Origin of the sequence: Lactobacillus gallinarum (genome assembly GCF_002160635.1) — a bacterium.
GTDB lineage: Bacteria > Bacillota > Bacilli > Lactobacillales > Lactobacillaceae > Lactobacillus > Lactobacillus gallinarum.
This window is the reverse complement of the sequence record NZ_NFKZ01000004.1, coordinates 1-57,671: the sequence shown is the minus strand read 5'-3', so window position 1 is coordinate 57,671 and position 57,671 is coordinate 1. Positions and strand designations below refer to the sequence as shown.

Genomic DNA, 57,671 nt, shown 5'->3' with positions numbered 1-57,671 from the left:
ATTGATTAATTAACACAACCACCGGCACATTATATGAACGCATATTATTCATATGACGCTCTAAATTCTTAAATCCAGCCTTCAAAGCAGCAAGATTTTCTTCATCCAGATTGTCGGTCTTTCCTAAAGCTTGATATTTAAGCGCACGAACAGTTGCAACAACAACCGCTGCATCTGGCTTTTTGTCCAAGTGGTTAGATACAAAATCCATAAACTTTTGACCACCGAGATCACTACCAAAGCCTGCCTCAGTTAAAACATAATCGCTTAAATGTAGGGCAAGATTAGTAGCAATAACCGAGTTAGCCCCATGTGCAATATTTGCAAACGGACCACCATGAACTAGTGCAGGAGTATGCTCAAGCGTTTGAACTAAATTTGGCTTTAATGCATTAGAAAGTAATGCAGCAATTGCACCTTGAAAACCGAGTTGCTTAACATAAACTGGTTGATCATCTTTGGTATAACCAACAAGCATATCACCAATTCTAGCTTTCAAATCATCAATATCTGTTGCTAAACATAAAATAGCCATCAATTCATTGGCTACAGTGATTGCAAAACTTGATTTATGCTCAACGCCATTAAACTTAGAGCCTTGCCCAACTGTAATATTTCTCAAAGCACGATCATTAACATCTAAACCGCGTTTCAAAAGAATTCGTTCTGGATCAATATTTAAACTATTATCCTGATAAATATAGTTATCTACTAATGCAGCTAATGTATCAATCGCTGCAGTTAAAGCGTGCATATCACCAGTAAAGTGTAAATTAATGTCTTCCATCGGAATAATTTGTGCCATACCACCACCGGTTGCACCACCTTTAAGTCCAAAAACAGGACCCATTGATGGTTCACGCAGAGCAATCATTGTATTTTTATGCAATTGATTATTGATAGCATCACCTAAACCAATAGTAATAGTAGATTTTCCTTCTCCAGCTGGTGTTGGCGAGATAGAAGTTACTAAAATTAACTTTCCTAATTTTTTGTTTTGGGAAATGCGATTAATAGCTTGCCAATTGATCTTAGCCTTATCATAACCATATGGTTCTAGATCATCTTCTTTTAAATTAACCTTTGCGGCAATTTCATTAATTGGTAACTCTTTAGTTTCTTGTGCAATTTCAATATCTGATTTCATCTATGCTTATTCTTCTTTCTTGAAAAAACTAAAACAGAATAGCTTTGAAATTCACTTTTTAATCGATAAATTTCAAATATACGCCATTTTGCAATTAAAACTGGTTTACTTACCTTAATTTGAGTTCTGTATGGCAATTTAAGTAAATATTTATTTTTACTATTTTCGAAAAATGAATACAACCATGTATACACTAACAAAACAATAAAAATGAATCCGACTACCATTCCAGGAATATTAATTGCTTTATTTCCTTCATAACCCAAAATAAAAGCTGTCAACAGAACGATTAAAAGCCATGAGTAATAAATTACTCCAATTGTTCCTAAAAATATAAAATGCCGTTTAGATTTTAGAATTTAGATCACACCCTACATATCATTTATTCCTTTTCTTATTGTATCAAAAACCATCAAAATAAGAGAGTACGAAATAAATCATACTCTCTTTATTTATCAATATTTTATTTTTACTTGTAAATTACTATGATCACTGGTGTCATACAGAGTCTCTAAATATAGCCTATATTCAGGATGATGTTTAATTAACACTTGATAGGCCTTTGAAGAATGAATTTTATTCAATTCACTCGCCTTAATATGATTATGCCCAGTGAAAAAGTGATAATTCATCCAGCCAAACAATTTACCCATTGCTCGAACTAAATCTATATCGTCATGATATTTATTCAATTCACTCTGCATCATATCCGCAGAGATACTGCCTAATTGTAGATTCTTTAAATACTTATGAAAATGTTCTAAGGTATAATTTTCTTTTTCTTGGTCTGTCAGGTATCTTGTCATATCAAAATTACGTCTTACATATGTAATATGACGTGAATGAACGCGCACAACCCCATATCCTTGATCATTAGAACAAAAACTTGAAGTTACTACTTCAGTTGTAGGAGTTGTTTCTTGGGGACCTATAATATTTTGAGCATGAATGTGACCACTGAAAGCTAGTTTAACATTATATTGACTGCAAAGCCGCCTTAATTCAACTGCATCATCAACCACATATCCTTTATTTACAGCAGGATTATGAGCATATAAATTATGATGCATAAATAAAATCGGACGAAGTTGATTTTTCTCCGCATACTGTAGCTGTTTTTTAATCCATTTAAGTTGGGATTTGCCGATCATTCCTCGCGTATGCGGAGCGGCCGTCGTTTCTTCTTTACCATATAAGTTGGAATCTGCCAATATCAAAAAATATTGTGGATTTAATTGCACACTATATGCCAAAGAACTATCATCCGTATCAACTGCTTGACGATAGGATTTAGCAAAAATTGAACGCCAAAACATTGGGCTAATTTCACCTGCATAAAATTGCTTTTTACCACGAAATTCTCTAGCCCAACCATCAAAAATATCGTGATTTCCTGGTATAACTAATACTTTCGTATGTTTTAATGGTCGAAAGATTTCGGCAAATTTTTCAGCTGATACTCTTTCACCATTAAAAGTAATATCGCCTGTGACAATAATTGCTGCAGGCTTTTTTCTTTGTGCCATTCGCATAAAAGCTGTTAGAGCAGTCTCTTGATAATATAAGTCCTTACCTTGACTAGTTTTTTGCATTTGTGAAAAAGCTTGTCCTTCATCATGCAAACTGTTTGCAATCAAATGCGTATCAGAAATTACCCAAAATTCAGTATTAAGATCCTTCGTAATCATTTTTTATCTTCTGTTTGCCCAATATTGATAGAAATCTACTCTTAAATTACCATTAAACAGCTTACGTTTCTTAGTAGCCCTTGCTCCAAAACATTTTTCAAAATTAGGATCAGCTGTTAAATAATATTGACTAAATGAGTCTAGTGGACGTAAAACTTCACCCATTTGCTTATATAATTCTTCAGCAGATTCTCGATCCTTAAGACGTTTACCATAAGGCGGGTTGGCAATAATAATTCCATTTTCTAAGTCAGTAGTAAAGTCTTTGACCGCTACTTGCTTAAAACGAATATCTTGTAAAACCCCTGCATTATGAGCGTTTAACTTAGCAACCTCAAGTACAGATTGATCAATATCACTAGCCCAAATAGGAGCGTCTAATGGTTTGACCTCTGCCTTAGCTTTTTCTAATGCAGATTTATGTAAATCGTGATTAAACCAATCGAAATTATCAAAAGCAAATTTTCGCCATGTTCCTGGTGCAATGTTTTTAGCAATTAAAGCCGCTTCAATTGCTAAAGTACCAGAACCCGTCATTGGATCAATCAGGGGATGCGTTCCATTATACGGGGTCAATTTTAATAAACCTGCCGCAAAGTTTTCCTTTAATGGTGCGCCACCATGTTCTACTCTATATCCACGCTTAAAAAGACTTGCTCCAGTAGTATCCAAGGAAATACGAGCAATATTTTTATAAATGTGGACATCCAATGGATATTCACTACCAGTTTCTGGCAAGAAGCCACGTCTATGATATTGATCAATCATCTTATTGACGATAGCTTTCTTTACGATCGATTGTACATCTGGTTCAGAGTGAAGCTTCGACTTGACTGCACGACCTTGCACAGGAAACTTAGCATCTACTGGCAACAAATCTGCCCAGTTGTAATCATAAACTTCATTAAATAGAGTATCAAAATCGGTTGCTCTAAATTCTTTTAACAAGATTTTGATTCTATCTGCAGTTCTTAACCACAAGTTAGTCTTTACAATATCTTCTTGGGTTCCCTTAAAAAACACACGTCCATTTTCGACTTTGGTCTTGTAACCCATACTTTGTAATTCTTTGTTTACAACGCTTTCAAAACCAGCGCCCATAGTTGCGTATAGTTGATATTCTTTCATTATTTCTCTTTCGTTAATTAAAAATAAAAAAAGAGCTGGACTCAAGCCCAACTCTGCCAATGTGAATCTCTATAAGCCACGTTTTGTTCCAGTAATTCTGGCAAAAATTACCTTCAGTAGTCATCTATCTTTATTGTCAAAGACAATAACCTGGTCTTTAGTTCATTTTCTTAGACCAAGACTCCCCCACCAAATTTGGGTTTCACGCTCGCAGGGTTTACCTCGTTCCACCAAAATCATTTCTAATTTTGCTTCGTCACTGTGGCACTTTTCAGGATAGTCATGCATGTCTTAAAGATTTAGCATTTTTTCCGCCGTAAGAGTTAAAAACTCTTCTCCAGCTTATTGAGCTGAATACGATCACTACAAGCATCGCAGCCTGTGCGTGCGTGGACTTTCCTCAGCTAGCATATAGCTAGCCGCGCCTACTCAAGATCCACACCGTTAACCATTATAGCAAAAATTAATGCTTTACACCATAAACATGTTGTTCAAGATTATAAACTTTTCTTTCTAAAGTTGAAATTCGTTGAATAATGGCCATGTTAGTTGAAATTTCGCCCTGATTATCATCATTATCATCCGCAAAATTAGGAACTGAGGCAGTTCTTCTATGAGTTGGGGTGTAAGTTTTTACTTTATCTTCCTTCTCTGTTTCAACTGTCTTCTTTTCCTTTTGTCTTTCGTCCATTATTTGACGTTGAAGTGTGCCAATTTGTCCATATAAATCTTCAATAATTTGTTGAAAATTCTCATAATCTGAAATAACTTCATCCAAATAAGCATCTACTTCGTCTGGATCATAACCTTTTACTTTACTTCTAAATTGCTTTTTTAGTATGTCTTGTGCAGATAGTTTAATATCATTTAAATTTGCCATTCTACTGACAACTCCTTTACATTCATTTTTATTTTAGCAAAAAGATAGCCTAGGTAAAACCAAGATTTCCATTTTTATAAAACTTTAAAATTATTCGGAGAAATAATTCTGTCGATGAGTCTCTTGATATTCTTCCGCTGCATCTTGTAAATCATAAAAATCAATTAAATCTAATGGATATTCTTTAGTTTCTTGGTACTTTTGAATTAAATTATAATCATATTTTGGTTTGCCGGGATGCTCTGGGTCATAAATCATCAAAGCTCTATCAGTATGTTGAACCATAAAATTTTGATAATTACGTAATTGCACCGAATTTTGATAAGGTAGATTAGAAGTTGAAGCAAAAAAGTCGACGCGTTCTTTTAAGTTTAAAAACTTAGACTGATTATTTTCATTCCAGCGATCAGCAAACTTCTCATACGGGATCATAATAGAAGTTCGCACAGGAAACTTTTGACCCAATTCTAGTCCTACTTCTGCCGCCCATTGCTCGATTCCTAAATTTGCTCCCGTAATAATCCAGTCCAACTGGTCCTCTTCAAGCAAACTCTTAAAATAATTTCTTAAAGCGTACTTAATAACAGTAATTTTAGGGTCTTTATCACCAAAAACATTTAATTCATAACTACGATAACCAGTTACCCATAAACGCTGCATTAAAAGCCCCCTATATTCAAAAATCTAGTCTTTATTGCTATAATGCTAACAGGAGTGAAGTCAATGGTCAAATATCCAAGCGGCAGTTTAGCTGCATTTAGAAAACCTATTAAAAAGAAAGAAAATAGTACTCGTCGTCCATATACTCACCGGAAAGGCGTTAACTTTTCTGATCGTGGAATGACACTTGAACAACAAATTAATGAATCTAATAAATACTATTTGACTGAGGGTATTGCCGTAGTTCATAAGAAGCCTACCCCCATTCAAATTGTTAAGGTTGATTATCCTAAACGCTCTAAAGCTGTTATTCGTAAAGCTTATTTTAGACAAGCCTCAACTACTGACTATAACGGCGTTTATAAAGGATATTATCTTGATTTCGAAGCTAAAGAAACCAGAAATAAAACCAACTTTCCTTTAAAGAACTTTCATGAGCACCAGATTTTTCATTTGAGCGCATGTTTGAAGCAAAAAGGAATTTGCTTTACAATTATTAGATTCGCTAGTTTGGAACGATATTTTGTCACTCCAGCTAGCTTTGTAATTAATGCTTGGAGAGAAAAGGATAAAAGTTCTATGACTTTAAAAGAAATCGTGGACAATTCCTATGAAATCAAAAGCGGTTTTCGTCCTACACTACCTTATTTAAAAGCAGTTGATAAATTTATTGCAGATAGGGAAAGATAATCATGACAGAAAATAATATGAAACGTGAATCACGTAGAAATTATCATAAACGAAGGTCGATTAAGAATAGTTTAGGTATCAAAATCATTAAATGGTTTTTTCTAATAGTTTTGCTATTGATTGTTTCAGGTATTGGGCTATTTGCTTTTTATGCAAAAGATGCACCTAATATCAGTCAAGATCAATTGCAAAGTGGCGGTACGTCTAGTTTATATAATAATGATGGTAAGTTTTTGTTATCACTTGGTTCTGAAAAACGAATTTACGTAAAAAATAAAGATATACCACAATTATTAAAAGATGCCGTAGTTTCCGTTGAAGACAAGCGTTTTTATAAAGATAAGCTTGGCGTAGATCCAATTAGAATCGTCGGTTCTATGCTTACTAATGCCAAAAGCAATAGTATTGCTGCTGGTGGATCTACTATTACTCAACAACTAGTTAAGTTAACGGTATTTTCTACTGCAGCATCACAACGTACCTTAAAGAGAAAGGCTCAAGAAGCTTGGCTAGCAGTTAAAGTACAACATGAATTCAGTAAAGACCAAATTTTAGAATTCTATATTAACAAAGTCTTCATGAATTATGGAAATTATGGTATGGGAACTGCTGCTAACTATTACTATGGCAAGCCACTGAAAAAGCTTGATTTAGCTCAAACTGCTTTAATCGCAGGGATGCCTAATGCTCCCGTTGCCTATGATCCTTACCTTTATCCTCAAAAGGCCCAATATCGTCGTAACATTGTTTTAAAAACTATGCTACAAAACGAAAAGATCACTAAAGATGAGTATAACCAGGCAATTAATGAACCAATTACTAAGGGGCTAAAAAAGCGTCGAGCAGATAACGAATCGAAGATTCGAAAGATCGATGATCCATACATCAAAGAAGTTATTTCTGAAGTTAAGAGCAAAGGTTTTGATCCTTATAATGATAATTTGAAAATCACTATTAATATTGATCAAAATGCTCAAAACAAACTCTATGAATTGGCAAATAATGGCTCTGTCCCATTCACAAACAATAAAATGCAAATTGGTGCTACAGTGATCGATCCTAATAATGGTCATGTTGTAGCAATTTTAGGTGGTCGACACTTGCCTTCAGTTCAATTAGGCTTAGACCGTGCTGTTCAAACTGGACGGTCGACAGGTTCATCAATTAAGCCAGTATTAGATTACGCTCCTGCAATTCAATATTTGAATTGGTCAACTGCAAAGATGCTTGACGATAGCAAATATGTTTACCCAGGTACTAATATCCAACTTTATGATTGGGATAATAAATATGATGGCATGATGACTATGCGTAAAGCTTTGGAACAATCACGTAATGTTCCCGCTGTTAAGACATTAGCTGATGTTGGTGTTAAACGTGCTTCTGCTTTTGCTCGTCGATTGGGCGTTAATGTCCCAGCCAATTCCGGATTATCAGTTGCTATTGGTGCTAATGCCTCTAGTTTGCAAATGACAGGTGCTTACAGTGCATTCGCAACAATGGGTATTTACCATAAGCCTCAATTTGTCTCTAAAATTGAAACACCTGATGGTTTAACTAGAAATTATGACTCTAACGGTGTTCGTGTTATGAAGAAGTCAACAGCATACATGATTACTGATATGCTGAAAGGCGTCATCAAACATGGTTCTGGTACTAATGCAAAGATTCCAGATCTTTATCAAGCTGGTAAAACTGGTACTGTTAAATATTCTGATGAAGATTTAGCAAAATACCCTGGTTATAATTCAACTCCTAAGGACTCCTGGTTTGTTGGTTACACTAGATCTTATACAATTGGTATATGGACAGGTTATGATAATTTAAAGGATGGTACTATTTCAGGTATTGGACAACAATCAGCTCAACTAATGTATAAGAGCATGATGTCTTACTTAATGAGAAATAAACCAAACTTGAATTGGGAACAGCCTAAATCTGTCATTCGTGCAAAAACTGGCGGCACTTGGCAACTATATGTTAGAGGTCATGCCCCTGCTGGTGTCAGTGATAGCGCGGCCAGTTACGATGAAGATGATGAAGAAACTGATACAAATAATGAGACCAACAATTCTGTTAATACAAACAATACTCAGTCTTCTTCTAGTGAAGCTGGTACTGCTCATCAATCAAGCAGAGTTGAAAGATCTCAATCTAGTCAAAGTAGTCGTGAACAATCATCATCTTCCGCTTCACATACTCAAAGTAGTAGGCCGACAAGAAATGAAGATAACGAAGATCATGAACAAAATCATGATGACTCTGATAAAGATTAATTGTTTAAGAGTAGACTGGCGTGTCTACTCTTTTTATTTGTCTGCCGAAACGTAGTGAAGGCAGACTTTGTTTTATGCATTTCAAATTTAGTAACAACTCACTATAATTATATCATTAACAAAAAAAGGTTTATTTCTCTAAGCATTTTTGCAAATAGAAATAAACCTTTTTCATCTTAATTAATTCAAATATGAATATGGATCACCTTTGGCTCTGGCTGGCATTGTATATCTTCCAAATAGAATCATAGCATGATGCGTTTTAATCCATTCATTCTTAGGTAAAATTGATTCCAACCGTTGTTCAACTTCATGTGGTGTTGCCTTTTGATCAACAATATGAAACACCTTCGATATTCTTGATACATGCGTATCTACCGCAATTGCTGGAACTCCGTAACCTTCAGCTAAAACTACATTAGCAGTTTTCTCTCCTACTCCAGGTAACGTCATCAAAGTCTTCTTATCTTCAGGAATTTCACTATTATACTTTTCAACTAAAATTTGTGCAGTAGCTTTTAAGTGTTTGGCCTTTGAGCGATACAATCCAATAGTCTTAATTGTATTTTCAATCTCTTCAATTGGAGCATTGGCTAAAATTTCAGGAGTAGGAAATTTTTTAATAAAATCAGGCATAACCCGATTAACCATTTTATCGGTCGTCTGTGCACTCATCATTACCGCACACAACAAATGAAAAGTATTATCCCATTGCAATTCGCCTTTAGCATCAGGGTACATTGCTAAAATTCTTTTTAAAACACTACGTGCTTTATCATCGCTTAATAAATCTTCTGCCATCCTATCTGTTCCTCTTTAAAAATCTCTCAATTTCATCAACGGTTTTTAAGTTATGCCGCTGCCAATTAAGTAAAACTCGATCAATATATTTCAAAGAATAAGCCTGAGACAACACAGCTTCTCTCAGAGCCAATTCTATCACTTCAGGAGTATAATGATCCACACTTAGCCATTGAGCGATCTCTTCCCTCTCAATTGGGCTCAGATAACGTCCAAACTCTACCTCAACTTTACGAGAAAGATAATTTAACGGATTATTATCTAAATCATCTACAACGGATACAGTCTTTTCTCTCTTCTTATCTTTGATTAATACATTCTGATCTATATATTGATCTATAGCATCATACAATTTATTTAAGCTATATCTATTACCAATTTTATCTTGATTATCTTTTACTTGCTCAATAGTTAAATAATCTCGATCAATTAGTCTTTGAATAATATTGCCAACATCTGCTACCGTCAAATTAGTATTAGCCGCTATTTTTTCGTTCGAGGGGAACGACTCTCCACGCTGACTAAAAGCTTCCAGTTGAATAATTAACAATAACTCCGCATCACTAATATTAAGTTTAGAATAGTACGCAATTAAGCCATTTTGTAAGGTGGTAAAACCTAAAGCGCGATAATCATTAAATTGCAAGGCAAATTTCCTTTCCAAAAATAAAAGTTGAACTAATAAATAGTCCAACTTTCGGTTTACATATTCATAATTGTCGATGCAATTATTAAGGTTGCATTCTGTTAATCAATCTTGGGAATGGAATTGCTTCACGAATATGGTCAAGGTGACATACCCAAGCAATAGTACGTTCAAAGCCCATACCGAAGCCTGAGTGAGGAACACCACCAAATTGACGTAAGTCAAGGTACCATTGATAATCTTCAAGGTTAAGACCAGCATCAATAATTTGTTGCTTCAACACTTCGTAGTTACCTTCACGTTCTGATCCACCAAAGATTTCACCGTAACCTTCTGGTGCAATAACATCAGCACATAAGTATTCCTTTGGATTATCAGGATTCTTCTTCATGTAGAATGGCTTAATTGAGGTTGGGTAGTTTACGATAAATACTGGACGGTCATATTGTTCAGAAATGTAACCTTCATCAGGTGCACCAAAGTCATCGCCCCACTTAAAGTCACGACCTGCCTCTTGAAGCATCTTAACAGCATCATCATATGGAAGACGAACAAAGTTACCTTCGGTAGTTGGACGAAGCTTTTCAGGATCTCTACCTAAAATCTTCAATTCGTATTCATTCTTGTCTAATACTTGCTTAACCATGTAAGCTAAGTATCTTTCTTGAAGATCAAGAGATTCATCTTGATGCATCCAAGCCATTTCAGGTTCCATCATCCAGAATTCAGTCATGTGACGACGGCCCTTTGATTCTTCCGCTCTAAATGTTGGACCAAAAGTAAAGATCTTGCCATAAGCCATAGCACCAGCTTCACCGTATAATTGACCAGATTGTGATAAGTAAGCATCATGGTCAAAGTATTCAACGTGGAATAATTGAGTAGTACCTTCTGGAGCTGAGTGCATGAAAATTGGTGCATCAAACTTAATGAAGCCTTCCTTTTCAAAGAAGTCTACAGTAGCCTTAAACATAGTGTTTCTAATTTGCATAATTGCAAATGGCTTCTTTGATCTTAACCATAAGTGACGGTGGTCAAGTAAGAAGTCAACACCGTGTTCCTTATTACCAATTGGGTAGCTTTCATTGTTTGAAACTACCTTTAAATCAGTAATTTGGATTTCATAGCCAAAGTGAGAACGTGCATCTTCGTGAACAGTACCAGTAATGTAGAAGCTGGCTTCTTGTCTAAGAGTCTTAGCAGCTTCAAAAACTTCTTCTGATACGTCATTCTTACGAACTACCCCTTGGAAAAATGCAGTACCATCACGTAATTGCAAAAAGATAATCTTTCCGCTTGATCGTTTATCTGTAAGCCAAACATGCATTTTCACTTCTTCATCAACATGCTTGGAAGAATCTTTAATTGAAATCAATTCTGTCATAAAATTCCTATCCACCTTTTTATCATTTATACAATGTACATGATACCAAAGTTTCTACAAATTATCGACTTCTGAGATATCATTTCCATCTTTAAATTCATATAAAGTATAACCTAGATTGCCATTTTGTTTTTTATAGGCAACTTCCCAAACAGCTTCACCTTTGTACCAACCAAGATTAATATGATTAATTGTAGCATCAGAATGAGAGGATTTAAACTTATTTTTAATATAGGTTTCAGATACTCCTTTATTTGCTGGATATAAATATGCTTTTTTAGAGTTAGGCAAATAAACAAAATAATAGCGTTTGCCTTTTTTCCCGGTTCCAGTAATAGCATAACTACTAGTTCCTCTATCTAAATGATAGTAGCTTTGAATATTCTTAATTGGAGTTTTAGTACGGGCTATTTCTGCAATTTTTTGATCATTACCTCGACTGCGAGACCCCGCATAATAAAAGATTAAAATGCTAGCCACAAAAGCAATTATAACAATCCCGATTACCCATGATATAAATTTTAACGTTTGTCTCGTATCATCTTGTATCATCATTTTTTCTTATTTTCTAATTCTTTTAATTTCTCTTTTGTAACTCTTTCTACCTTAACAGGAATTGCCTGTAAGAACGCCTTGCCATATTCTTTAGACCATAATCTAGGATCCAAAATAATATATTGTCCATGATCTTTTTCACCACGAATTAAGCGCCCCATTCCCTGTCTGAATCTAATAACAGCTCGAGGGAGGCTATCCTTTTCAAAGACGTTAATCCCTTGATCTTCTAGTTTTTTCTGTCTTAAACGAACTTCTGGCTGATCTGGGGATTCAAATGGCAATCGTGCTGCAAATACAGTATCAATACCACAATCATGAAAATCGATTCCTTCCCAAAAACTATCAGCACCAATAATAATCGCTTTTTTAGCAATTACAAATCTTTTTGCAATTCTATTATTAGAACCCGATATTCCTTGGGCCAATATTTCGAAATCTTTTAATTCTGGGGAATTCATAATAGCCATGAATACCGTTCGAATTTTTTCTAGATTAGTCATTAACACTAGAACGTGGTTTTTATTTGTAAGATCGTTAATTAAAATTTGCTCAATATCATCTTCATACGCTTCACTATCTGGATTAGGCATGTTATTAACCGAGATTACTTGCAAATGCTTCTTAATGTTAAATGTGCTTTTGCCTATGTATTCAACTACAGCCATATTTTTTAAAGCCAGCTGGTTAACAGCATAATCAAAATTATGGTTACTGGTTAATGTAGCACTGATAAAAGCAATATGGTCAAAGCGACTATAAATTTGATTAAGCACTTCTTCAGCATCTAACATCAGCCAATCTAAGTTAGTGCTTAAAGGATCATCCGGATTAGTAACCATCAATATAAACCCATCTTGATCCAAATTTTGCGAATCAGATAATATATCTGCTAATTGATAACTCTTTTCAGAATAATAATCTAAACGATCAATTTGTTCAGTAATTTCACTCAGCAGCGTCTCAGTATTGGTCAGAATTTGTTCTTGCTCATGATAAAGTTCAAACAAAACCTGATTGGTTAATTCTCTAACTTCCTCTAATTTTTGTTGGAACTTAGATAATAATTGCTTAAATTGACTATTTTTATTAAATAAGCCTTTTCCTTGAAAACTTAATTCTAAAGTTCCATTAGCCAAAAATGACCTATTGACTGCATTATCGTTTTGAGCGTATAAATCCTTTTGTAAATCATTAATACATTGAATCAATTCTAGAATCTGTGGATCAAGCTTTTTTAATAAAAAGTTGAGTTGCACATTATCATTAAATTGATTTTCTACACCATCATTAGAAAAATAAAACAGGTTGCGTAAATGACTTAATACGCCCCATAAAGCTTCAAAGCGTAATGAATCATTACGTGAACTAATAACGTTTTCAGTAAAACGATGTGCTTCATCAACTACTAAATATGGGTTTTGCCCCCAAATAGTGTCCATATAATGATTAGCCAAATAAGCATGGTTAGTAACTAATATATCAGCCTCTTCCTGGCGCTTTCGTGCAAGATTCCAGAAATCTACACTAGCAAAACGACTACCTACTCTTGCATCCCCCGGGTGTTGAATCTGTGCAAACAACGGAGCATTATAGTTAGTCAAATTTAGCTCATCTAGATCACCAGTTTTAGTTTCCGTAAGCCAAACTAAGATCTGCATCTGTAATACAAGAGTATTTTTATTCGGCGTACCTTGAAAAATCGTTTGTACAAACCCATCTAAATCTAAATAATGACTGCTGGATTTAACGACCTCAGCTGTTAAATCTAATTTAGTAACCTTTAAAAGCTGAGGTATCTCATGCTCCATTATCTGCTCTTGTAATACCTTGGTTGGTGTAGCTACTACTAGTTTTCTACCCGAATAAAGTTGATACGCATATGAAAACAAATATGAGAAAGTCTTTCCAGTTCCATTAGGCGCTTCAATTATCATAGCTCGTTTATCGGGATTATTAATAAATTGATGTAAATGGTTAATTAAATCTACCTGAGCACGACGAAAATGCAATTTACCTTTAAACAAATTCTTCTTTTCATCATCAGTTTTTGGAAAATGAGCATTCTCTCCATGACGATCTAATTGATCATTCTGTTTTTGTAAAATAATATTGCGAACCTGCATATAGCTTGAGCCCAGTGGTCGTTTTTGCTTACGCAGATTATCTGCAATTGTCGCAATTACCCAAGATGTATCTCTAATTAAACTTGCTGATAAAGAGCTCAACGTATTCAAAGTTGCCTGAGGAAGACTCTCTAATTTATGAATAATTTTAATTAATAAAATGGCGGTCCCGTATGCATCTGAATCAGCCTTATGAGGATTAAGATGTTTAATCTTAAGTTGAGCAGTTAGATCACTCAACTTATATGAAGGCAATGTAGGGAAAGCAATCTTAGCTAATTCCACTGTATCAATTGCCTTATTAGTCAAAGCCTCATAGCCATGTTGTACTAATTCATAATTTAGAAAAGGTAAATCGAAATCAACATTATGCGCTACGAAAACCGTATCTTTTAAAATCTCTACTATCTTCGGTGCATAAACAGAGAAATCATCTTTCCCTTGTACATCTTCATTATGAATACCAGTCAGATTAACTACAGACTGGGGAATTTCACGATGAGGATTAATCATAAATGAATATGTCTTAACCACCCTCATATTTTTGATAATTGCACATCCGAACTGAATAATATGATGGCCTTTTTCTCGCTGCGTTCCTGTAGTTTCTAAGTCAACAACAGCAAAGGTATCTTTTGCAAAAATCTTTGCCATCTTTTTCCTTCTTTCTAACTACTTAACCTCAACTACTTGTTTTGCATCAAGCAGAATTAAATATTTGCCAATAACTTTCTTTTCACTAAATTCATTTAACGCTTGTTCATACAAACGAAGCTGACCAGTATATTTTTCTTTAATTAATTCAATTGATTTATCAATATTAGATTCATTCACATGATCAGTTTTGTAATCAAACAAAATGATACCATTCTTTGCTACAAAATAACCATCAATTGTACCGTGAACCAAAATTTTAGAATCTGGATCACTAAAGTCCTTAAATAAAGTTCTAGCTGAAAGCAAACTAGAAAAATCAACTTCTCGCTTTAAATTATCTGGCTCTTTCCAAAAAGCTTTGGAAAAATCACTATGAACAAACCAGTCAATTTGGTCCTTCTTTAAGCTCGAAACAATATCTGGATTCAATTTCTTTTGTTCAATCAACGTTTCTATCTCTTGATCTAAATTATCTGCACTATCATTCGTGTAATCATAATACTGCAGGATTAAGTGAGTAGCCGTACCGATTTCTGCTCCTGTAAATTTTGTTTGATACAAAAAATTAGGCTTGGTATCAATTGGTTGCAAATAACGATTAGTAGAAGTTAATAAATGTGAATTCTCTAATTCAGCATCTATTGGATCATTAAATGCTTTTTTGATTTCAGAAACCGCTTGATAAGCCGTAGTTTCACTTGCATCTTTGAAAGGATAATCAAATTGATAAAGCTGGTTGACTGTCTGCGTTAGCAAATTAAGCTTACTTGTATTTTCCTGCTGCTTATTATCAGTTTCTTCTTTTTCAGTAAATTTAATATCTTCATCCTGATAATCAATAAACAAGATCTTTTGACTTTGATCGATTGACTTAGTAACATCACTCAATTTAATAGCCACATGTCGATCAAATCTTAATGAAGGTCCGATAAAACTTAAAGGACTAGTAGCTGATAATTTATTAATTAATGGCAGTTGACCAGCGTGATTCAATTCCGTCGACCATTCTTTTACCTTTTTGTTAAAGCTAGGAACATCACCTACCAAAATCAATTTTTGCTTTGCTCTAGTTAAAGCCACATAAAGAATACGTGCTTCTTCTTCAAGCAATTGCTGTTTTTTAGTAATGTTCCCCATTGCCTTAACTAGTGAGTCTACACGATAATGCTTTTCTCTTAAGGTAATCCCCATACTATCAGAGTTAATAATATAATTACCATTTAAATCACGCATCTGATAATGGTGCTGCATCCCTACATAGAAAACGATTGGAAACTCTAATCCCTTAGAACCATGAATCGTCATTAATCTAACAGCATTACCAGCTTCTTTAGTTAAAAGTGGCTGTGCTAAATCTTTTTGACTACGTCTCATTCGATCAATGAAGTTAATAAATTGATATAGTCCTTTAAATCCTGCACTTTCATATGAAGAAGCTCTTTCATATAGTGCTTCTAAGTTAACTCGCCGCTGCTCACCATTAGGCAATGCCGTCATTATCTCTAATAAATTAGTACGCTCATATATGCTCCAAATTAATTCCGATATTCTATGGGTCGTGGCAAAACTACGCAATTCTGCTAACTGATTTAAAAAGTTTTTACACTTTTTACTTAACTCATCGTTAGTACCTATATATGAAGTAAGTGCACTATAAAAGTTGCTATTTTTACTCTTAATTCTAATTCTGGCTAGCTCTTTTTCATCAAAATTAAACAGTGGAGAACGTAATACTGTTACTAATGGAATATCCTGGTCAGGATTATCAATTATTTTTAAATAATTCATCATGACAGTTAATTCAAAAGTTTGAAAATAGTTTTCTGCATCAGTAACAAATAATGGAATATCTTGCTTAGCAAATTCTTGCATAATTTCCAGATTATCACTACGACTTCTAGTTAAAATAGCAATATCACTATATTGCATATCTCGCATTTTACCAGTATTACTGTCAAAAACCTGAACGTGTTCTTCTTCTAACTGCTTAATCCGAGCAAGTACCATTTGAATTTCAGAAAAGTCTATCTCACTTTCATCTTTATTAGTGCCGTTTTTCTTTTCATGAATAATCACTTCACTTGCTTGAGGCAGTGATTTGGGATAATATTTCGCCCCAAAAACTAGCTGCCCTTCTTTTTGATAATCAATCCCACCAAAATCAGTACTTAAAATGCTCTTAAACACTAGGTTAACTGTTTCTGTTACTGGCTCGGTTGATCTAAAATTATCTGACAACAAAATCCGTTCTTCATGTTCATTCTGTTCTTGGGCAAATTGATGATATTTTTGTAAAAACAGACTTGGTTCAGCTTGTCTAAATCCATAAATTGACTGTTTTACATCCCCCACCATGAAAAGAGTGTTCTTTTCCTCATTTTTAATTTGCTGAATAATTCTTTCCTGCAGAGCATTAATATCCTGATATTCATCAATCAGAATTTCCTTAAACTTATTTTGATAAAAATCGCGCGCCATTTGGGAACTAGACGTATCTTGACTTAAGATTTGATAAGCTAATTGCTCCATATCACTATAATCAAGCAAATTTTCATTACGTTTTAACTGATTAAAGCGTTCAATTAATTTAATTTCAGCAGCTGAAATAGCACTGACAATCTTTTGCCCGTCTTGCATAATCTTGATCTGCTCTTTTTCAGCTACCGCAAAAAATGAAGTAAAGGTATCGAATACCTGACTCTTCGATTCATCTTTTAAAGCTTGGATTTCTTCATAAAACTCTACCAGGTCTTCATCCCATTTTTTCGATTTACGAAAACTAATTGTAAATACGCAGCTTCTTAATAACTCCCTCTGCTTATCATAATCAGCATCTTCTTTAACCGCTTGGACAAAATTATCTATATTTTGTGCAAACAGCGTGAATGACTCTTTTACCTTAGCCAATTCCTTAGTTTCCATCACAGCTTGTGATAAATAAGATGCTATCTTGTCCTGTAATTCCGAGAATTTAGCCACAATATACGGCTTAATTTGTTTTTGCCAAATCTTTGATTCCACAACACTGTCTTCAATATCATAAATCTGTGGCAATTGTTTAAGCCAAGCGCGATATTCTGGTTTTGCCATAGCAAAATTGTATAAATCTAATAGCAAATCACGAGGACTATCTGCATCCCGATCACCAGCGAAATTATCATAGAAATGTCTAAAAGCTTGATCCTTATTAGTTAACATTTCCCCTTCGATCTCACGCAAAGCACGTTCTTTCAACAAGGCAGCTTGCGTATCATCAGTTAAGATCGTAAAACTAGGATCTAACTCAATTGAATAATAAAAGCGATGAATTACATCCAAACAAAATGCATCAATAGTTGAAATATTAGCGGTATCTACCTGATTTAACTGCTCACGCAAATATCTATGATTAACTCCAGGTTTGGCTAATTCTTTAGTTAAAGCAGCTTTAATTCTGATCTTCATTTCTTCGGCTGCGGCTTTGGTAAAAGTCACAACTAATAATTCATCTACTCGCGTACCTGCTAAAATTTCTTTTAAAACACGCTCAACTAAAACAGTAGTTTTACCACTACCGGCAGATGCGGAAACTAAAATATCATGCCCTTGATCATTAATTGCTTTTTCTTGTTCTTTTGTAAATTGTGGCAAAACTAATCCTTCTTTCCTAGTTTTTCCTTAATTTTAGCTAACAAATCTTTCTTACTCATGTTGCTAATCTCGTGATATTGATTATGTCTAAGCATGGCGTCAAAGAAGAAAATATCTTTAAAGTCTGAATATGTTAGAGCATTTTTGCTCCTGCCATAACGATATGGATTTAATTCAATTTGACCAGATAAAATCTGTCTAGAAGCTTCTTTAATAAGATATTCATCATATTCCAATAGCAACTGAATTTCTTCTTCGCTAAAGTTACGATCTGCTGGCAATTTAAAGCCGCCTTTTGCCTTGGTTCCTACTCCTGTATAAAGTTGAGAAGCTTGACTAGGCTTACCATCTAATAATGGCTCAGCTTCTAACAAAATTTCCGGATTATTACTAATTAGGCCCGTATACATCAACTTAGGCTTACTATCTATTGCATTTTCACGTAAGTTTAAGCTGCTATCAATTAACTTATTACTATTTAGTCTTTCTAGCTGTCTAGTAACTGTTTGATAAAAAGCACCTAATAGCGAAAGCTTGTCCTCTTCCGCAAAGAAATGATTATTATTAGTTAAAACATCCAAGTAAGAAACCATCTGAAGGGCGATACCGTTATAAAACATCCCTAAATCAAATTTTTTAGCAGAAGATTTGTAATCGATCACTTGCGCTAAAACTTGATCTTTATTAGCAAAATTAGCTAAATCTACTCGGTCTATTTTCCCGCGTAAATTAACTTGATGATTACCAGCTAAATCCGGAATATCTAAACTGATACCTTTAATTTTTTGATCTAAACCAAAACTTAATTCAGAATATTTGGCTCGCAGCGGTGTTTCAGCTAGTGATTTACGCCAATTTCGAGCTACCTTGGAAGTCGTATGATCTAAACAGTGGAATAAATACTGGTTAAACGGGTCATTCATCAATTGAGCATATTTACTTTCATCCTTGATAACATCTCTAACCTGATTAAGTTGCTGCTCAAGCTCTACACTACTTAAATCGGCCAAATCAAGATGCTGTTCATTCAATCGCTTAACTAACCGATCAAATGTCTCATGGAAATAATTTCCGGCTTGAATAACATCAAATTCATTTTCAAAGCGGCGCCGTAATTTTAACCCGTAGGTCAAGAAATACTCATAAGAATTTTCATAAAAAGTCTCCAACTGTGAAACTGATGAATACAAATTCTTACCATATAGTTCCGCTGCTAAATCTTCTCCGATATCTTCAGGCTGATTATCAAAGTCGCTTGCGTCAAGCACAACTTTTACTTTTTGTGGTAAATATTTCTGTGTAATTCTTAGAAGTTCATTTATTGCATCAGATGAAGCATTAGAATTCATATAGGCTAAGTAACCTAGGCTCGCATCAGGATTAGTTATGAAAGATAAAAGATCCTGCATCTTTTCTGGTAGATCATGTTGACTAAATTCAGGCGCACCATAATTTTGTAGACGCTGATAATAAATTGACGGATCTAATTTCTCATTTGATGCATTTAACACAGGATAAGAAATATACACTCTGTCCTGCGCTAAGGCTAAAGACAAGCCAAACTGATAATTTTGATCTAAATTATTTAGTCGCTGATTATCTTCCAAATATGCATCAGATTCAAAACTACTTTGCAATTGATTTAAATTTTCTGTCGTCAAAAAACCTGGCTTTTTTTCAATTGCAGGTAAATTTCCGCTTGTCGCACCAATAATAAAGACTTGCTTATACCCACTGGCTTGAACCATTCCCATTTCTGATAAGTTGACAGCATCAAGAGTTGAAGGGATTTGCGAGAAAGCAGCTTCCTTGAATGCGCTAATCATCATATTAAAAAATTCATCTAAATCAAATTGCTCTGGGTTAATTGCCAGATAATCTTTCAATAATTGAATCAGCAAGTCCCATAATTGTTCAGGTTGCTGTGCTTGTTGCAAATCACCAGATTCATTCGCATCATCGCGCCATTGTTCTAAACGCTCAGCAATTCCGTTCTTAGTCAAAAAATCAAAGAATATGGTTAGAGCTTTTTGACTATCCTTTTCTTGCTCTAATTTAGTAAACAAATTTGTAACTTTATCTACCAAATAACCACGTAATCGATCAATTTTGACCACTTCTTCATCAATTTTATCTAATCTGATAACTTCTGCACTTACAAAATCTGCAAAATGTTTTTTCCACAAATTATGATTAATTCCGTGAGCTAAAACAAAATTTTCTAATTCATCTACATCATGAATATACTCAGCTTCTTCTTTATACCAAGATGGGATGAGCAAATGCGTCTTTAATATGGCAAGCACACTCTGCGTCTGAAATGGACTATCCTTTAAGTCACGTAAATTGAACAGATTTTCAATCAATACAACTAGAGGGTGATATTTCATTTCCTGCTGCAAATCATTAAAGAAAGGAATATTATTTTGCCGCAAAATTGGCGTTAAATATGTCTCATATTCTTTCAAATCTGGTGCCAAAATCAGAAAATCACGGTAGCGATAATTATTCAGAGCCACTTGTTGATAAATTGTCCGCGCAACAAAATATGCTTCCGCATACCGAGAATCAGCTTTAACAAGTTGTACTTGATTTAATTCATCAACTTTAGGAATCGTTTCTGTCCAAAGGCTGTTTAGGATTTCACGTGAAGTAGGCTCAGCAGCAATCGGAAATTCATTTGCTACATAATCCATATCTCTCTCTTGCAAAAACGAAACTAATCGCTGGATAGTTTGTTGAATGACGTAATCATAATCTCCTTCTTCGGCTTTAGGATTGATGTTTCCTAGTCTCGTTTTAAAAGCCAGTGTTACATCTTTAGCTTTTCTCATTAAGATTTGAATAGTTAACATTTCCTGCAGAGAAAAATGAGAGAAATCACAGAAATAAAAACTAGCATGTTTTAAATCAGAATTTTTAGCTAAAATTTCATTCAACTGTACTTGTACTTCGTTTTTAGTTGAAAATTTGCCCGCTATTTCCTCAATAAAAGCATTATAAATAATCCGTAAATCATGAATTTTACTTTTAGTTTCTTGATCTAAATTAGTTTTATCTATGTTATCCAAATCCAAATTGCCGTCATACACTTGTAAAATCGTATTATAAAGTTGACGTACCATCCCTGAATTACTCTGTTCAAAGATAATCAGCTCGTCTTGCTTTTCCTCAATAATATGGGTTAGCAACATCGCACTAGCAGCATCATCTAATTGTGTAGGCAATCCCTGTTCAGCATCTTTTAAGAAAAACCACGATAAACGCGAGAACGATAACACGTACAGATTTTTGACTGCTGTCTCCGTTTGCTTTTTCTTAGATGCAAGTTTATTAATCGCTCTAACTTCTGTGGTAAACTTAATATGATTAGGAACGATGATAAAAGTTTTGTTTTCTGGGTGCTTTTGATAATTTTCAATCGCTGAGGCCAGAATTTTTTCTTGTAATGGGTCAGTTTGTCGTCCTGTTAAAATTTTGATCATTTGTTCGCACTTCCTTGTTTATTATTTTATCATAGCAAGGTTGATATCTTTTATTAAATCTATTTTAAGGATGATTAAAAAATGAAAACTAGTTTTTTAGCTCATGGGAAAGTAATTATTATTGGTGAACATTCTGTTGTTTACGGCTATGATGCTTTAGCGATGCCTATCAAAGCTTTGCATATTAAAACTACTGTCGAAAACAATTCTAAAATGTGGATGGATACCGCACGCTACCATGGCTCTTTTTATGATGCTCCGAGTGAATATGATGGTCTGAAGTATGTTGTCAAAGCTATGCAAAAAAAGGCAAACAACGATGAGCCATTAAAGATCACATATACTGGAGAAATCCCTATGGAACGAGGATTTGGCTCCAGCGCTACAGTTGCTCTAGGTACTACAAAGGCTTTAAACGAATTCTTTTCTTTAAATTTATCTGAATCTGAAATTATGGCAGTTACCAATCAGGCAGAAATGATTAATCACGGCAAGGCTTCTGGTCTTGATGCCGCTACAGTTAATTCCAACTACTTAGTATTTTTTAACAAAAAAATGGGACCCAAAGTTTTACAAGCTGAATTAGGTGCTACACTTTTAATTATGGACACTGGAGAATTAGGCAATACTAAGAAGGCTGTTACTCAAGTAAGTCAACTTTTAAGTGAATCAAAAGAGGCAAATGTTAATATGAAACGCTTAGGCGAATTAGCTGATCTGACAAAAAAAGCCTGGATTGATCATGATATCAAAACTGTAGGTAATATTTTTAATGAAGCACAAACGATTTTGCATTCTTTTAATATTTCAACTACCAAAATTGATCAATTACAAAAAATTGCTCTAGATAATGGTGCCCTTGGCTTCAAATTATCTGGTGGTGGCCTAGGCGGAATTACTATTGCTCTATGCGAGAACCAAGAAATCGCCAAAAACATTGCGGATAAATGTCAAGATCTAATTAGTAACTACTGGGTGGAGAAAATTTAATGTCAAAAATAGTACGTGCTCATACAAATATCGCTTTAATTAAATATTGGGGTAAAGCAAATGCGGAATTAAGACTTCCCTTAATGTCTAGTCTCTCAATGACGCTAGATGCTTTTTATACCGATACTACAATCGAAAAGACAAACGATGATCCTGCTTTTTATTTAAATGGAAAAAAGCAAGATTCTAAACAAAGCCAACGAGTTTTTTCATATTTGGCCAAACTTCAAAATAAATTTGGTTTTCATGACAACTTAATCGTTAAATCTGTTAATCATGTTCCAACCTCTGCTGGACTCGCCTCTTCTAGTTCAGCCTTCGCCGCATTGGCAGCTGCTTTTTGCCAATGCTATAATATCCAAGTTGACAAAAAAGAGTTGTCACGTTTAGCACGAAGCGGTTCTGGTTCTGCATGTCGCTCTATTTTTGGTGGGTTCTCGGTTTGGCAAAAGGGAGATTCCGACGAAAGTTCTTATGCATATGCTTTAGATGAACATCCTCAAATGGATCTACACCTTTTGGCTGTAGAATTAAACACTAAGCAAAAGAAGATTTCTTCTACTAGCGGCATGAAAGAAGCACAATCTTCTCCTTTCTTTAAGCCTTGGCTTGAACGCAATGAAAGTGAACTAAAGCAAATGATTACGTCCATTAAAAATAATGACTTTACCGCATTAGGTGAACTAGCAGAATTAAATGCTAATGAAATGCATGCCATCAATTTAACCGCTCAACCTGAATTTACGTACTTTGAACCAGATACAATTCGCGCCATTAAATTAGTTGAAGATCTTCGCAAAGAAGGAATTGAATGCTACTATACTATAGATGCTGGTCCAAACATTAAAGTTCTTTGCCGGTTAAGAAATAGCAAAGAAATTGTTGAACGCTTTAAGTCAGTATTTAATAATGTTAATATAGTGATTGCAAATTTTGGTCCTGGTATTACCTACTTGGATTAATCGTTGTAATAGAAAGTTAATTAGATTCGAGGATTTAATTCTTTTGATAACAGAAAAAGCACCCGGAAAATTATATATCGCTGGAGAATACGCCGTTTTAGAACAAAACTGTCCTGCTGTTTTAGTTGCCGTAAATCAATTTGTACATGTTTCAATTACTAAAAGCAAGACTTCTACGGGCTTAATCCACTCTAAACAATATTCACAAGATTCTATTCACTGGATCCGTCAAGGTTCTAAGATGGTAATCGATAATCGTGATAACCCATTTGAATACATTTTATCTGCAATTTCTTACACAGAACAATATTGTATTGAACAAAACATTAAGATGAAAGTCTACGATCTGCATGTTAATTCAGATCTAGATTCTGCTGATGGTAAAAAGTATGGTTTAGGTTCAAGTGCCGCTGTCACTGTAGCTACGGTTAAAGCTATTTTACACTTCTATGGTGTCAAAATGAGCAATGAACTAGTATATAAATTATCTGCCATTTCCCATTATTCTGTCCAAGGTAATGGTTCTGCTGGTGACATTGCAGCTAGTGTTTATGGTGGTTGGCTAGCCTACCAAACTTTTGATAAAAAATGGCTACAATATGAATTAGCTAATAAAACCTTATCAGAAGTCGTAAATGAAGCTTGGCCAGGACTTAAGATTGAGTTGCTAACCCCACCTCACGATATGAAATTAATGATTGGTTGGAGTCAAAAGCCAGCATCAACTTCTCGTTTAGTTGATGAAACCAACGCTAATAAGGCAGCTTTAAATATGGAATACAAAAACTTCTTAGCTGCTTCTAGAGAATGCGTATTAAAGATGATTGCCGGCTTTGAGGCAAATGATATTCCATTAATAAAGAAGCAAATTCGTGTTAATCGTCATTTATTACAACATTTTGCTAAAATTAACCAAATTGCCATTGAAATTCCACGTTTGACTCAATTAATCAAAATTGCTGAAGACTTTGGTGGTGCCGCTAAAACTTCTGGTGCTGGTAATGGTGACTGCGGTATTGTAATTACTGGTGCTGACACTGATGTTGATGCATTAGAGAATGAATGGCGCCGCAATGGGATTTTACCTTTGAACTTTAGAGTTCACCAAATTAGCCTTGCTAACTAATTGGAGAATCAATATGTCAATTAGATCTGAAAGAAAAGAAGAACATCTGAAATTAGCTCAGATGTTTTTTAATGAAGAAAAATATAATAGTTTTGATCAAATGCATCTGTTACGCCCTGCTCTACCAGAGAGGAAAGTTGATCGCACTATTTTGGCAACAGAAATGTTCAACAAAAGCGTTTCTGCTCCTTTTTTTATCAATGCAATGACAGGTGGATCAAAGCAATCCTTAATAATTAATCAGGCTCTGGGAAAGATCGCACATCAAGAAAAGATTGCTCTAGCTCTTGGTTCTGCTAGCATTTTAGCTAAGGAAAAGGATCAATTAGAAAGTTTTTATGTTGCTCGCAATGAAGATCCAAATGGCGTTTTAATTGTCAATGTTAATCCAGAAACTCCCATTAGTGCAATTAAACAAACAATAAATGAATTGCAAGCTGATGCATTACAGATTCACCTTAATACAGTCCAAGAAATTGCAATGCCAGAAGGTGATCGTGACTTTATTTGGCTCGATAAAATCAAGAATATCCTCGATCAAATTTCCATCCCCGTGATTATTAAGGAAGTAGGATTTGGTCTTGATCAAAGCAGCATTCACCTGCTTAAAGAAAATGGCATTAAGTACTTTGACATTGCAGGTGCTGGGGGAACAAATTTCGCTCAAATTGAAAATGCACGTAATTCACGGGATGTTTCTTATCTAGAAGACATCGGATTACCTACTGTTGTTTCAGCCTTAATGGCACAAAAAGAAAACGTTAATTTTATTGTTTCAGGTGGTGTATGTAACCCGCTAGATATTTTAAAAGGGCTAGCTTTAGGTGGACAATTTGTTGGTATTTCTAATGTATTCTTGCAGAAATTCAACAAGAATGGTTTTGAGGGACTTCAAACCTTAATCAGCGATTGGAAAGATGAATTAGCTGCTTTAATTGCGATTTATGGTAAAAACGATTTGGCATCCCTACCCCAAATAAAAAAATACTATGATCTACAACTAAAGAACCAAATAGATCAATTAATTTAATATCAAAAAGGCACTAGACAATCTAGTGCTTTTATTTTACATAATTTTTATTATTTTGGTCTCTATATCTTTCTTACTTTTATTTTTATTGTAGAAAAGAAAAAGGATTAAGCATTTCTGATCCCCGGATCTAATGCTTAATCCTTTTAATATTTATTTAGTTCTTTTTCTTACGGTCCAAGCCGAAGATTGAGAAACAGTCGAAAAATTTCTTTTATAGCCGCAACTGCCGCAATTATTTTCTAAGTCCTTTAGGATAGAAATTTTTCAAAATTCCATTACCAGTAATTTTGCCAAAACTAAAAATCATTTGACTATAACTAACCAGCACAAAACCACGCAAATCACTTTGGACCTTAATCGTTTCTCCATGTAAGTACTTTTGGTAATCATCCAAGGTTGCCAAATCAACTACACATGTCTGCTCCAATTGACCTAATACTTCTGCAAGTTGATGACCCGGTTCGAATCTCTTTTTCTTTAGAATTCCTAATTCGACACCATTATTAACAATGTGCAGCTTAGTCTTTTCAGGTAAAACAATCGCAGGAATAAAGACATGATCATTTCTAACCATTGCTTTTTTAGACCAATCACTCAAACTAGTAGGCAAATTAAATTGATTAATCACCTCTGCAACTAGTTCTTGTTCGTTCTTAGTCAAACGCAATGGATTCTTTTTTTGCTTTTTCTTTTTACTCTTTTTGGTTACAACTTCTACATTGCCACCATTTTTCTGCAATACAGCAGCAAACTGACCTTCACCGACTCCATCTTGTGGCCAAAATCTAAGCGTTTTGGTTAATTCTGGATTATTATCACTCCACTCAGGATGACCTAGACTTATTCTTTCATCTTTGATTCCAGTATCTAAAATACTAAAATCGTGTTCATTAACTAACCAGCTAACAATTTGTTCATCTTCTTCTGGAGCAAACGTACAAGTCGAATAGATCAAGCGTCCATTTGGCTTGAGCATCTTAACTGCTTCGTTCAAGATATCTTTTTGTCTTCTTTGACATGTCAAAACATAATCTTGAGACCAATAATCAATTGCTTCAGGATTCTTTCTAAACATCCCTTCCCCACTACATGGAGCATCAACTAAAATTACGTCAAAAAATCCTGGAAAAACTGGTGATAATGCTTCTGGACTCTCATTAGTAATCAGTGCATTGCTTATTCCCCAACGCTCAATATTTTCTCTCAAGGCTTTAGCTCTAGTACCTGAGATTTCATTAGCAACTAACAGTCCTTCATTTTCTAGCTGCTCTCCTAATTCAGTTGTTTTCCCACCAGGAGCAGCACAAAGATCTAATACCCTGTCTCCAGGCTTAACACCGCTCAACGCAGCAGGAAACATCGCAGCAGGATCTTGCGAATAAACGTATCCACTTACCCATTCAGGATCTTCACCGCTTATTTCGCCATAATATGCATCCCTAAGATCAGGAATTGGTTTATTTAAGTCATAAGATAATTTGATCGGATTCTTTAACGTATTAATTCTAAAAGCCTTTTTGCTTTCTTCATTCATTGCCGTAAAAAGTGCTGTCGCTTCTTTATCGCCTAATAATTTTTCGTATTTTTCTTTAAATTCAACGGGTAGCTTTAACAACTTTTTTATCCTTTCTTATTAAGTGATATAACGTGATACAAAATGCCACTACATTCATTAGCCATGCCACAAGTAAAACTATGCTCAACACACTAGCCACTGAATAAAATGCATGCCATCTTAAAAAGATATATGCTAAAAGTCCACAAACGCCTTCTACCATTAAAGTACGAGCACTACGATTAATTACCCAATTGCGGAATAAATCGCCATGAAGGTGGGTTAATTTAGCTTGTCGCATCATTAAAATTGCAAGTACTATATTAGTTACCACACCTAGTATCATGCAAGTTATTAACATTAAAATATTAGGCAATACTGACAAGCGGTCACGGTGATGTTCCTGTACAAATGAAGGAATATGAAGCTTAGTGTGATAATGTTTAGCTATCTTACTAATTACATACGGAGTACTATCAATCACTATCCTATAATTTCTTAACTGATCTCGTGCTGTAGGCTGATTTACTCCTGTGCTCAGATAATATTTATCCATTTCAACTTGAGGATAATTTTTAAACGTGCCAATTACAGAATAATAATTTCGCCCTAAAACAACATATTTATTATTTTGTGCTTCTAAAACATTGATCTTAGCGGTAGGACCTAATACAGCAAATGAGACTTTCCCTTCAAAATCATCTGGAGAAAAATAGCGTCCTGTTTCTGTCGGCAAACTTTTTACCACATGATTACTCCAGACTAAGACCTGCTTTTTTTCATAATTACTATCGAAGTGTAATTGAATCTGATGATTTTTATAGTTCTTATTTAGGTAACGTAAAAAAGAACTAATGCTTTCATCGCTATTTGTTCTAAAATAGCGTGTATTGTTAGTCAGCCCATGGGCTTCTAATACTTCATCTGCATAATCAGATTGAATATTAGAAATCATAGTGCCTATTCCCAAAAACATAATTAACGGTACTAAAAGTAAAAAAATTCTTTTAAAATTCATTATCTATCTCAAATATCCGTTCATCAATAAAATCAAAACTTTGAAATGAACTATTAATTTCATTCAAAGCTGCTGTATGTTTAAACCAATTACGTTGCCAGAATTCTGGCGAATTAGTTGCCCCATCTTCTTCACCAATGAAGATAAAATGCTTTGCATTACTATATTTTTGCCATGCATCAATTGCCGTAAGATCACTTTGACCGAAATTGGGTGACCAAGAGCAAAGAATCAAATCCACATCGGAATACTTTTTTATTGCTTGCGCTGCTTCTAAATTAATAACTGGATGAAATGGCTCTGCACCTGTTGATGAAGTCTTAGCCCATTCTAAGGAATCCGTACTTATTGTTTGAATTCCAACATTTGCTAGTGTACTTGACCAATAAGCATTGCCAGCCATAATTTCCAAAGCAGTATCAATCTGCATCTTATCTTTTATCAAAGCTGCCGTTTTTAAATTGGCTATTGACCAAATGCCATATTTCAAAGATAAGTATTGCCGAAAATTATTAAATAAGTTATTAATATCGGTTAATTTTCTTTTTTGATTATTTCCGATTTCTTTTAAAACATCTTCAAATTGATCTGGTAATAATCCCAATTTATCTGGTGCAGCTTTTAACGGCTTACCATTACCAACGTAATGATCAATTTGCTTTATTTCTTCTACTTGACCATGTATCATAGGATGATTAATTTCATCATCTAACATAGTTAATTTGTGCAAATAATTCGTCATATCTTCCTACCTTACCTAATGATTTTACCATTCAAAGTCATAGAAATCAGTTATAATAAAAATAGCAAATAAAAGGAGATTGTTTATGGGAGAAAAAACTAAGAAGAAAAATGAAGACGAAGAAAGCATAGGTCATTTTGTTCTCGATATAATCATTATGTTTGCGATTTTGATGGGGATTTACTATTTTGTATTTAGCTTTTTCCTTTCAAATGAAACAGTTTCTGGCCCCTCAATGCAGCCAACATTTGAAAATGGTGATCGTTTAATTGCCGTTCGTCATTTTACGCCTAAGCGCAATGATATTGTGATTTTAAAAGCTCCTGATCAAAAAGGCGCTTTATATATCAAGCGTGTAATTGGCACGCCTGGCGATATGGTTACTTCAAAAAATGATAAGCTTTACATTAACGGTAAGCAAATCGCTGAACCATATTTGAATAACAAGTATGAAAAGCAAGCTCATCGTTTAGGAGAACTATATACTAACAATTTTACATTAAAAGAAAAAGTACCTAAGAATCACTACTTCGTCATGGGTGATCATAGAGATGTTTCTAAAGATTCTCGTTACTTTGGCTTTGTTAAACGGAGTGCACTTATTGGGAAAGTTGTCTTCCGCTACTGGCCATTTACTCAGTGGAAAACATTTTAATTATTTAAAAGTTTTATTTTGTATATAATTTGATTAAAATTAAAGTGTAAGGAGAGATTATTATGAATGAGCAACAAGAAGAATTATCGAACGCAATTATTGATTTTCAAGTTAAACACCATGTTAATGATACTGATTTAGCTTTTGCTAGTCACCTATCTGTTGAAAAGGTGCATGCAATGAAAACTGGTGATGGGGAATTCACCAACGAAGAAATTAATCAACTTTATGACTATATGTCTGCTAATGCTTAATTAGTAATCATAAAAAAGGCTTCACTCTTAATTTGAGTGAAGCCTTTTTTATCCGTGTTTTTCATGCCAAGCCTTAATTTGAGCTAGCCTCTTCTTAAATCGAATTTCATTTCCCTGATCACTAGGATGATAGAATACCTCGTCTTCTATCTCTGGCGGCATAGTTTTCATATTGGTCAATTTATCCGGACTGTCTTGAGCATATTGATAATCTTCACCATAATGCAAATCCTTCATCAACTTAGTTGGTGCATTCCTAATCTGCAATGGAACTGGGAGATTCCCTGTCTTCTTAATTAATTTCTTTGCCTTTTTTTGTGCTACATAAACTGAATTAGATTTTGGTGTAGAGGCCAAGTAAATCACACATTCTGTTAAATGAACTCCACATTCTGGCAAACCGATGTATTTACATGCTTGAAAAGTATTAATTGCGACATTTAAACTATTGGTATCTGCTAAACCCACATCTTCACTAGCAAAACGAACTAGTCTTCTAGCAATATATAAGGGATCCTCTCCGCCCTCAATCATACGGTTAATCCAGTAAACAGCTGCATCAACATCACTGTTACGCATTGATTTATGCAAAGCTGAAATTAAATTATAGTGCTCTTCACCATGTTTGTCATAACGTAAAGATTTAGTATCAATTAACTGACTTAAAATATCATCATCAACTACAACGGTCTTACCAGATTTTTTACCATTCAAAACGGCAATTTCAAGAGTATTTAGACTGCTACGTGCATCCCCATTACCAAAGATTGCAATCTTACGTAAAGCCTCATCTGAGATTTTTATATTAAATTCAGGAAAAGCATTTGGATTCTTTAACGCTTGTTTTAAAAGTTGAATGATATTATCGGTAGTCAAAGAGTGCAACACGAATACCTTCGCTCTACTTAAAAGCGCCGAATTTACTTCAAAAGAAGGATTTTCGGTTGTAGCACCAATCAATGTGATACTCCCCTGCTCCACAAACGGCAAAAAAGCATCCTGTTGAGCTTTATTAAAACGGTGAATTTCATCAATAAAGACAATTGTCCTCTCACCAAATTGGCGATTTTGCTCTGCCTCTTCCATAATTTTCCGAATATCTTTGATTGAAGAAGTAACCGCACTAAAGGTGATAAAATGCGCCTTCGTGCGTTTAGCGATGATTTCAGCAAGAGTTGTCTTGCCTGTGCCAGGTGGTCCCCATAGAATTAATGAGGGCACCTCATCCTTCTCAATTAATTCACGCAAGATCTTATCTGGACCGATTAAATCATCTTGACCAACGAAATCTGCTAAGGATTGTGGACGCACGCGGTCTGCCAATGGCGTATTTTTATTTTGATTTGCTAAAGAAAATAATGATTCTTCTTTCATAACTTTACCTCAAAATCATTATAACAAGAAAAACAGCCATCTTAATGATGACTGCTTTTTTAATAATTTGCGATTTTAGGTTCCACAAAGCTATGAACAAACCAGAGATCAATACTGTCAAATATAAGATTAACAATAAATAAAATCAATGTGTCCAACCACATTGGATCATACTGCCAAATTATATTAGCGTGAGGCGACATGCGCTTAATATCGATCAAAGTTTCTAAATGAGAGAAAATAATTAAACCTGAATACACAGCAACAACTACTAAGATTGCGATTACTAGTAATCTAATCCACAACGTGCTTTTAAATGGAAGAAAATCTGTGATCATCCTTGAAGCAAAGTTAGCAAAACTAACAAAAAGATAAATAAGTAAAATGATCATAATGATAAAGAGCCAATGTAATAAAACATCTCTCATTAAATCATAGTGTGCTGGCCAAAGCTGAAAATCTCGATAGACTTGAATAAAACTGTTTAATCCGTAACCTGGCAGCAACAAGATCCCATTAATAATTTGTTGCAAGAAAAAGAACAAAGCACAGGCAACCATGCTTGTAGACACATTGGCTAGATAAGTCTTTCTTTCATCAGCAGCTACTAAATGCCAGCTCTGACTCAAGTTAATCTTTTCATTTTGCCAGCAGGTCGCTGCACAAAAGGCAATGTCAAAATAGATGGTCAGCCACATGTAAGTATCTTCCCAGTATCCTGTTAAACCTGAATTAACTGAAAAGTTACTGGGCATGGTTATTCTCAATACGGTCATAAAAATGACTGTAAAAATGTTAACTACAAACAGCAAATAAATATAACGCTGTTTTTGTGACCACATCTGTTTAAATAAATTCCAAAAACTAGTCAAGTTTCTCACTTTCCTATCTTATCTTATCTTGGGTTCAACGAATTTTTGTACTAAGTAAGAGTTAACTATCCCTAAAATTAGTGAACCAACAAAGTATTCAATAGTAATCATTGGGAATGTATCACCACTGTATGCTCGATTTTTCATCATATGATTGATATACATCGTAGTTATTTGATCATTAATTCTAAAGGCAATGGTGACACCTACGATTACCAAGATTGCCATAACAAAAATCTTGATCACAGTTGAGTTCTTACCAAGTAATTGATCTGTAATAGTTCTGGTCAAAAAATTGGCAAAACTAACAAAACAAAAGATGATTAAAACCAATCCAATTAGCCAAAAGATCAATTCAAAAAAGCCTGCATAATCAGACCATGAATTGAAGCCGGAGGTTTGATTGAAAATTTTGACTATATTATAGCCATAGCTAAGGCAATCAATTACAAAGACAATGATCCCCAGCACAACTTGAATGACAAAGATATATGCGCATTCAACCAAACTGGTAAAAATATTGATCCACCAAAGCTTAATACTTGATACTGGTATCAACTGCCAAGTCTGACTCAAATTAATCTTTTCATTTTGCCAGCAAAGTAAGCCAAGAAAAACAACATCACCAATAGCAGTAGTCATTATTCCTAAGGCCAAAATAACATCCCAAAACCTAGGATGTGAACCTTGACCAAACACCAAATAGCCTTTAGTAAAATTGTTGCTAGTGATCAGATCCATTAAAAAAATAAAAATCACTGCAAAGGTTTGTACCAATAATACTAGATGAGCATAGCGTCGTTTCTGGACAAACATTTGCCTAAATAAGGCTGAAAAACTAGTCATAAGTACCTCCTTAATTTTGCTTTGCTTCGACAAATTTGTTCAAGAGCAAAATATCAATCAAGGTTACTACCACATCAAAGAGTAAAAATGCTACTAATGTACCACTCATTTGCAAATCATTATTACCATCAGTTAAGAATGGAATAAAATTACTAATTGCACCAAAAACAACTGTAGTTGCTTTACTTAATAACCAAATAATCGCAATAATAATTACTACTCTAACGATAAACATAATAAATTTGCTAGAACCGTTAGGCAAAAAGTCCATAATACTGCGGCTGCTTAAGTTAATAAGGCTAACAATGGCATACCAAGCATAACCGAGTAATATTACTAAAACTAAAGCTCCAAGCAGACTCCACCAGTCTTGTACAGCTAAGCGGTGACTTTCCTCAAAGAAACCAGACAAATTCTTTCTAACTTCATTCACCGTTAAGACAGGTAAACAAGTAACTGCTACGGTAATTCCTTCCAAGATGATTAACCACAGATAAGAAATAAAAGCAGTCCCAAAATTACTTAGCAAAAATTCAGTATCATTAATAGGAATCAGTCGCCAAGTTTGACTACGGTTAATCTTTTCATTCTTAACGGATGAAATAATCCAGTAGACAAAGTTTGCAAAAAATGATGTGATAAACATCATGACACCAAAGATCAATAAGTAAGCAATCAAATGGTTAGTTACCTCACGATGACCATTAATCATCATGACATTGGGTTCGCCTCTCATGGAAAAAATCATCCAAAGCGAAAAGCACAAACTTGAAAATGCTTGAATCAAATAAATTAGATAAACTGCCCTACTTTTTTCTTGAAACATCCTGTTGAACAAAGTATTGAAACTAGTCATTATTCATCATCCTCATCTGCATAAAAACTTTCATAGTATTCTTCAATGCTCTTATGATTTTGACGGATATCATCAGCTGATTTATGTTCTAGAACTGTATGATCTTTTACAACAACTACTTCATCAAGCAATGATGAAATTTCGTTGACAAAGTGATCTGAAATTAAAATTGTGGCCTTTTCTTCTTTCCAAAGAATAATAGAGTTGATGATCTTCTTACGTGCCATCGCATCAATTCCACCAAAAGGTTCATCAAGTAAGTACAAATCAGCTTTGCGTGCAAAGGTCAATGCAATAATCAACTTTTCTCTCATACCACGTGATAATTGACTGAGTTTCATTTCTGGATCAAGCTTCATGAACTTACGTAATTCAGTAAATTCATTTTCATCAAAATCTTGAAAAATGATGGCATAAAACTTAACCACGTCCTTAATCTTAGTGGAGTCACTGAAACCAGTTAAGCCATCAGTAAAGGACAATTTAGCCTTTCTCTCGGCTTCTTTAGTTGAACCTTCAAGATTGACTTCACCGCGATAATTCTTTGCGACGCCGGCAATAATTCGCATCAGAGTCGTCTTACCAGCACCATTTTCACCTAATAAAGCAACGATTTTACCTGAAGATAGATTTAAATTTACATCTTTTAAAATCATCTTCTGATTCTTTTTATAAGATAAATCTTTGACCTGTAATAAATCTGACATTTTACTCCTCACTTTCCTTTAAATACTTTTCCAAAACTGTCACTAAACTATCTCTTTCAACACCTAACTTAGCCATATTCTGAACAAACTCATCTAATTGATTATCAATCAATGTTTGCTTAGTTTTGGCTAATAATTCTATATCTTCAGTAACAAAATTACCTTCGCCTCTCTTAGTGTAAAGAATGCCTTGATCGTTCATCTGTTGCAAAGCACGTTGAACTGTATTAACGTTAACTGTCAATTCAAGTGCTAACTTTCTTACAGATGGGATTTTCTCTCCTGCTTTCATCTTCCCCAAAGCAATTTGACGATATAAATATTGTTCAATTTGAAGATAAATGGGAATATTATCTTTAAATTCCATTTACTCACCTTCTGTTTTTAGCTGTATTACATATCTATTACACTAATAATATAACTATCTTTTTGCCTTTTTGCAAGCATTAAATTTGTTTCACAATTTAGAAAAATAATAAAAAAAGCTTATACATCCTATTAATAAAGGATGTATAAGCTTTTAATAATAGCAGTGAATTATTTTTATAAGATAAAGTTCAAAAAAATTCATTGGTTTATCAATGATTTCATGTTGTTTAAAAGTATATATTTTAAATGATTATGACTAAAATAGTTTCACTACTTAGCTCTTTCCGCATTTAATTCTGCCATCTTAATCATGACATCGACCGCTTTATACATTGATTCAAGCACAGTATATTCGTAGCGGCCATGCATGTTTTCTTCACCGGCAAAAATATTAGGACATGGCAGACCCATGTAAGTTAATTGAGAGCCGTCTGTACCACCACGAACTGGATCTTCATTAACTTCTAAACCTTCTGCCTTGTATGCATCCCTAGCTAAATCCACAATATCCATGTGCTTCTTCAATTCATCAGCCATATTGTAGTATTGATCATTCATTTGAAGCTTAATACGTTCAACGCCAAATTCATCGTTCATCTTTTTAACGATTGACTTAACCAAATTCTTACGGTCTTCAAGTCCATCACGTTCAAAGTCACGAATAATGTAATCCAGATGAGCGTTATCAACAGTACCATTAAAACTCAACAAATGGAAGAAACCTTCACGACCATCGGTGTGTTCTGGACGATCGTGTTCAGGTAACTGATTATGAAAATCAATTCCGACTTGCACAGCGTTAATCATTTGACCTTTAGCTACAGCTGGGTGAACGTTAACCCCTTGAATATCAAGACTAAATTGAGCAGCAGAGAAAGTTCCCCAGTCCAACTTACCTGGTGCTTCACCATCAACAGTAAAGGCAAAATCGGCTCCGAAATCTTTTACGTCAAAATGTTCTGCACCGGTACCAATTTCTTCATCTGGAGTAAATGCTAAGCGAATCTTGCCGTGCTTAACTTCTGGATGATTCATTAAGTATTCCGCAAAGGTCATTAATTCAGAAACACCACACTTGTCGTCCCCACCAAGCAAGGTATCGCCTGAGGCAGTAATTATAGTTTGACCCTTGTAATTCTTCAAGTGTGGAAAGACCTTTGGATCAAGGTAAAATTCTGAATCTCCTAATTGAATCTTGCTTTCACCATCGTAGTTCTTATGAATTTGTGGCTTAACATTTTCCGAATTAAAGTCAGCTGTATCACTATGTGCTAAAAAGCCCATGACAGGCACATCATAATCAACGTTTGAAGGAATTTCAGCGATTACACTACCTGCTTTTTGGTTGTAATGAATGTCACTTAAACCTAAGTCTTCAAGATCCTTCATAATGACATTCTTTTGGAAGTTTTCTTCTCTTTCAGTTGAAGGAAAACGATCTGAATGTTCATCTGAACGTGAATTTACTTTTACATACTTTAAAAATCTTGGTAACAAGTTTGGGTATTCCATTTACTCTGTCCTCTTTCTATTTAAAACAAATCTTGGAATGGATTAGTTGAAACTTCTGAAAGCTCAACGCAAACATTCCAGTTATTCTCTTCGTTCCATTTCTTGAGACGATCGTATACCTTATATTTAAACAATTTTTCAGTATAATGACCAGGGTCAACTACTGTTAAACCGGATGAAATCATATCATGACCTACGTGATAGTAAACGTCACCAGTAATAAAGGCATCTAGATTATCATCTAAAGCGCTAGTCCAATATTTACCACCATCACCGCAAATAAAACCAACAGTAGAAATTTGTTTTTCATTATCTGCAGTAATCAGTCTAGCCATCTTAATGTTCATTTTATCTTTAACATAATAGGCAAAATCATAAGCTGACATTGTTTTAGGCAACTTACCTTTACGTCCCATTGCAATGCCATCATCATCTAAACAAAATGGCTCTACATCTTTTAATCCTAATTCTTCAGCCTGCCAATCGGCAGAACCATTTTGAGCTTTATCAGAATTGGTATGAATTGAATAAACAGTAATCCCATTTTTGATAATCTCGCCATACATTGCATTTTGCGCATTGGCAAAGTTCAAATTGCGAGCTGGTCTAAACATTACTGGGTGATGACTAACAATAAAATTAACACCTTTTTTGACAGCTTCTTCAACTACTTGCGGACGTACATCTAAAGTAGTCATTACTTTAGTAACATCAGCATCCATTGAACCAATTTGCATGCCAACAGGATCGCCCTTAGAAGCAATGTCTTCTGGGAAATCTTGTCTCAAGCGTTCTACTATATCTTTAACTTTAGTCATCGCTTAATTCCTCCTTAATCAGTTGAATATTATGTTCAACTTCATTAATACGGTCTTCATCTTTCTTGCGTGCTTTATTCAAATTTTGCAGCAATTTTTCATAATATTGCAATTGCCCTTGCCACTTTTGATAAAAGACTGGATTTTTTTCACGCATGATAAATGGGCCAAATAAAATCTCTTTTTCAGTTAAATCATGCTTGTCTGAAGTTAATCCTGCCTTAATTAATTCATAAGTGTGGCCTGCTTCCTCAATTAACTTTTCAACTACAATTTGATAATTATGCATCATTAGCCAATTACGTACACCTGCTTCACCGATATTAGGCTCAAGCACTAAATTCTTAAATTGAAAATCTTTACTCCAAGCTGTATCTAAGATATCTACCATTAATTTACCGCCCATACCAGCAATAACAACAGTATCTACTTGATCTTGATGAGTAATAGTCTCCAAGCCATTGCCTAAACGCGTTTCAATTTGGTCACTTAAACCTGCCTCTGCAATATCACTTTTAGCATTTTCAAGCGGACCTTCAGCTACATCACTTGCAATGGCAAATTTTATTTTTCCTGATTTAACTAATTCAATTGGCAAATAAGCATGGTCGGTTCCAATGTCTGCAACTTTGCTGTCCGGATCAACCATTTTTGCCAGCGTATTTAATCTTAAGTTCATTTAATCCTCCATAAAGAGTATGTTTAATCAAATTTTAGCATATTTAGTAGTTGTTTTTAGTCATGTTTTGCTATAATCGTACAAAGAAAGTGGGTTTTTGCATTGAAAAGAACTGAGACAGTAACTTTAACTAACATGTGCATGATCAAAAATGGAGATAAAATTCTAGTTTTGGACCGCAACGATCCAGTTTGGCCAGGCCTTACCTTCCCTGGTGGTCACGTTGAACCACATGAGTCTTTTAATGATTCTGTTGTTCGAGAGATCAAAGAAGAAACCGGACTGACCATTTCTCATCCCCAATTTGTTGGAGCAAAGCAGTTCTATGATAAAAATCATGAACGCTATTTAGTCTTTTTCTATGTTGCCGATAAATTTAAGGGGACAGTCAAGGCATCAGACGAAGGGACTTTAACTTGGATGACTAAAGAAGAGCTGCAGCAACATAAGCTAGCTTATAATTTTGATCATGATTTACCTGTATTTTTCGATCCTAATGTTAGTGAACATATGCTTGATGGAAAACGAGATGAACTTTTTTAGATGAAAAAAACAGAAAGCAAAGTATCGCTTTTTATTGCATTAATTGCAATTATTATTTTTGCTTCGGTACCGCTTTGGCACTTTGATTTAAATGCCAATAGACCTCAGACTCAAGTCGTAAAAAAGAAAAAGCCTAAAAAGAAGAAAAAAGTAGTTCATAAGGTTACCTGGGGTTATCCTTTTAAACGCCTTTACGAAAAGAAAATAAAATTTAAATCAGGTCAAAAATTCGGTGAAACTGACATAATTAGACGTTACTACCCTACTAAGAGTTACTTCCACGATGGTTACGACTTCGGCTTCAGCGAAGTAGGACACTCCACTGTTTATGCTGTGCATGCTGGGACAGTTCATAAAGTTAAGTATGCTCCAGGCCTTGGCTTATATGTTTGGGTGATTTCTGATGATGGCTATGTAGAAATCTATCAAGAAGGTTTTCTCAGCATCACAGATATTTACGTAAAGAAGGGCCAAAAGATTAAGTTAGGCCAAAAGATCGGTCGCTTAACCGGTTCTCACATCCACTTAGGAATAACTAAGACAGACAAGAAATACATTGATAAACATGGTGTACCATGTCGCTACTACTGGAAAGACAATGGTACTTGGCTTAATCCTATGAAAATTATTGAAGATGACATTGCCGAAGGAAAAGCCAGCAGATCCTAAAAAAGACGTTAAGCATAACAGCTTAACGTCTTTTTTATAGATCTAGATAATTAATCCATAAAGTCACGCAATTGATTTGAACGACTTGGGTGACGAAGCTTTCTTAAAGCCTTAGCTTCAATTTGACGAATACGTTCACGAGTAACGCCAAACACCTTCCCCACTTCTTCCAAAGTACGAGTACGGCCATCATCAAGACCAAAACGCAAACGTAAAACATTTTCTTCACGGTCAGTCAAAGTTTCAAGTACTTGTTCAAGTTGTTCCTTTAACATTTCATATGAAGCATGTTGTTCTGGACTAGTTGCATCCTTATCCTCAATGAAGTCACCTAAGTGTGAATCATCCTCTTCACCAATAGGAGTTTCAAGAGAAACTGGCTCTTGTGCAATTTTAAGAATATCACGAACCTTATTGGTTGACATATTCATTTCAGCACCAATTTCTTCTGGAGTTGGTTCACGACCTAAGTCTTGTAACAATTGACGTTGAATTCTAATCAACTTGTTGATCGTTTCAACCATGTGGACAGGAATTCTGATTGTACGAGCCTGATCTGCAATAGCACGAGTAATAGCTTGTCTAATCCACCAAGTAGCATAAGTAGAGAACTTAAATCCAAGACGATAATCAAACTTATCTACGGCTTTCATTAGCCCCATGTTACCTTCTTGAATCAAATCAAGAAATGACATTCCACGTCCCACATAACGCTTAGCAATAGAAACTACCAAACGAAGGTTAGCTTCAGCCAATTCTTGCTTTGCTTCTTCGTCCCCTTCTTCAATTCTTTTGGCAAGTGCAATTTCTTGATCAGCAGTAAGAAGAGGTACACGTCCAATTTCTTTCAGGTACATCCGCACTGGATCGTTCATTCGAACGCTGGATGGTGCAGACATATCTTTTAATTCAGCCTTTTCAACATCTTTTTGTTTCTTTAAGGCTAGTCGTGATGGATCCCCATTCTCATCTACAATACTAATACCGTTATCTTCAAACTCTTGTACTAGTTGATCGACAGCCTTACCCTGCAAATTATATGGCTTAATCAGACGAGCAGTGAAATCTTTTTCTGTGATTATCTTGTCTTTTTTAACGTCCTTAACGACTTTCTTAACCATCTTGTCTAAAGATAGTTTTTGTGTAGTTTCTTTTTCTGCCACTAAAAAGCCTCCTTAATTAACCTAAGATTCTCTTCAACTCAATAATTTTTTGAGTAACTTCTATTGTTTTTTGAACATCTTCTCTGCGCTTAGCATCCTGCAATTGATTTTGAAGCTCATTCAGCTGGGAATAAATGCTGCGCTTTTGAAGTGCAAACACGTGCTCATTAATTTCTTGAATTGTAAAATCCTTCGGCATATGTGCTAGTTCAGCATCTACTATTATACCTTGAAGTTGCTCAGGAATAAAATCTAAAAAACTATCAATTTGTGGATTCTCATGCGTTGCAGCAAATTTTAGCCATAACTGGGATAAAGTTTCATAATCTTGATCAGGAAAATGAAACTTACCTTCCTGTAAATACTGTTGAGCATTTGCCGAATGAATAAATAAATAAAGCAAACGTGACTGACTAGGATGTTTTTGCACTTCTGTTTGCTGAATCGGCAATGTGTCTACACTCGTAGCAGGATCACCAAGATTTAAATCATTTGGTTGTTGAGCATAATAATCACGATTACGAGTTCGAGTATGACTGCGAGCACGATTATTTTTCCGCCGCTCACGAGCTAAGTTAGCTTTTAAAGAATTAAGCGATACACCAGCTGATCTAGATAATTTTTCCAGATACATATCTTGTTCAACTGGGTTTTTAACCTGACTAATTTCTTTAACTGCTTCATTTAAATATGTAATTTTTTCGCGATCATTATCTAAATTGTATTTCTGAGCTAATCTCTTAAGAAAGAAATCTGTAGGAGTTAAAGCACCCTTTATTTCTCCTCGATACTTCTCAGCGCCATATTTTCTTACATATTCATCTGGATCAAGCTTCTCTGGCAGGACAACAATTCCTAAATTAAAATTGCCGTCTTTACTAAACATTCGTGCTGCACGTTCTTCAGCGTGAACCCCCGGATCATCACCATCATAATTGACAATAATATTTGGAGTTACACGACGCAACATGTAAACTTGATCATCAGTCAAACTAGTCCCCATTGAAGCAACACCGGATTTGATTCCAGCTTTATAAGCAGCAATTACATCCATATACCCTTCATATAGAACTAGATGATCTTCACTACGAGCCGCTTTTTTGGCTTCCGCAAAATGAAATAAAACTTTAGACTTAGTAAAAACTTCAGTCTCCGGACTATTCATATACTTAGCTTCAGTTTTATCATTTGAAATTCGACGTCCAGAAAATCCAATGGAACGACCATTTTCATCTTCTAAAGGAAACATAAGGCGATCGCGGAAACGATCAAATAATCGACCGTCCTGAGTTTGTACAAATAAACCACTTTGCGCTAATTCGTCATCCTTATACTCCTTACCTCTCAGATAAGTTATTAAAACATTATCTTCTTTAGGAGCATAGCCTATTTTAAAATGCTCAAGTGTATCAGAATCTAATTGACGTTTTTTTGCATATTGCATCCCCCGCTCACCAGCTTTGGTAGTTAACAACACACGATGATAAAAGTCTACCGCGTCCTTATTAATACGCATAATGGGACTTAATTTTGTTCCACCATTTGCATTATAATCAGCTGGCATTGCAATGTGAGCAAATTCAGCAACTCGTTGAACACTTTCAGGAAAAGTTAGATTGTCTTTATACATTAAAAACTTAAAGACATTGCCACCCTTACCGCAACCAAAACATTTAAAAAACTGTTTTTCCTCGTTCACCGTAAAAGATGGTGTTTTTTCCTGATGAAAAGGGCAAAGACCGATATAGTCTTTGCCTTTCTTTTCAAGTGAGACGTATTGGCTGATTACATCCACGATATTAACGTTACTGCGAACTTCCGCAATAAAATCTTCAGGAATTCGTCCAGCCATATGAAACACCTTTTCTATCTAATTATTTAATAACCAACTTACTCAAATCGCCTAAACGATCAGCTAATTCACTAATAGCAAACAATTGAGCTAAACGATTATTCTTAACTTTTTCATCTTTATCCATAATCATATTAGCTTCGAAGTATTGATCAATTACTGGTTGTAAATGAACAAATCCTTGGTACAAATCAGCTAAGCTGTCAATATTTTGTAAGTTTTGAACACCAGCATAAAGTTCTTTTTCACTATTATCAACAAATAAGCTTTCATCAACAGCAACCTTGCCAGTGAACTTAGCCTTCTTCAAAATGTTGTTAATTCTAGTCAAACTTTCTACCACTGGCTTAAATTCTTCATCATCATGGTGAAGTTGCAATACATTAGCAGCAGCTAAAATTTGACTTGGATCTTGTTGACTTGAAGCAAGAACAGCATCAACAATATCATACTTAAATTTATTCTTTTGTAAGTATTGCTTTACACGATCACGAATAAAGTCGGCTATTTCTTGTTCAGCATCGCCCTTAGGAAGCTTAGCTGGAGTTACACCACCAAGCATGTTAATGATTTCTGGTAATACTTCATTAAATGGAAGTGACCATTTTTCATTAAGCAAAATTCTAACAATACCATAAGCATAACGACGAAGTGCATATGGGTCATTAGATGATGTAGGAATCATACCTGCACCAAAGAAGGTAATGATAGTATCAATCTTATCTGCAACTGATAATAATGAACCTACTGTAGTTTCTGGAAGTGGACCTTCTGCTGTAGCTGGCATGTAGTGTTCTTTAATAGCAACTGAAACTTCTTCATCTTCGCCAGCAAGACGAGCATAATGCATCCCCATTACACCTTGAAGTTCTGCAAATTCACCTACCATTTGAGTTACTAAGTCAAACTTGTAAAGTTCACTTGCACGATCAAAATCAGTAACTACATTTTCAGGTAAATTCCAACGCTTTGCAAGGTAATCACCAATCATGCGAACACGTTGCATCTTTTCGGCCATTGAACCAATCTTATCGTGGAATGAAACATTCTTAAGACGATCAACAAAGTGGCTGAGTGGATACTTACGGTCTTCATCATAGAAGAATTGAGCATCGTCTAGACGAGCAACCAATACCTTTTCGTTACCAGAAATAACGTTGTCAAGGTAATCCTTGTTACCGTTACGAACAGCGATAAAGTGGTTAATTAACTTGCCATTTTCATCGTAAACTTCGAAGTATCTTTGGTTATCCTTCATTGAAGTAATTAAAACTTCATCAGGAATGTTTAAGTACTTTTCATCGAATGAACCAGCAAAAACAGTTGGATATTCAACAAGGTAAGTAACTTCTTCAAGTAAATCTTTATCTGGTTTAATTTGCCAATGATTCTTCTTAACCAATTCGTTCATTTGGTTAACAATCATGTCTTTACGTTCTTCTGCATTAGCGATTACGTATTGATCCTTCAATGCGTCTTCATAATCGTCAGCATTAGCTAAGACAACAGAATCACCTAAGAAGCGGTGGCCTTGAGTCTTACGACCTGCAGTAATATCCAAAATCTTAACAGGAATTACATCGCTACCAAATAATGATACAAGCCAGTGAATTGGACGAACAAATTCAAAATCATTTGAATCCCAACGCATCTTAGTTGGGAAAGTCATTGCCTTAATAATATCGCTCATGCCAAGCAAGATATCGCTAGCTTTTTTACCTTCTTTTTGTACGTGAACGTAAGCATATTCAGTACCCTTAAGTTCTTCGAAGTAAATATCATCAGTAGTCATACCTTGACCGCGAGCAAAACCTTGTGCAGCCTTGGTCCAATTACCATCAGCATCTTGGGCAATCTTCTTTGCAGGACCTTTTTTAACTTCATCGATATCATCTTGCTTTTCAGCTAAGTCTTCTACCAAAAGAGTTAAACGACGTGGAGTTGAAAAAGTCTTGATATCTTTGAACTTTAAGCCATTTTCTTTTAAAAACTTTCTTGTTCTGTCAGCTAATTGCTTAACGCTGCGTGGAACAACGTGAGCTGGCATTTCTTCAGTACCAATTTCAAATAAATAATCTTTAGCCATTTTCTACCCCCGCTTTCTTATCTTCTGCACTCTTAAGTAATGGGAAGCCGCGCTTTTCACGTTCTTCGACAAACTTAACAGCAACTTCGTGAGCCAAGTTTCTAATTCTTGATAAGTAACCAGCACGTTCAGTTACTGAAACAGCGCCACGAGCATCAAGCAAGTTGAAAGTATGTGAACACTTCAAGATATAGTCGTATGCTGGGTGTACAAGATTTTGACTAAGTAAACGCTTAGCAGTTGATTCATAAATATCGAAGAATTTAAGAAGTTGTTCTTGATCTGATTCTTCAAAAGCATACTTAGAATGTTCATATTCGGGTTGCTTAAAGATATCACGGTAAAGTACGCCGTCGCCCCATTCAAGGTCAAAAACATTGTTAACGTCTTGAATGTATGATGCAAGTCTTTCAACACCATAAGTAATTTCACTCATAGTTGGCTTAACATCTAATTCACCAACAACTTGGAAGTAAGTAAATTGGCTAACTTCCATACCATCAAGCCATACTTCCCAACCAACACCGGCACAACCCATTGATGGATTAGCCCAGTTGTCTTCTACGAAACGAATATCGTGTTCCAAAGGATCGATACCTAAAACCTTCAAACTGTCTAAGTAATATTGTTGAATATCCTTAGGAGCTGGCTTAATAACAACTTGGAATTGGTGGTGTTGGAATAACCGGTTAGGGTTTTCACCATAACGACCATCTGCAGGTCTTCTAGAAGGCTCTACATAACAAGCTGCCCATGGTTCTGGACCAACTGCACGAAGAAAAGTGTAAGGACTCATAGTACCTGCACCCTTTTCAACGTCATATGAAGGCATAATCATACAACCTTTGGAGGACCAGAATTGTTCCAGCTTAAAGATCATATTTTGAATGTTTAATTTCTTATCTGCCATTTTCCTTAATTCTCCTCCTGCGCTAGGCCATAAAAAAAGCCTATGCAAAATTTTGCATAGGGACGAAATATTATCGCGGTTCCACCCTAATTCAGGAAGTATTCTTCCTGCACTTAATTGAATATGACTAGAGGTGCCTTTTCCTAATATGCCCTTCCACCTATCGACACTCGCTAAATTAGTACTTTTTTAAATCCTCATCATCGTCAAATACGTGTTTATTTTAACACATGAATTAGGTTAAAACCAGACTTTAAAACAGCTTTATTTCATCTAAAAATTTTTTAGTTTTCAGATTTAAATCGATTGTTTCTCTATAGATACGATCAATTGCTTTACGAGTTGCTTTTTTAGTCTCAGCATTTAATTCAATATTGCCCAACCGATTAATAGGTAAAAGTCCGATTGTGCGCAATACTGCAGTCTGCTTAGGCATTAAATGCAGCCGACTATTTACTACTGCAAAATGATCACTGCAAATAATTCCGCCTAATTTAATCGAATAATCAAATGTACCTTTTTCCTTGCCACAAATAACGCAATGACGCAATTCGGGCTCAACTCCAAAAGCACTTAACATTTTCATCTGTACGATTTGCGTAATCATTTCATTATCTACACCAGCATCAATCTTCTTCAGGGCAAAAACCGCTAAGTCATAATATTTACCAAGAGGTTGATATTCGACAAAAGCGTGATCAATTAAGTCAAAAATAAAAGAAGTGTAAGCATTCTTCGTCAAGTCACGGTACAAACCGTCAAACTGCTTCACTTCTTTATATGTACGCAGATTGCTTAAACCATGACCGTTTGTATAAATGACATATGTACCCATTGAGAAATTCAATGTCGCTGCACTCAATTGTGATTTTGGTCTCAATGCCCCTTTCACAATCAATGTAATAATGCCATCTTCTTTAGTCATGATCTTAGCTAATAAGTCTGCTTCTTTATATTTTTGCCTTTTAAAAATGATGCCCTGAACTTCTTTCAGTTCACGTGCCATCAACTAAGCTCCTTCTTGTCGTAGCCAATAAGTTTCAAAAAGCTTGGATCTGAACGCCAATTGTGTTGAACTTTAACCCAAAGGCGTAGATTTACTTTTTCACCAAGTAAATGCTCTATTTCTTTACGTGAATTAATACCGATCTGTTTGAGCATTTTACCACCTTTACCGATAATAATGCCTTTTTGACCATCTTTCTCCACATAAATAGTAGCTTCTATTAGTAACTTGCCATTTTGATGCTTATTCATTTGATCAACTGCAACTGCGGTAGCATGTGGCACTTCTTGGGAAGTTAGTCGCAGAATTTGTTCACGAATAAGTTCGGCTACCACAAAATATTCTGGGCGATCTGTGATCTGGTCAGCACCATAATATTGTGGGCCCTCTGGTAAATACTTATTAATTGTATTAAGTAAATCTTCAATACCAATACCCTGAGTAGCAGAAATTGGTAGTATTTCTTTAAAACCCTCAAGTTTATGATATGAATCCATAATTGGCAAAAGTTTATTAGGATGAATTTGATCAACCTTGTTAATTACCAAAAATACTGGTACCTTAACTTCTTTTAACAAGTTAGCAATATATTGATCACCTTTACCAATTTCCTCAGGTTCAACCATGAATAAGACTAAATCAACGTCATTTAAACTAGATAAACTAGCCTTATCCATATAATCGTCAAGTTTTGAATGAGGTTTAAAGATACCTGGCGTGTCAACAAATACAACTTGCATTTTATTTGAAGTATAAATACCTGAGATACGATTACGCGTTGTTTGTGGCTTACTTGATGTGATTGCTACTTTTTGACCTACTAAATAGTTCATTAAAGTTGATTTACCTACATTTGGTCGACCAACTAAAGCAACAAAGCCAGATTTAAATTGTTTTTCTTCCATCTATTTACCTCTGCCTTCATCTAATTGATCAGGATATAATGGCAACCCATATTCTTCCAATACCTTTCCTTGAATGCCAAACATTTCTTTGGCTTCATCAGGTTTGATATGATCATAGCCATTTAAATGTAAGAATCCATGAACTACTGTATAGCCAAATTCTCGATCAAATCCTGTACCATATTCCTTACTATGACGCTTTATCACGCTAGGACACATAAACAAGTCCCCAATATCTTCTTGAAAATCTGGATCATCTTCAAAAGCTGATAAATCAATTGCATCCTCACCATCTTCTATTGCAAAAGAAATAACATCAGTTGGACGATCTTTATCGCGATATTTCAAATTAATCTCATGACTACGGTCTTCATCGACAAAGTTAATACTCATTTCTAAGTTATTATCTTTGCCAATTTCCTTTTTAGCTAAAAGCAATAACTTCATAATCCAGTCTTGCCAGTCGCGATTCTTATCGTCTAAAAATCCGACTTCATCATGATAAGTAACATCAATTGGATCCATTTTTAATTTTTAATGTCCTCTTTTTCATAAGCAGTAATAATTTTGGCAACTACAGGATGTCGAACGACATCATTTGCAGAGAAGTTGATGAACTTAATTTGGTCGATATTCTTTAAAATATGCTTAGCATCGATCAAACCGCTATGCTGTCGTCCCGGCAAATCGACTTGAGTCATATCTCCATTTACGACCATCTTAGAGTTGAATCCAAGACGTGTTAAGAACATCTTCATCTGTGCATCTGTAGTATTTTGGGCTTCATCAAGAATTACAAAGGCATCATCAAGAGTACGTCCACGCATGTAAGCAAGTGGGGCAACCTCAATTACACCACGTTCCATCAAGCGGTCAGTCGTATTAGTACCAAGAATAGCGTACAAAGAATCGTAAATTGGTCTTAAGTAAGGATCAACTTTTTCTTTTAGATCTCCTGGCAAAAAGCCTAATGACTCGCCAGCTTCTACAGCTGGTCTAGTCAAAATTATGCGAGAAACTTCACCCCTTTTAAAGGCAGCGATTGCACAGACAACAGCCAAAAAAGTTTTACCTGTTCCGGCTGGTCCTATTCCAAAAACAACATCAGATTTATCAATGGCTTCAACATAACGCTTTTGACCCATATTTTTGACTCTAATTGGTCTACCTTTAGCATCCCGAATTAAAACCTTTTTATACAGATCTGCAAAGTACTCAGTTGTACCCTTATCCGCCATCTTCATCGCACTCACAGTGTCGGGCGCACCAACGTTAACGCCGGTATTCACAACATTGTCTAACGCTTTTAAAACAGCAATAGCCTTTTTAATATTTGCCTCATCATCTCCAACAATTACAATCTCATTGCCAGTATCCGAAATAGACAAATCATAACCCTCTGAAAGAAGCTTTAGATTTCCATCATTAACTCCAACTAATTTTTGAATGTCTTCTACCTTTTGAGGTATAAAAGTTGTTTGAGCCAAAAAGACCCGCTCCTTCTTGTTACTACTAATTCAGCTGATCACGAACTGTTTGTGAAGCAGCCTTGCCATCGGCACGTCCTTTAATTTTTGGCATCAATGCTTTCATTACTTTACCAAAATCAGACTTACCTTTGGCACCAACTTCATCAATCGTTTCCTTAACAGCAGATTCAAGTTCTTCCTTGCTCATTTGTTTAGGCATATACTTTTCTACTACAGCTAATTCCTTCTTAGTTTCTTCAACTAATTCAGTACGTTTGGCTTTAGTAAATTCCTCGATTGATTCTTCTCTTTGCTTTTTCTCACGATTAAGAACCGTTAATTCTTCATCTGGAGTTAAATCATGTCCCAACTTGATTTTTTCATTCATCAAAGCAGATTTAATCATCCGGACAGTATTAAGCGTAGTCTTATCATGATTTTTCATGGCTGTTTTCATATCAGTCATGATCTTATCTGACAAACTCAATATGCATCCTTCTTTCTATTAAAAACCCAATAGTATTATAACAAACTATACGCATAACTAAAATGAAAGTATAAAAAAACTCACCCATTCCCGGGTGAGCTTTCAGTATATTAATAATGTCTACGCTTGCGTGCAGCTTCAGACTTTAACTTTCTACGAACACTTGGTTTTTCGTAGAATTCGCGTTTGCGGTATTCTTGTAAGGTACCACTTCTTGAAACGGAACGCTTGAAACGACGAAGAGCATCATCAATAGACTCGTTTTCGTGAACGATTGTCTTAGCCATGTGTGATCCCTCCTTCCATTTCTTGGCGTTACGCCATACATTTACTTAAATTATACCAAACTAATTTTACGGGTCAATACATTCTTATAATATTTTTTATAAAATCCGGGATATTTTTAAGCCCTTACATTTTATCAGTTTTATTTAACCTTAAATTTAAATCTAATCATTCTATATAATTGTTACATGTTAGCTTAACGAATTTCCTTGTTAATCCGCTTTCATTAATAGTATAATTATTTCAGAAAGAGGTGCTATTATATGGCAGAAACAAAAGACCAAAATGAAGTAAATATCATCATTATTTCAGATGCCGCTGGTGATACTGCATTCAGCAACGCTACTGCTGCTGCTGCCGAATTTCCAAAGGCCCAAATTAATTATCGTCGTTATCCATTTATTACTAGCAAGGATAAACTTGATGAAGTCTTGGAGGAGATCGAAAAATATCCTAATTTAGTGATCATTTATAGTTTAGTAAAAGATGAGATGCAAATGCCCGTAATTAAATTTGCACGTGAGCATAACATTCAATGCGTTGACATCTTTTCACCAGTAGTTGAGGCAATTCAACAAACTACTCATATGACTCCTGATCAAAAGATCGGAGCACAACACAGCTTAAACCAAAAGTACTTTGACAGAATTTCTGCAATGGAATTTGCCGTAATGTACGATGATGGTAAAGATCCAAAAGGATTCTTAGAAGCAGATGTAGTGTTACTTGGGGTATCACGTACTTCAAAGACTCCACTTTCACTATTCTTAGCTAACAAGAATTTAAAAGTTGCTAACTTACCTTTAGTTCCAGAAACTCATATTCCAAAGGAAATCTACGAAATCGATCCTAAAAAGATTATCGGTTTAACCAATGACCCATCTGTTTTAAACGAAATCAGACGTCAAAGAATGATTGCTTATGGTCTAAACCCTGATACTACTTACTCCAACATGGATTCAATCAACAAGGAACTTGAATCAGCTCAAGAACTTTACAAGAAGCTAGGCTGTTACGTAATCAATGTTGCTCACCGTTCAATTGAAGAAACAGCAGCTCTTATTCTGGAACACTTGGGCATTGATGACTATGCAAAATGATCAGATAACTAAATAATTTCAAATCACTCTTGAAGTTCTTTCAGAGTGATTTTCTTTTGGACTAATTTTAACTTATATACGTTAGAAAGAAATTTGTAACTATCTCGTAAAACAAATGCGCTACAATAGTCTAGATCATATAGAGAGGATGAATAATCAGGCGCAACCTGAAATTACTATAGATGAAATTTCGTAAAACAATTATTACTTTATTGGGGACAGTTTTAGTAGGTTCAAGTTTTAATATTGCAAATGTCGTGTCTGCAGACACAGCGGAAGACTCTTCCCTTGCAGTCACTACAGAAAATGTTAAAGAAAAGAAAACATATAAATGGTGCTATCCATTCAAAGCTTGTGAAAAACATGGCGTGCGTCCAATGTTTAAAGCTCAAACTTTTGGTATGACTGATTATATGCGTTCTTCTAACCCACCTTATTATTTTCATGATGGTTGGGACTTTGGTTATTCTGAAGTTGGACGTTCTAACGTTTATGCTATTCACACAGGTACTGTTAAAAAAGTTGCTTACGGTAGCGGACTTGGTTGGTTCATTTGGGTAATCAGTCCTGATAAATACGTTGAAGTTTACCAAGAAGGATTTACTAAAAAGAAAGACATTTACGTTAAGAAAGGTCAAAAGATTAAAGCCGGTCAAAAGATCGGCAAAATGACCGGCTCTCATTTACATTTAGGATTAACTAAAACCAACAAAGATTACATTAATAAACATGGTTTCCCATGCAAAAACTGGAACGTTGATAATGGCACTTGGCTAAATCCTATTAATGTAATCAAAAAATATTATAATGAAAAGAAATAGCACTTAACATAATCAAGGATATTCAAAGTAAAAATTTCTATACTCGGCAAATAAAATATTTGTAGTATAGGAATTTTTTATTGGTCCCTGACACAACTTTTGTTAAACTTAGTATATCATTCATTAAACATAATTTCGTTGTACAAATGTTGCATAATATTTGTCGCAACTAAAAAGGACAATAAATGGATCAATTAGATAAATTTAACAGACGCTATAATTTTCTTTCAAAATTATCTGCTGCTTTCTTTTATTCAATTGCTGTTGCTATTGCATTGAATTTTTTCTGGACACCTGGACACATGTATTCATCCGGGATCACAGGATTTGCTCAGTTAATCAACACAGTCAGTGAACGTTATCTTCCCTTCACATTAACAACATCATTTATGTACTTTATATTGAACTTTCCATTATTCATTTTGGCATGGTTCAAAATTGGTCATAAATTTACATTTTTTACTATTGTAGCCGTTGTTTTAGGTTCGTTCATGATGCATTGGATTCAGCCATGGCAAATGCGTCTAGACCCACTTGTCTGTGCCATCTTCGGTGCTTCAATTAATGGTATCGGTACAGGTTTAGCACTTAAAAATGGAATTTCAACCGGTGGTTTAGATATTATCGGAATTGTCATCAGACAAAAAACTGGGATTAGCTACGGTAAATTCAATATCTTTATCAATCTAATCATTATTGCCGCTGCTGGTTACATGTTCGGTTGGACACGTGCTTTATACTCCGCCTTAACAATTTTTATCAATGGCCGAGTAATCGATGCTGTCTATACGCAACACCAGAAGATGCAAGTAATGATTGTAACTCAGCATCCCCAACATATTATCGATGGTATTCAAAGCCGGATGCACCGCGGGATAACTATTTTGCATGATGCTGAAGGTGCATATAGCCATATTGAAAAGACTGTTTTGATCACGATCATCGATCGTTACGATATGTATGACATTCGTCAAATTGTTCAAAAAGCAGATCCATATGCCTTTATGAGCGTAAGTGAAGTTGAGAAGGTCTATGGACGCTTCAAGGAGCAAGAGATTGTTTAAATACAATTTATTAATAAGCCTATATTGGTTAGATATCGCCAATGTAGGCTTATTTTATTTATTCAATTTCTTCAAAAGTTTGCCCCTTTTCTGCCGCTTCATTTAATTAAAGTTTATAATTTAGTTAAATAGAAAGGCGGATTTCGATGAGTTCATATTATCAATTAGTTTGGCGAGAAAATGAGTTAGAGTCTTATCCTACAGATAAGCTAAACTTTATTTTCAATATTATTAATCGTCCCTTCCCCGTTAGTTACAGACAGCTATATCCTAGTAGAATCGAATGGCAAAAAGCTGTTAAAAAACACGAAGATTTAATTAAAAGAGTTAAAAATATTATCTTAAAACGTAGCGATGCTCATGATATAAGGCAGGCATGGCTCAAGCACCATCGTGAACAAGCAGATACTACTAATGGCTTTACAATTGAACAATTAGCTAACAAATTACCTCACATGGCTAATCAACTTGGTGCATTTATGGAAATTGAAAATATTGAAATAAAATATTTTGATGATGACTTTAAACCTATATACGATCTCTCCGATTTTCAAGATATTACTATAGATAATTACCCAAGTAGCGGCTTCAAGAAAAATGGCATGACCAAAGAAGCTTTTCTTAAACTTTATCCTCAAGTTCCAGAAAATAAATTAGATGAAGTTCTAGATATAGCCGATTGTGAATTAGAAAAAGAAGATAATACTGTAGTTATTCCATATTGGTACGCTGTCAATGCCAAACGAGTACTTGTAGACGGCGATTCATTTATCGAAACTTTCGATAATTAAAAAATGACCTTGATTTTAGTTAATCAAGGTCATTTTATTAATCTTCAATTATTTGGACGCCATTATTATCTGGTTTAAGTACTAATGTCTTATCTTTTAATCCGTGTTTTCTCAAACCTGATAAAAAGCCTTTAACATGTTCATCTTCAATCCAGGTCATAATCGTTGAACCTGCACCACTTAAATATGTTGCTAAAGCATGCTTTTGATGTGCAACCTCACGGACTTGCAAAAGCTCTGGTACAAGCCGTTCACGATACTTTTCATGAAAAACATCATTTTCCATGAGCTCGCCTGCCATTTGATACTCTTGTGTAAATAAGCTTGCTACCAGAGTATTAGCAATAGCTGAACCATGTGTAGCTGTCTTAAAATCCAGATGTTCAGGCAAAACATTACGTGATTTCTTTGTAGGCAAATTATATTCCGGCACATAAGCCACCAAAGAGAAATTAGGCAACGGTGCTTTAATAGTATCAAAATGATTGTCAATTTCCGTTCCAATAATTAAACCACCTAAAATTGTTGGCGCAATATTATCTGGATGGCCCTCAATTTTTGCTCCAATTTGTACTTTTTCTTTATCTGACAAATTTAACTTACCAAAATGATTAGCCAATTCAATTCCTGCAGCAATTGCACTAGAGCTGCTTCCTAAGCCATGCGCTAATGGAATATCACTTTTTACTCGTAAATGAAGAGGTTGCAATCCTGGATAAACTGTTAAAGCCGTTTTCACAATTAAATTATTTTCATCATGGGGAATATCTGGCATCACATGATCCACCTGAAAATGATCAGAGATGTTTAATACTTCCACTTCTAAATAAAGCGATACGGCCATACCTAAAGAATCGAAACCCGGTCCTAAATTGGCAGTTGAAGCTGGTGTCTTAATAATCATTTTTATAACTCCTCCATTATAAAATCTTATATTTGGCCATTAGTTTTACATTAGCAGCGCTTAATTTCTCTAATTGCAGTTGATTAATAGCCTTAGTTATTACGATAGTTCTATCCTCTATTTGCTTTAATTCTTGAATCTCTATCCCTAATTCATCAAGAATATTAGTCAAATGAGCAACTTTTTCTAGTTTAAACGATAAATAATATGGATTTTTAATATCTTTAGTAATAATCAAATAATCTTTACTAGAAAATCGGTTGAATAATTGGCCATTAGTTTTATTAACCAGATTTTTAACTTCACTAACAATATCATTCATAACCGAATTGGCAGTGGCTAAACTACCTGCTCCCGGTCCGGTTAATAATGCCGTTCCCAAATTTCGACTTTTAATTTGTAAAGCATTAATCTCATTTTCTATATTTGCCATTAAGCTATCTGCAGGCAAAAGACACGGAGCAACTTCTACAAATAATTTATCCGCCACCTTTTTAGCAATGCCAATTAGCTTAATCGGATATCCCAATTCTTTAGCTTGTTGCAAATCAAAGTCTTGTAAATGGTCTATTCCCTCAACATTGAAATCAGTAATCTTAACATGTGCACCAAAAGCAAATTGACACAACAAAATCATTTTATATGCAGCATCTTTACCTGTGACATCATTAGTTGGATTTGCTTCCGCAAAACCCAGTTCTTGCGCATGTTTCAAGGCAGTTTCGTAGCTTAGTCCCTTTTTATTCATTTGCGACAAAATATAATTTGTTGTGCCATTAACAATGCCTTGAATTTCTAAAATATGGTCTCCAACATAAGAATCACTTAATGTTCGTAAAATCGGGATGCCTCCAGCAACACTTGCATCATACATTAAGTCACAACGATTATCTTGGGCCAGTTTAATTAATTTCGTTCCAAAAACAGCCATCAGATCTTTATTAGCGGTTACTACATTCTTACCGGCACGCAATGCCTCACTAATATATTCTTTTGTGGGATGTAATCCACCCATCAATTCTGCCACGATTTCAATTTCGGGATCGCTTAAAATATCATTAAAATCAGTAATTATATTAACTGAATGTGCAAATTTTTGATACTTTTCTTTATTTCGAACGAAGGCTTTTTTAACAACAATCTTTTGCCCACTTGTCTGTTCAATTTTTCCATTATCATTTTTTATAATGTCTAAAATACCAGAACCTACTGTTCCTAACCCAAGTAACGCTATTTTTATTGTCATCTTTATCTATCACTCTTTTTTAATTCTTTTCTTATTTTTATGATTGTAACATATGGTAAAAACAAGTTACAATGTTTAATATATTAATTAAGACTTAAGAATAGGAAGATGCTTTATGAAATATCGTAGTACTCGAGGTTCAAAAGAAAATACGTTAAATTCAGCTGCCGCTATTATTCAAGGCTTAGCGCCAGACGGTGGCTTATATGTTCCAACAGATTTTCCTCATGCAAATTTTAAATTAGAAGATTTGCCAAAATTATCTTATAAACAAATAGCTGCAATGGTAATTAGTTTGTTTTTTGATGATTATTCCAAAGAACAGATTCAAAGCGCTGTACTTAATGCATACAGTGAACAATGGGATGATCGCAGCATTGTTCCGATTGAAAAGCATGATCATAACTTCTACATGGAATTATTCCACGGACCAACTCTTGCCTTTAAAGATATTGCTTTGCAAATGTTGCCGCAATTAATGACACGTGCTGTGCAAATCGAAAAAATTGATCGTGACATTATTATCCTGACTGCAACCTCTGGAGACACGGGGACCGCTTCTATGCGTGGTTTTGCCAATCAACAAGGTACTAACGTTATTGTCTTTTATCCTGAAGGTGGCGTTAGTCCAGTTCAACTTCGTCAGATGCTTAGTCAACACGGAGACAACCTCCAAGCAATCGCTATTAAAGGCAATTTTGATGATGCACAAACCGAAGTAAAGAAAATCTTCAATGATACTAAATTTAAGACTCAGTTGAATAAAAATGGCTATCAATTCTCTTCAGCCAACTCAATGAATATTGGTCGTCTTGTACCACAAATCTCATACTATCTTTATACATATGGTCAATTAGTACGCAGACAAGAAATTAAATTAGGTGATCAGATTAACTTTTCTGTACCTACTGGCAATTTTGGAGATATTTTAGCAGGTTATTATGCTAAAAAACTAGGTTTGCCAATTAAGAAACTAATTTGTGCTTCAAATGAAAATAATGTACTGACTGATTTCTTTAAAAATGGTGAATATGACCGTCGTCGCAAATTCCATTTGACCAATGCACCTGCAATGGATATCTTAGTTTCCAGCAATCTTGAGAGACTATTATTTGACCTTTACGACGGCGACCATCAACAAATCAATAGTTTAATGAATCAATTAACTCAACGCGGCCACTATCACATTAGTGATGACATCCTTTCAAAACTTCAGGACATTTTTGCAGCTGATTTTGCGACGGAAAGACAAGTAGTTAAAGAAATTAACCGCATCTACAATTATGATCGCTACGTCATCGATCCCCATACCGCTGTTGGCTCATATGTTGCTCATCAATACCAAGAAAAAACTGGTGATACGACTCCAATGGTAATTGTTTCAACCGCAAGTCCATATAAATTTCCAGAAACAGTGTATGAAGCTATCACAGGACGCGTTTGTCCTCAAACAGGTATTGCCGCAATTAAAAAGCTCTACGAGGAATTAGGCGGTCAATTATCGATTGGCGTGCGAACATTATTTGATCGTAAACCAAGCTTAGAAAAAGTAATCGAGCCACAAAATATGGAATTAGTAATTAGTTCAATTTTAGACTTAAAATAATTCGAGGGAAAAATATGAAAGTTGTAAAATTTGGTGGTTCATCGCTTGCTACAGGCAACAACGTAGATAAAGCGTTAAAAATCATTAAAGATGATCCAGAACGTAAAGTAATTGTGGTTTCTGCACCTGGTAAAAGAAATGACGATGATATTAAAGTAACTGATCTATTAATTACATACGCCTATGCTAGTTTAAGAAGCAACAATTACGATGATATCGCTAATAAAATTTTCAAGCGTTATGAATTAATTGCTCAATATTTTAATCTACCTGAAAAAGAACTAAGCGAAATTAAGCGACTGCTATTAACTTTACCTCAACTCGATTATCCGAATGCTGACTATAGAATGGCTGCTTTTAAAGCACATGGCGAGCGCCTAAATGCCATGTTAATTACTAAAATCCTTAACCATCAAGGGATCAAAACTCGTTTTTTAGAACCTAAAGATGTTGGTTTGATAGTTACTGGTACTCCTAATAATGCAGAGGTTAATCCTGAGACATATGTAAATTTGAAAAGAATTAAATTCGTAAATTGCAATAATAAATTGAACACTTTTAATCAAGCTGCTTGATAGATTAGATCTAATTCTCTTTCAAAGATTTCATCTGGTGTATGATATGCCAATATCTTTCTTGGTAA

The 57,671-nt window shown here is 34.9% G+C and carries 51 protein-coding genes, 1 other RNA gene and 1 pseudogene (1 of these 53 running past the window's edge); 16 read left to right on the top strand and 37 right to left on the bottom strand.

Annotation, left to right across the window (positions count from 1 at the left end):
• The 6 genes from B5E95_RS02885 to B5E95_RS02855 form a co-directional block, all read right to left on the bottom strand.
• On the bottom strand, positions 1-1,147 hold the 5' portion of the coding sequence (locus B5E95_RS02885; RefSeq protein WP_025005673.1) for a formate--tetrahydrofolate ligase. It extends 530 nt beyond the left edge of the window; the window shows 1,147 of its 1,677 coding nt (coding positions 1-1,147); the start codon lies at positions 1,145-1,147; its stop codon lies off the left edge, out of view.
• 455 nt (positions 1,148-1,602) lie between these two features.
• Entirely contained in the window at positions 1,603-2,835 is a 1,233-nt protein-coding gene (locus B5E95_RS02875) for a metallophosphoesterase (RefSeq protein ID WP_087235529.1), read from the bottom strand.
• Between the two features lie 3 nt (positions 2,836-2,838).
• Positions 2,839-3,963 (bottom strand): THUMP domain-containing class I SAM-dependent RNA methyltransferase, encoded by a 1,125-nt coding sequence (locus tag B5E95_RS02870; RefSeq protein ID WP_087176092.1) that lies wholly within the window; start codon positions 3,961-3,963, stop codon positions 2,839-2,841.
• 67 nt (positions 3,964-4,030) lie between these two features.
• An RNA gene (gene rnpB / locus B5E95_RS02865) (RNase P RNA component class B) lies at positions 4,031-4,400 on the bottom strand.
• Between the two features lie 26 nt (positions 4,401-4,426).
• Entirely contained in the window at positions 4,427-4,843 is a 417-nt protein-coding gene (locus tag B5E95_RS02860) for a DivIVA domain-containing protein (protein WP_087176084.1), read from the bottom strand.
• Positions 4,844-4,933: 90 nt separating this feature from the next.
• Complete coding sequence (locus tag B5E95_RS02855) at positions 4,934-5,503, bottom strand: SLOG family protein (protein ID WP_087235528.1); 570 nt, start codon at positions 5,501-5,503, stop codon at positions 4,934-4,936.
• A gap of 63 nt (positions 5,504-5,566) precedes the next feature.
• Between B5E95_RS02855 and recU the strand changes: the two genes are divergently transcribed.
• On the top strand, positions 5,567-6,193 hold the full coding sequence (gene recU / locus B5E95_RS02850; protein ID WP_025005667.1) for a Holliday junction resolvase RecU: 627 nt from the start codon (positions 5,567-5,569) through the stop codon (positions 6,191-6,193).
• Positions 6,194-6,195: 2 nt separating this feature from the next.
• Positions 6,196-8,469, top strand: coding sequence for a PBP1A family penicillin-binding protein (locus tag B5E95_RS02845; protein WP_087235527.1), 2,274 nt, complete (start codon positions 6,196-6,198; stop codon positions 8,467-8,469).
• Positions 8,470-8,649: 180 nt separating this feature from the next.
• On the opposite strand, the gene nth is transcribed toward B5E95_RS02845, so the two are convergent.
• The 7 genes from nth to B5E95_RS02810 all read right to left on the bottom strand — a co-directional run bounded on the left by nth (position 8,650) and on the right by B5E95_RS02810 (position 21,753).
• Positions 8,650-9,270 (bottom strand): endonuclease III, encoded by a 621-nt coding sequence (gene nth / locus B5E95_RS02840; RefSeq protein ID WP_056945515.1) that lies wholly within the window; start codon positions 9,268-9,270, stop codon positions 8,650-8,652.
• A gap of 1 nt (position 9,271) precedes the next feature.
• Positions 9,272-9,916, bottom strand: a complete 645-nt coding sequence (locus tag B5E95_RS02835) for a DnaD domain protein (RefSeq protein WP_025005665.1) — start codon at positions 9,914-9,916, stop codon at positions 9,272-9,274.
• 85 nt (positions 9,917-10,001) lie between these two features.
• The gene (gene asnS / locus B5E95_RS02830) at positions 10,002-11,300 is read right to left on the bottom strand and encodes an asparagine--tRNA ligase (protein ID WP_087235526.1); all 1,299 of its coding nucleotides are present in this window, start codon (positions 11,298-11,300) and stop codon (positions 10,002-10,004) included.
• A 54-nt stretch (positions 11,301-11,354) separates the two neighbouring features.
• Positions 11,355-11,852: a hypothetical protein gene (locus tag B5E95_RS02825; protein WP_087235550.1), complete on the bottom strand. Its 498-nt coding sequence runs from the start codon at positions 11,850-11,852 to the stop codon at positions 11,355-11,357.
• The gene (locus B5E95_RS02820) at positions 11,852-14,635 is read right to left on the bottom strand and encodes a helicase C-terminal domain-containing protein (protein ID WP_087235525.1); all 2,784 of its coding nucleotides are present in this window, start codon (positions 14,633-14,635) and stop codon (positions 11,852-11,854) included. The genes B5E95_RS02825 and B5E95_RS02820 overlap by 1 nt, the downstream gene beginning before the upstream one ends.
• A gap of 18 nt (positions 14,636-14,653) precedes the next feature.
• Positions 14,654-18,268 (bottom strand): helicase-exonuclease AddAB subunit AddA, encoded by a 3,615-nt coding sequence (addA, locus tag B5E95_RS02815; protein WP_087235524.1) that lies wholly within the window; start codon positions 18,266-18,268, stop codon positions 14,654-14,656.
• A gap of 2 nt (positions 18,269-18,270) precedes the next feature.
• The gene (locus tag B5E95_RS02810) at positions 18,271-21,753 is read right to left on the bottom strand and encodes a PD-(D/E)XK nuclease family protein (RefSeq protein ID WP_087235523.1); all 3,483 of its coding nucleotides are present in this window, start codon (positions 21,751-21,753) and stop codon (positions 18,271-18,273) included.
• 81 nt (positions 21,754-21,834) lie between these two features.
• Here B5E95_RS02810 and mvk point away from each other — a divergent pair, with 81 nt between their 5' ends.
• Genes mvk through fni form a run of 4 tightly spaced genes read left to right on the top strand, consistent with a single transcriptional unit; the run spans position 21,835 to position 25,861 of the window.
• Positions 21,835-22,743, top strand: a complete 909-nt coding sequence (mvk, locus tag B5E95_RS02805) for a mevalonate kinase (protein WP_087176076.1) — start codon at positions 21,835-21,837, stop codon at positions 22,741-22,743.
• Positions 22,743-23,705: a diphosphomevalonate decarboxylase gene (mvaD, locus tag B5E95_RS02800; protein WP_087235522.1), complete on the top strand. Its 963-nt coding sequence runs from the start codon at positions 22,743-22,745 to the stop codon at positions 23,703-23,705. The genes mvk and mvaD overlap by 1 nt, the downstream gene beginning before the upstream one ends.
• Before the next feature lie 43 nt (positions 23,706-23,748).
• Positions 23,749-24,831: a phosphomevalonate kinase gene (locus B5E95_RS02795; protein ID WP_087235521.1), complete on the top strand. Its 1,083-nt coding sequence runs from the start codon at positions 23,749-23,751 to the stop codon at positions 24,829-24,831.
• Between the two features lie 13 nt (positions 24,832-24,844).
• Positions 24,845-25,861, top strand: coding sequence for a type 2 isopentenyl-diphosphate Delta-isomerase (gene fni / locus B5E95_RS02790; protein WP_087235520.1), 1,017 nt, complete (start codon positions 24,845-24,847; stop codon positions 25,859-25,861).
• A 235-nt stretch (positions 25,862-26,096) separates the two neighbouring features.
• On the opposite strand, the gene B5E95_RS02785 is transcribed toward fni, so the two are convergent.
• The 3 genes from B5E95_RS02785 to B5E95_RS02775 are packed head-to-tail and all read right to left on the bottom strand — an operon-like array spanning position 26,097 to position 29,179.
• Complete coding sequence (locus B5E95_RS02785; protein WP_087176072.1) at positions 26,097-27,479, bottom strand: RsmB/NOP family class I SAM-dependent RNA methyltransferase; 1,383 nt, start codon at positions 27,477-27,479, stop codon at positions 26,097-26,099.
• Positions 27,460-28,437 (bottom strand): ABC transporter permease, encoded by a 978-nt coding sequence (locus B5E95_RS02780; RefSeq protein WP_087235519.1) that lies wholly within the window; start codon positions 28,435-28,437, stop codon positions 27,460-27,462. Before B5E95_RS02780 ends, B5E95_RS02785 begins: the two co-directional genes overlap by 20 nt.
• The gene (locus B5E95_RS02775; protein WP_087235518.1) at positions 28,427-29,179 is read right to left on the bottom strand and encodes an SAM-dependent methyltransferase; all 753 of its coding nucleotides are present in this window, start codon (positions 29,177-29,179) and stop codon (positions 28,427-28,429) included. Before B5E95_RS02775 ends, B5E95_RS02780 begins: the two co-directional genes overlap by 11 nt.
• An 85-nt stretch (positions 29,180-29,264) precedes the next feature.
• On the opposite strand from B5E95_RS02775, the gene lepB reads away from it, so the two are divergent.
• Both lepB and B5E95_RS02765 read left to right on the top strand, forming a co-directional pair.
• A complete protein-coding gene (gene lepB, locus B5E95_RS02770; RefSeq protein ID WP_025005655.1) occupies positions 29,265-29,834 on the top strand; it encodes a signal peptidase I in 570 nt (189 codons plus the stop codon).
• 62 nt (positions 29,835-29,896) lie between these two features.
• On the top strand, positions 29,897-30,088 hold the full coding sequence (locus B5E95_RS02765; RefSeq protein ID WP_003627439.1) for an LBP_cg2779 family protein: 192 nt from the start codon (positions 29,897-29,899) through the stop codon (positions 30,086-30,088).
• A 48-nt stretch (positions 30,089-30,136) separates the two neighbouring features.
• On the opposite strand, the gene B5E95_RS02760 is transcribed toward B5E95_RS02765, so the two are convergent.
• The 9 genes from B5E95_RS02760 to B5E95_RS02720 all read right to left on the bottom strand — a co-directional run bounded on the left by B5E95_RS02760 (position 30,137) and on the right by B5E95_RS02720 (position 38,121).
• Positions 30,137-31,462, bottom strand: a complete 1,326-nt coding sequence (locus B5E95_RS02760) for a replication-associated recombination protein A (RefSeq protein WP_087235517.1) — start codon at positions 31,460-31,462, stop codon at positions 30,137-30,139.
• Positions 31,463-31,521: 59 nt separating this feature from the next.
• The gene (locus B5E95_RS02755) at positions 31,522-32,334 is read right to left on the bottom strand and encodes a hypothetical protein (RefSeq protein ID WP_233185788.1); all 813 of its coding nucleotides are present in this window, start codon (positions 32,332-32,334) and stop codon (positions 31,522-31,524) included.
• Between the two features lie 18 nt (positions 32,335-32,352).
• On the bottom strand, positions 32,353-33,180 hold the full coding sequence (locus tag B5E95_RS02750) for an ABC transporter permease (protein ID WP_087235516.1): 828 nt from the start codon (positions 33,178-33,180) through the stop codon (positions 32,353-32,355).
• 10 nt (positions 33,181-33,190) lie between these two features.
• Positions 33,191-34,036, bottom strand: a complete 846-nt coding sequence (locus B5E95_RS02745; protein WP_087235515.1) for an ABC transporter permease — start codon at positions 34,034-34,036, stop codon at positions 33,191-33,193.
• Positions 34,036-34,743, bottom strand: a complete 708-nt coding sequence (locus B5E95_RS02740; protein ID WP_025005651.1) for an ABC transporter ATP-binding protein — start codon at positions 34,741-34,743, stop codon at positions 34,036-34,038. The genes B5E95_RS02745 and B5E95_RS02740 overlap by 1 nt, the downstream gene beginning before the upstream one ends.
• 1 nt (position 34,744) lies before the next feature.
• On the bottom strand, positions 34,745-35,110 hold the full coding sequence (locus B5E95_RS02735) for a GntR family transcriptional regulator (RefSeq protein ID WP_025005650.1): 366 nt from the start codon (positions 35,108-35,110) through the stop codon (positions 34,745-34,747).
• Positions 35,111-35,382: 272 nt separating this feature from the next.
• Positions 35,383-36,624: a peptidase T gene (gene pepT / locus B5E95_RS02730; RefSeq protein ID WP_087235514.1), complete on the bottom strand. Its 1,242-nt coding sequence runs from the start codon at positions 36,622-36,624 to the stop codon at positions 35,383-35,385.
• Positions 36,625-36,644: 20 nt separating this feature from the next.
• A complete protein-coding gene (locus B5E95_RS02725) occupies positions 36,645-37,442 on the bottom strand; it encodes a Nif3-like dinuclear metal center hexameric protein (protein WP_056945519.1) in 798 nt (265 codons plus the stop codon).
• Complete coding sequence (locus tag B5E95_RS02720; RefSeq protein ID WP_087176063.1) at positions 37,435-38,121, bottom strand: tRNA (adenine(22)-N(1))-methyltransferase; 687 nt, start codon at positions 38,119-38,121, stop codon at positions 37,435-37,437. Before B5E95_RS02720 ends, B5E95_RS02725 begins: the two co-directional genes overlap by 8 nt.
• Positions 38,122-38,223: 102 nt before the next feature.
• Between B5E95_RS02720 and B5E95_RS02715 the strand changes: the two genes are divergently transcribed.
• A complete protein-coding gene (locus tag B5E95_RS02715; protein ID WP_087176062.1) occupies positions 38,224-38,664 on the top strand; it encodes an 8-oxo-dGTP diphosphatase in 441 nt (146 codons plus the stop codon).
• Positions 38,665-39,333, top strand: a complete 669-nt coding sequence (locus B5E95_RS02710; RefSeq protein WP_087235513.1) for a M23 family metallopeptidase — start codon at positions 38,665-38,667, stop codon at positions 39,331-39,333. It abuts the gene before it with no gap.
• A 50-nt stretch (positions 39,334-39,383) separates the two neighbouring features.
• Here the strand turns inward: B5E95_RS02710 and rpoD are convergent, their stop codons facing one another.
• The 10 genes from rpoD to rpsU all read right to left on the bottom strand — a co-directional run bounded on the left by rpoD (position 39,384) and on the right by rpsU (position 49,498).
• Entirely contained in the window at positions 39,384-40,496 is a 1,113-nt protein-coding gene (gene rpoD / locus B5E95_RS02705) for an RNA polymerase sigma factor RpoD (RefSeq protein WP_056945521.1), read from the bottom strand.
• 16 nt (positions 40,497-40,512) lie between these two features.
• On the bottom strand, positions 40,513-42,348 hold the full coding sequence (gene dnaG, locus B5E95_RS02700; protein WP_087235512.1) for a DNA primase: 1,836 nt from the start codon (positions 42,346-42,348) through the stop codon (positions 40,513-40,515).
• A gap of 22 nt (positions 42,349-42,370) precedes the next feature.
• Positions 42,371-44,434 (bottom strand): glycine--tRNA ligase subunit beta, encoded by a 2,064-nt coding sequence (gene glyS, locus B5E95_RS02695; protein WP_087235511.1) that lies wholly within the window; start codon positions 44,432-44,434, stop codon positions 42,371-42,373.
• On the bottom strand, positions 44,427-45,344 hold the full coding sequence (gene glyQ / locus B5E95_RS02690; protein WP_056945522.1) for a glycine--tRNA ligase subunit alpha: 918 nt from the start codon (positions 45,342-45,344) through the stop codon (positions 44,427-44,429). The genes glyS and glyQ overlap by 8 nt, the downstream gene beginning before the upstream one ends.
• A 253-nt stretch (positions 45,345-45,597) precedes the next feature.
• Positions 45,598-46,350, bottom strand: a complete 753-nt coding sequence (gene recO, locus B5E95_RS02685; RefSeq protein ID WP_025005644.1) for a DNA repair protein RecO — start codon at positions 46,348-46,350, stop codon at positions 45,598-45,600.
• Positions 46,350-47,255, bottom strand: a complete 906-nt coding sequence (gene era, locus B5E95_RS02680) for a GTPase Era (RefSeq protein ID WP_025005643.1) — start codon at positions 47,253-47,255, stop codon at positions 46,350-46,352. The genes recO and era overlap by 1 nt, the downstream gene beginning before the upstream one ends.
• Positions 47,256-47,780, bottom strand: coding sequence for an rRNA maturation RNase YbeY (ybeY, locus tag B5E95_RS02675; RefSeq protein ID WP_025005642.1), 525 nt, complete (start codon positions 47,778-47,780; stop codon positions 47,256-47,258).
• A 2-nt stretch (positions 47,781-47,782) separates the two neighbouring features.
• Positions 47,783-48,742, bottom strand: coding sequence for a PhoH family protein (locus B5E95_RS02670; RefSeq protein WP_056945523.1), 960 nt, complete (start codon positions 48,740-48,742; stop codon positions 47,783-47,785).
• Between the two features lie 25 nt (positions 48,743-48,767).
• Entirely contained in the window at positions 48,768-49,211 is a 444-nt protein-coding gene (locus tag B5E95_RS02665) for a GatB/YqeY domain-containing protein (RefSeq protein WP_087235510.1), read from the bottom strand.
• 110 nt (positions 49,212-49,321) lie between these two features.
• The gene (gene rpsU / locus B5E95_RS02660) at positions 49,322-49,498 is read right to left on the bottom strand and encodes a 30S ribosomal protein S21 (protein WP_002880182.1); all 177 of its coding nucleotides are present in this window, start codon (positions 49,496-49,498) and stop codon (positions 49,322-49,324) included.
• Between the two features lie 261 nt (positions 49,499-49,759).
• Here rpsU and B5E95_RS02655 point away from each other — a divergent pair, with 261 nt between their 5' ends.
• The 4 genes from B5E95_RS02655 to B5E95_RS02640 all read left to right on the top strand — a co-directional run bounded on the left by B5E95_RS02655 (position 49,760) and on the right by B5E95_RS02640 (position 53,272).
• Positions 49,760-50,596 (top strand): pyruvate, water dikinase regulatory protein, encoded by an 837-nt coding sequence (locus B5E95_RS02655; RefSeq protein ID WP_025005640.1) that lies wholly within the window; start codon positions 49,760-49,762, stop codon positions 50,594-50,596.
• 182 nt (positions 50,597-50,778) lie between these two features.
• Positions 50,779-51,417, top strand: coding sequence for a M23 family metallopeptidase (locus B5E95_RS02650; RefSeq protein ID WP_087235509.1), 639 nt, complete (start codon positions 50,779-50,781; stop codon positions 51,415-51,417).
• Positions 51,418-51,602: 185 nt separating this feature from the next.
• Positions 51,603-52,481, top strand: a complete 879-nt coding sequence (locus B5E95_RS02645; RefSeq protein WP_025005638.1) for a YitT family protein — start codon at positions 51,603-51,605, stop codon at positions 52,479-52,481.
• Between the two features lie 146 nt (positions 52,482-52,627).
• Complete coding sequence (locus tag B5E95_RS02640; protein ID WP_025005637.1) at positions 52,628-53,272, top strand: hypothetical protein; 645 nt, start codon at positions 52,628-52,630, stop codon at positions 53,270-53,272.
• A gap of 37 nt (positions 53,273-53,309) precedes the next feature.
• Here the strand turns inward: B5E95_RS02640 and thrB are convergent, their stop codons facing one another.
• Both thrB and B5E95_RS02630 read right to left on the bottom strand, forming a co-directional pair.
• A complete protein-coding gene (gene thrB, locus B5E95_RS02635; protein ID WP_056945524.1) occupies positions 53,310-54,176 on the bottom strand; it encodes a homoserine kinase in 867 nt (288 codons plus the stop codon).
• 16 nt (positions 54,177-54,192) lie between these two features.
• Positions 54,193-55,422, bottom strand: coding sequence for a homoserine dehydrogenase (locus B5E95_RS02630; RefSeq protein ID WP_087235508.1), 1,230 nt, complete (start codon positions 55,420-55,422; stop codon positions 54,193-54,195).
• 115 nt (positions 55,423-55,537) lie between these two features.
• On the opposite strand from B5E95_RS02630, the gene thrC reads away from it, so the two are divergent.
• Together thrC and B5E95_RS02620 are read left to right on the top strand one after the other, a co-directional pair.
• Positions 55,538-57,028 (top strand): threonine synthase, encoded by a 1,491-nt coding sequence (gene thrC / locus B5E95_RS02625; protein ID WP_056945525.1) that lies wholly within the window; start codon positions 55,538-55,540, stop codon positions 57,026-57,028.
• Between the two features lie 14 nt (positions 57,029-57,042).
• A pseudogene (locus B5E95_RS02620) lies at positions 57,043-57,555 on the top strand (amino acid kinase family protein); the annotation flags it as partial.
• Positions 57,556-57,671 lie beyond the last annotated feature (116 nt).

What these genes read in the sequence shown, in the direction of transcription:
- lepB (WP_025005655.1), top strand. Translation starts at nt 29,265, where the DNA reads ATGGGAGAAAAAACTAAGAAGAAAAATGAAGACGAAGAAAGCATAGGT.
- B5E95_RS02810 (WP_087235523.1), bottom strand. Translation starts at nt 21,753, where the DNA reads ATGATCAAAATTTTAACAGGACGACAAACTGACCCATTACAAGAAAAA.
- nth (WP_056945515.1), bottom strand. Translation starts at nt 9,270, where the DNA reads ATGGCAGAAGATTTATTAAGCGATGATAAAGCACGTAGTGTTTTAAAA.
- era (WP_025005643.1), bottom strand. Translation starts at nt 47,255, where the DNA reads ATGGAAGAAAAACAATTTAAATCTGGCTTTGTTGCTTTAGTTGGTCGA.
- B5E95_RS02860 (WP_087176084.1), bottom strand. Translation starts at nt 4,843, where the DNA reads ATGGCAAATTTAAATGATATTAAACTATCTGCACAAGACATACTAAAA.
- B5E95_RS02745 (WP_087235515.1), bottom strand. Translation starts at nt 34,036, where the DNA reads ATGACTAGTTTCAATACTTTGTTCAACAGGATGTTTCAAGAAAAAAGT.
- B5E95_RS02645 (WP_025005638.1), top strand. Translation starts at nt 51,603, where the DNA reads ATGGATCAATTAGATAAATTTAACAGACGCTATAATTTTCTTTCAAAA.
- B5E95_RS02820 (WP_087235525.1), bottom strand. Translation starts at nt 14,635, where the DNA reads ATGGCAAAGATTTTTGCAAAAGATACCTTTGCTGTTGTTGACTTAGAA.
- recU (WP_025005667.1), top strand. Translation starts at nt 5,567, where the DNA reads ATGGTCAAATATCCAAGCGGCAGTTTAGCTGCATTTAGAAAACCTATT.
- B5E95_RS02870 (WP_087176092.1), bottom strand. Translation starts at nt 3,963, where the DNA reads ATGAAAGAATATCAACTATACGCAACTATGGGCGCTGGTTTTGAAAGC.
- dnaG (WP_087235512.1), bottom strand. Translation starts at nt 42,348, where the DNA reads ATGGCTGGACGAATTCCTGAAGATTTTATTGCGGAAGTTCGCAGTAAC.
- thrB (WP_056945524.1), bottom strand. Translation starts at nt 54,176, where the DNA reads ATGATTATTAAGACACCAGCTTCAACTGCCAATTTAGGACCGGGTTTC.
- fni (WP_087235520.1), top strand. Translation starts at nt 24,845, where the DNA reads ATGTCAATTAGATCTGAAAGAAAAGAAGAACATCTGAAATTAGCTCAG.
- B5E95_RS02845 (WP_087235527.1), top strand. Translation starts at nt 6,196, where the DNA reads ATGACAGAAAATAATATGAAACGTGAATCACGTAGAAATTATCATAAA.
- B5E95_RS02875 (WP_087235529.1), bottom strand. Translation starts at nt 2,835, where the DNA reads ATGATTACGAAGGATCTTAATACTGAATTTTGGGTAATTTCTGATACG.
- B5E95_RS02760 (WP_087235517.1), bottom strand. Translation starts at nt 31,462, where the DNA reads ATGAAAGAAGAATCATTATTTTCTTTAGCAAATCAAAATAAAAATACG.
- recO (WP_025005644.1), bottom strand. Translation starts at nt 46,350, where the DNA reads ATGGCACGTGAACTGAAAGAAGTTCAGGGCATCATTTTTAAAAGGCAA.
- B5E95_RS02710 (WP_087235513.1), top strand. Translation starts at nt 38,665, where the DNA reads ATGAAAAAAACAGAAAGCAAAGTATCGCTTTTTATTGCATTAATTGCA.
- thrC (WP_056945525.1), top strand. Translation starts at nt 55,538, where the DNA reads ATGAAATATCGTAGTACTCGAGGTTCAAAAGAAAATACGTTAAATTCA.
- B5E95_RS02825 (WP_087235550.1), bottom strand. Translation starts at nt 11,852, where the DNA reads ATGATACAAGATGATACGAGACAAACGTTAAAATTTATATCATGGGTA.
- B5E95_RS02725 (WP_056945519.1), bottom strand. Translation starts at nt 37,442, where the DNA reads ATGACTAAAGTTAAAGATATAGTAGAACGCTTGAGACAAGATTTCCCA.
- pepT (WP_087235514.1), bottom strand. Translation starts at nt 36,624, where the DNA reads ATGGAATACCCAAACTTGTTACCAAGATTTTTAAAGTATGTAAAAGTA.
- B5E95_RS02720 (WP_087176063.1), bottom strand. Translation starts at nt 38,121, where the DNA reads ATGAACTTAAGATTAAATACGCTGGCAAAAATGGTTGATCCGGACAGC.
- asnS (WP_087235526.1), bottom strand. Translation starts at nt 11,300, where the DNA reads ATGACAGAATTGATTTCAATTAAAGATTCTTCCAAGCATGTTGATGAA.
- rpsU (WP_002880182.1), bottom strand. Translation starts at nt 49,498, where the DNA reads ATGGCTAAGACAATCGTTCACGAAAACGAGTCTATTGATGATGCTCTT.
- ybeY (WP_025005642.1), bottom strand. Translation starts at nt 47,780, where the DNA reads ATGGATCCAATTGATGTTACTTATCATGATGAAGTCGGATTTTTAGAC.
- B5E95_RS02655 (WP_025005640.1), top strand. Translation starts at nt 49,760, where the DNA reads ATGGCAGAAACAAAAGACCAAAATGAAGTAAATATCATCATTATTTCA.
- mvaD (WP_087235522.1), top strand. Translation starts at nt 22,743, where the DNA reads ATGTCAAAAATAGTACGTGCTCATACAAATATCGCTTTAATTAAATAT.
- B5E95_RS02775 (WP_087235518.1), bottom strand. Translation starts at nt 29,179, where the DNA reads ATGACGAATTATTTGCACAAATTAACTATGTTAGATGATGAAATTAAT.
- glyQ (WP_056945522.1), bottom strand. Translation starts at nt 45,344, where the DNA reads ATGGCAGATAAGAAATTAAACATTCAAAATATGATCTTTAAGCTGGAA.
- B5E95_RS02640 (WP_025005637.1), top strand. Translation starts at nt 52,628, where the DNA reads ATGAGTTCATATTATCAATTAGTTTGGCGAGAAAATGAGTTAGAGTCT.
- glyS (WP_087235511.1), bottom strand. Translation starts at nt 44,434, where the DNA reads ATGGCTAAAGATTATTTATTTGAAATTGGTACTGAAGAAATGCCAGCT.
- B5E95_RS02765 (WP_003627439.1), top strand. Translation starts at nt 29,897, where the DNA reads ATGAATGAGCAACAAGAAGAATTATCGAACGCAATTATTGATTTTCAA.
- mvk (WP_087176076.1), top strand. Translation starts at nt 21,835, where the DNA reads ATGAAAACTAGTTTTTTAGCTCATGGGAAAGTAATTATTATTGGTGAA.
- B5E95_RS02855 (WP_087235528.1), bottom strand. Translation starts at nt 5,503, where the DNA reads ATGCAGCGTTTATGGGTAACTGGTTATCGTAGTTATGAATTAAATGTT.
- B5E95_RS02750 (WP_087235516.1), bottom strand. Translation starts at nt 33,180, where the DNA reads ATGACTAGTTTTTCAGCCTTATTTAGGCAAATGTTTGTCCAGAAACGA.
- B5E95_RS02740 (WP_025005651.1), bottom strand. Translation starts at nt 34,743, where the DNA reads ATGTCAGATTTATTACAGGTCAAAGATTTATCTTATAAAAAGAATCAG.
- B5E95_RS02735 (WP_025005650.1), bottom strand. Translation starts at nt 35,110, where the DNA reads ATGGAATTTAAAGATAATATTCCCATTTATCTTCAAATTGAACAATAT.
- B5E95_RS02630 (WP_087235508.1), bottom strand. Translation starts at nt 55,422, where the DNA reads ATGACAATAAAAATAGCGTTACTTGGGTTAGGAACAGTAGGTTCTGGT.
- B5E95_RS02650 (WP_087235509.1), top strand. Translation starts at nt 50,779, where the DNA reads ATGAAATTTCGTAAAACAATTATTACTTTATTGGGGACAGTTTTAGTA.
- B5E95_RS02780 (WP_087235519.1), bottom strand. Translation starts at nt 28,437, where the DNA reads ATGAATTTTAAAAGAATTTTTTTACTTTTAGTACCGTTAATTATGTTT.